This is a genomic window from Nocardia sp. NPDC004260 (assembly GCF_053603155.1).
This window is the reverse complement of record NZ_JBSGEZ010000021.1, coordinates 1-57,671: the sequence shown is the minus strand read 5'-3', so window position 1 is coordinate 57,671 and position 57,671 is coordinate 1. Positions and strand designations below refer to the sequence as shown.

Genomic DNA, 57,671 nt, shown 5'->3' with positions numbered 1-57,671 from the left:
CGTCCAGTTGGTGGTGTCCGCGCTGGAGCCGTCGCCGACCCCGCTGGAGTGCGCCTCCGGCAAACTGACCGTGATCGGGTCATCGGCGTTCGCCCAGGTGATCGAAGACGCCGCCGAGCAATATCGGAAGAGTTGCACCGGCGCCGATTTCAGCTACGGCTTCGGAGGATCCGAGCGCGGACTGGACCGGCTCGCCGAAGAAGGCGCGGGCAATCCCGGGTTGCTCGCCGTCACCGACGGTGCGAAGGGCGGCGGCTATCCGACACTGGTGCACCGGCCGCTGGCGTTGTCGCTGTTCACCATGATCGCGCATCCCGGCGTCGGCGTCCGCGATCTCACCGTCGCCCAGATCCAGGATCTGTTCCGGGGCAGGATCGGCAACTGGCGCGAGGTGGGCGGTCCGGACTTGCCGGTGGTGCTGGTCAACCGCATACCCGGCTCGGGCACGCGCACCATCTTCGAACGCAGGCTGCTCGGCGGCACGCAGCCGGAGCGCCCGCACGTGAGCTGCACGGCGTTGAAGGGCACGGTCGTCACCGCGCCCGCGCAGTGCGAGGTGCAGGTCACCGCCGACATGCGCAAAGCGGTGGCCGAAATACCAGGGGCCATCGGCTATTCGGAATTCTCCGAGGCCGTCGGCGCCGGTCTGCCGACCATCGCGATCGAGGGCGTCGGCGCGAGCCGGGACGCCGCCGTGCGGCGCGCCTATCCCTTGTGGGGCGTCGAGTACGCCTACAGCAACGGCGAGTTGCCCGGTGGGTCGCTCGCCGCGAGCTTCCTGCACTTCCTGACCGATCGGACCGGCAAAGAGGTGCTGCGCGCGCACGGCAACGCGCCGTGTGCCGACCTGCCCGATCCCGGTCGCTGCCTGCCGGATCAGTGACCCCCGACGTCGTCGCCATAGCCCGGCGGACAACGCGGGGCCACCGGACTACCCATCGGTAGCCGAACGAACGCTGCAGCAAGGGATTTTTCCCGAACTGTTTGGTTTGAACTGCACCCCCTGAGGTACCTCCCCCTCGGCCCCCCTGATCATGCCGACCGCGTGACCAGGCCAACCAAGCCCCATGGACGGCGGTGCAGCTAGGTCTTCACCTCCGCCGCGGGGGCCACTTAGCTCAGTTCGGCGCCCGGTACTCCGAGTGCTGGGTGAATGCGAGTGCTACTTGGTTGTCCCTGGAAGGAGGGTCATGAGCGCGCTTTCCGTGCCGATTTCCGCGCAGGCGTCGTCCGATCTGGAGATGCCGTCGTCCGACTACTTGTCGACAGATCGTTCCAGCGGCCCGTTTCGCATCGCGATGGTCGTGCCACCGTACTTCGACGTCCCGCCCAAGGCATACGGCGGCGTCGAGGCCGTGGTGGCCGATCTGGTCGACGCGCTGGTGGCTCGCGGCCACGACGTCACGCTGCTGGGCGCGGGGGAGCCGGGGACGAAGGCCAAGTTCGTGCCGGTGTGGGACCGGGCGCTGCCCGAACGCCTCGGAGAGCCGTTTCCCGAGGTCGTGCACGCGTTGCGGGTGCGCCGCGCGATCGAGAACCTCGCGGCCACTTCCGGTGTGGACCTGGTGCACGACCACACGTTCGCGGGGCCGCTCAACGCGACCGTCTTCCAGAACATGGGCCTTCCGACGGTGCTGACCGTCCACGGGCCGGTGGAAGACGATATCTACCGCTACTACCAGGATCTGGGCGACGAGGTCGCCTTGGTGGCGATCAGCGATCGCCAGCGCGAGCTAGCGCAGGGTCTCAACTGGTCCGGACGGGTGCACAACGCGCTGCACGTCGACGATTGGCCGTTCCGCGTCGAGAAGGACGACTACGCGCTGTTCCTAGGGCGGTTCAACGAGTGCAAGGCCCCGCACTTGGCGCTGGAAGCCGCGCACGCCGCGGGCATCCCGCTGGTGCTGGCCGGCAAGTGCAGCGAGCGTCCCGAGCAGGCCTATTTCGAGGAGAAGGTGCGGCCGCTGCTGACGGAAAACGATCACGTGTTCGGTCTCGCCGACGCGACGGCCAAGCGTAAGCTGCTTGCGAATGCGCGTTGCCTGTTGTTCCCGATTCGCTGGGAGGAACCGTTCGGCATGGTGATGATCGAATCCATGGTCTGTGGCACGCCGGTGGTCGCGCTGCGCGGCGGGGCGGTGTCCGAGGTGATCGTCGACGGCGTAACCGGCCGGATCTGTGAGGATCCCGCCGAGTTGCCCGCGGCCATCGAAGAGGTCAGGGCGCTGGATCCGTACGCCTGCCGGGCGCACGTGCAGGCCAAGTTCGGCTCCGACACGCTCGGTTTCGGGTACGAGCAGGTGTATCGCCGGGTCCTGCGCTCCAAGAAGCGGTCCGGGGCCGCGCCGCTCGACACCGCGGCGCCCGTGACCACGCCACTCGACGACCCGGCGCCCGCCTCGCCGATCCGGATCGCGGCGAGCGGCTTGGCGTGACCGATTCCGTACCGGTGAGCCCCGCCCCCCTGAATTCCGGTGAGTCGACCGGGTTCGGGGGGTGCGGCTCGGTAACCCTGGTGGAAGGCGGCACCTTCTGCCTGTCCAATCGGCTCGGCGACGTCGAACCGGGTAAGCCGCACGGCTTGTTCTTCCGGGACGCCCGCGTGCTGTCGCGCTGGGAGTTGCTGGTGAACGGCAAACCCGCCGAGTCGCTTTCGGTGCTCAGTCCGGAGGCGTTCGCCGCCAGGTTCGTGTTGCGCAGGCCCCCGCAGGCGGGCCTGGCCGACAGCACGTTGCTGGTGGTGCGCGAACGGATCGTGGCCGACGGCATGCACGAGCTGATCACGTTGGAGAACATGGGTCGCGAGCCCACCGCGGTGCTGCTGGAACTGCATGTGGACGCCGACTTCGTCGACCTGTTCGCGGTGAAGGAAGGACGCGCCGGACACGGGCGGGCGGACGTGACGGTCGCCGATGGGGAATTGGTGCTACACGATCACGCCGACCGCAGCCGGGGCATCTCGATCTCGGCGACCGTGGAGCCCGAGGTGATGCCCGGTTCGTTGCTGTGGCGGGTGATCGTGCCGGTCGGCGAATGCTGGCAGGCCGAGATCATCGCCCAGCCGACCGTGGGCAACCAGCGTTTCCAGGCGATCTCGCCGGGCGAGCACTACAACGTCAGCGCGCCGGGCCGCAAGATCGAGGCGTGGCGTGACACCGCCACCGACATCGCCGCGTCCGATCCGGCGCTCACCCGGGTGCTGCGCCGCAGCGAGAGCGACTTGGGGGCCTTGCAGATGCACGACGAATCCGGCGACGCCCGGCCTTTCGTCGCCGCGGGCGCGCCGTGGTTCATGACCCTGTTCGGCCGCGACAGCCTGCTCACCGCGTGGATGGCGCTGCCGCTGGAGGTGGATCTGGCGCTGGGCACGCTGCAGCAGCTGGCCGAACTGCAAGGGCAGGACGTGAACCCGCTCACCGAGGAGGAACCCGGCCGCATCATGCACGAGATGCGCCGCGGGCCCGCGGGCGGACAGGTGTTCGGCGGCCATATCTACTACGGAACTGCCGACGCCACACCGCTGTTCGTGATGCTGCTGGCCGAATGTCATCGCTGGGGCGCCGATCCGGAGGCGATCCGGCACTTGCTGCCCGCCGCCGACGCCGCGCTGCACTGGATCACCGACTACGGCGACCGGGACGGAGACGGCTTCGTCGAGTACCGCCGCGCCACCGATCGCGGCCTGATCAACCAGGGGTGGAAGGACAGCTTCGACGGAATCAACGACGCCACCGGCCATATCGCCGAAGCGCCCATCGCGCTGTGCGAGGTGCAGGGATACGTGCACGCCGCGATGCTGGCCAGGGCCGAACTGGCGGAGGCTTTCGACGACTTGCGGTTGGCCGGCCAGCTGCGCGAACGCGCCGCGGAGTTGCGCGTCAAGTTCGCCGAACAGTTCTGGCTGCCCGACCGCGGCTGGTATGCCGTGGCGCTGGACGGCGGCAAGCGCCAGGTCGACGCGCTGACCAGCAATGTCGCGCACTGCCTCTGGTCGGGCATCGCCACCGACGAGCACGCGGCGGAGCTGGTGTCGCGGATGGCGGCCCCGGAGATGGATTCTGGCTTCGGGCTGCGCACGCTGGCGTCGAACATGGGCGCCTACAACCCGATGAGCTATCACTGCGGCTCGGTCTGGCCGCACGATACGGCGATCGCGGTGGCGGGGCTGCTGCGCTACCGGCACGTTCCCGGCGCGGTGGAACTGGCCACTCGGCTGGCCACCGGCCTGTTGGACGCGGCCGCGGTATTCGACGGCCGCTTGCCGGAGCTGTTCTGCGGCTTCCCTCGGTCTCGATTCGCCACGCCCGTGCCGTATCCGACGTCCTGCTCGCCGCAGGCGTGGGCCAGCGCGGCGCCGCTGTTGCTGGTGCGCGCGTTCCTCGGGCTCGATCCCGACGCGCCGACCAGGACGCTCACCGTTCGACCGCAGCTGCCCGCGCGGTGGGGCAAGGTGTCGCTGCGCGCACTGCGGCTCGGTGCGACCACCGTCGACCTCGAGGCAGAAGGCGCGCAGATCACCGCGGCGCGCCTGCCCGACGACTGGCGGTTGGTGACCCGATGACCCGCACCGATTGCCGCGGGGCGGGAGCGGGTATGCCCCCGAAGTAAGGACATTGCAAGCCTTCTCGCACTGATACGCAGCACGGGAGGTGCACGATGCAGACATCGCTGGACATACAGGATCTGTGGCGGACCCGGTACCGGGACTGTTCCGCGGAGCCGTCGACGGATCTCGATATGGATCGCGCGTTGTTCATTCGCAGCGTGCACGCCGGTCACGGCCCGGAGTGCCGCCAATATCTCGCGGCGGCGGCGTACTGTCTCGCCCACGGCGACGAGAACTGAACCATCGGCTGCACTCGGAACGCGGTGTCGGCAGGGCACCGAGCGTCCTGCCGACACCACGCACCGCCGTGACGCCTACAGGATCGCGAAGGCGACCACGAGCCCGAGCGCGAAATGCGCGGCCGCCACCACGAGCACCTCGGTGGTGTAGGTGTCGGCGTGCAGTGCGGCGCCGATGTCGATGCCGAGCGCCCGTTCGATGACGCGCACCGAGATGACCTGCGCGACAATGCCGACCAGGCCGAACACCAAGGCGGCGATCAGGCCCTCGGAGAGCTTGCCGCCGCTGCCCACGGCGAAGATGGCGAGCACGACGATGAACGCCATGCTGATCATGCCCGCCGCGGTGACGATGACGGCGTTCGGCTTGCCCGCCACCACCAGCTTGCGCAGCTTGCCCGGCGTGGTCAGGTCGATGGCGTAAAAACCGACGAGCATGAGCACCAAGCCGACGAGGGCATAGAGGACGATCGCTCCCACGCCCTCGCCGAGCGAGTTCCAGTACCCCGATTCCAGGGCGACTGCGGTCATCTTGATCCTTCCGAGATGGATCGGCATGCGGCCGAGATGGGTTCGTGCTTGACGGTAACGATGCTCAGTCGGTGGCGATGCGATGCGGGACGAATGCGGAGCCGTCGTCGGTGATCAGTCCCGCGGTCTCGCGGATACCCAGCCCCGCCGCGGCGTCCCCGACGATCCACGCGCCGAGCACCGGACGCATGTCGTCGAATTCCGGCAGCGGATCGAGCAGTTGGTACACGTAGCCTTCCTCGCCGTAGACGCCGCCGGTCGCGGTCTCCAGTCCGGCGCCGACGATCGTCATGTTGGCGCCCTCGCGTCCCAGCTTCGGTTTGCGGATGTACTCGGTGAGCTCGTTGGGCTGGTCGAGGTAGGCGGGCAGCAGATTCGGGTGACCCGGGTACATCTCCCACAGCACCGCCAGGATCGCCTTGTTGCTCAGCAGCGTCTTCCACAGCGGTTCGATCCACATGGTCTCCGGCAGGCTGTCCACGACGCGTTTACCGAAATCGTCGTCGAGCACCCATTCCCACGGGTAGAGCTTGAAGACCGCCTCCATCGGGGCCTCCGCCAGGTCGACGAAACGGTCCAGCTCGGAATCGAATCCGATCTCCTCGATCGGCAGCGCGATGGTGTCGAAACCGGCCTCGGCCGCGGTCTCCTGCAGGTAGGCGGTGGTGACGTTGTCCTCGCCGGTGGCGTCCGCACCGGACCAGGTGAAGTGCAGCTGCGACGTGGGCAGCACGTCGCGCAACTCGCCCCACCGTTCGACCAGCTTCTCGTGCAACGAGTTCCACTGGTCGCCGCCGGGGTAGCGGTCGGTCAGCCAGTGCCACTGCACGATCGCCGCCTCCAGCAGCGAGGTCGGCGTGTCGGCGTTGTACTCCAATAGTTTCGCCGGACGCCGTGCGTCGTAGCGCAGGTCGAAACGCCCGTAGACGTGCGGATCAGAACGCCGCCAGGATTCGGCGATCGGGCCCCAACTCCATTCGGGCAGGCCGAAATCGGCGTACCGCTCGGTGAGCACGACGTGCTCCACCGCGTTCAGGCACATCGAGTGCAGGAGTTCGACGTCGGCCTCCAAGGCGAGGATCTCCGACATCTCGAACTCGTAGTGCACCGACTCGTCCCAGTACGGCCGCGGCTGACCGCTCGCGTCCCGCCCCGGGGCACCGTAGACCAGGCCTTGGCTCTCGATGATCTGCTGCCAGCCCGGCCGGGGCGTATCCCGTACACGCCGCATCTACGATCCTCCGCCGCTCTTGCTACCCAGACCGCCGCGCTGGATGGTGGTGCCGCTCTTGGTCTTGATCTCGGCGCTCTTCGGCTTGATCGTGGTGCCGCCGATGGGCGGTTTGCCGATCGTGCCGGTGCCGCCGTAGTAGTAGCGGTACTGCGGCCCGCCGCCGAGGATGATCAAACCGGGATTGAGGCCGGTGTCGTTGACGAAGCCAGGACGGCCGTCGCCGCAGTAGGAGTCGTCGACCACGATTTCTTGGCCGTTCTCGGTCTTCACGCACTGGGCCGTAACCCGGTCCGGGGCAGCCAAGGCGCGATAGGCCAGATAGCCACCGCCGACCAGGGCAGCGACGCCGACGATGGCGACACCGCCGATCATGACGCGTTTGCGGGTGCGCTTCTTGGCCTCCTCGGCCGCGGCGGCCGCGCGCTGGACTTCCTCGGCGCGCTTGCGCGCCTTGTCGCGCGCTCGTGCCTCGGCCACCGTGGGCGGACGGGGGCGGGTCACGCCCGCCTCTTGGCGTTGGATACTGCCGGGGCGAGGAGGGGGCGCGGCGGGCGGCCGATCGGCGGGACCGCCCCCGCTCGACGGCACCGAAGTGGGCGTCGACCAGTCGTTTCCGGGCTGATCGGCGTCACCCGATGCGGAGGTGGGGGTCGATCGGTCGGCGCCACCGGCGGCAGGTGTCGACCTGTCCTGTTCGTCGCCGGACGTCGGCGTCGGCGGTTGCCGGTCCTCGGCCGGGCGCTGTGGGCCGGACGGCCGCTCGGGCTCGTCCCGGCGCTGGTCACCCGGATCTCGCGTGCTCATCGCTGCGCCCCCCTCGTCGCCCGAACCACCACTACCGCTCCTCGAAACCGGTCAAATCACCCCGCGCGGGCTCCCAGCTTTCCACAACCAACCTGACCTGACCAGGTGTGTCCTCGGAACGCAAGAGGGCCAGCAACCGCTCACAAGCCGGCCGTGGACCTTCGGCGACCACGTGCACGCGGCCGTCCCTGGCATTCGTCGCATGCCCGGCCAGTCCCAATTCGAGCGCGCGGGACCGGGTCCACCAGCGGAAACCGACGCCCTGAACCAGTCCGTGCACCCAGGCGCTCAACCGAACGGGCTCGTCCATCAGGCCTCGATGTCGAACGACAGCGTCACCTTCGATCCCGCTCGCAACGTCCGCCCCACGGTGCAGACCTTGTCGATCGCGCGCTGCACGGTGACCAGCAATCGTTCGCGGGCCTCCTCGTCCAGGTCGCTGAGGTCGAGTTCGAACACTTCGTCCAGCTGCGGGTAGACCTCGTTCTCCCGGTCGGCGTCGCCGGAGACGCGAATGGTGGCGTCGAAGTTGTCGCCGAGTCTGCGCGACAGCGGGAAGTCCGCGCTCAAGCCGGAGCAGGCGGCGAGCGCGATCTTCAGCAGCTCGCCGGGGGTGAACACACCGGGGACGCCTTGCGAACCGATCAGGACCTCGGCGCCGCGGGAGCTGCGGCCGGTGTAGGCCCTGGTCCCGGTGCGCTCGACCCACAACGTGGTCGGCTCCGGCGCGCTCGGCGCCGCGGGGGCGGTGACGGGTGTAGCGGTCTGTTCAGCCATGGGTTCGATCCTGCCATTGTCGTCGCAATCAGTTCGCGGGCCTGGCAACGCCGCGCGCGGACGGGCCATTCCGCGCGGTCGGCGGACCGTGGCCGGGATTACTCCTGGAACCGGTATCCCATGCCCGCCTCGGTGAGCAGGTGCTTGGGGCGTGACGGGTCGTCCTCCAGTTTGCGGCGCAATTGCGCCAGATAGACCCGAAGGTAATGGGTCTCGGTGGCGTACGACGGGCCCCACACCTCCCGCAGCAGCTCGCGCCGCCCGACCAGCTTGCCGCGATTGCGCACCAGCATTTCGAGCATGCCCCACTCGGTGGGGGTCAGGTGCACGGTCTCGCCGCGTTTGGTGACCTTCTTGGCGGCCAGGTCGACGGTAAACGAGTCGGTGGTCACCACCGGCGCCGAGGCGTCGGGATCGGTGACGCCGCGCCGGACCGCGGCGCGCAGCCGGGCCAGCAGTTCGTCCATGCCGAACGGTTTGGTGACGTAGTCGTCGGCGCCCGCGTCGAGCGCTTCGACCTTGTCGGCGGAATCCGTCCGCGCCGACAGCACGATCACCGGCGCCGAGGTCCAGCCGCGCAATCCGGCGAGCACCTCGATGCCGTCCATGTCGGGCAGGCCGAGATCGAGGATCACGACGTCCGGATGCCGGTCGGCCGCCGCGCGCAGGCCCGCGCTGCCGGTCGCCGCGGTGATCACCTCATAGCCGCGGACCGAGAGATTTATTCGCAACGCGCGCACGATCTGCGGTTCGTCGTCGACCACGAGCACCTTCGTCGCCACCGCATCGGGCGTCTTCGTCACAACCGCCGCCTCCTGTGTCGTCGCGGACACCTCACTCACCCGCGCTCGTCGTCTCGTGTGCCACGCCCGTGCCGTTCGCGTCCGGTGCCTCGCCGCCGGGCAAGTCGACCAGCATGGTCAATCCTCCACCGGGTGTGGGCTCGGCGTGCACGGTGCCGCCCATCGCTTCGACGAACCCGCGCACCACCGACAGGCCGAGCCCGACGCCGGTCGTGTTGTCCCGGTCGCCGCGCCGTTGGAAAGGCTCCAACAATTGCTCCTCGGTGCCGTGCGGCACGCCGGGACCGGTGTCGACGACCGCGATCGCGACCCGGTCGCCCGCGCGTTCGGCGGTGACGCGGACCGTGCCCGCGCGTGGGGCGTGCCGCAGCGCGTTGTCGATCAGATTGGCCAGCACCCGTTCCAGCAGGCCGCTGTCGGCGAGCACCGAGACGTCGCCGACCTCGACCCGCACCCGGTCCATCGCCGCGCGCCGCAGCCCGCGCGCGCCCATCCCGACGCTCACCAGCGCGCGGTGTACCGCCTCGTCCAGGTAGACCCGCCGCACCTGCGGCGTGACCACGCCGACCGCGAGCCGGGAGGAGTCGAGCAGATTGCCGACCAGCGCGGTGAGCTGATCCACCGACTCCTCGATGGTCTCCAGCAGTTCGGCGGTGTCCTCCGGGGAGAACTCGATGTCGTCGCTGCGCAGGCTGGAAACCGCCGCTTTGGCGCCTGCCAGCGGGGTGCGCAGGTCGTGGCCGACCGCCGAGAGCAACGCCCGCCGCAGGCGATCGGCCTCCAGCAGGGCCGCGGCGGCGCTGGCCTCCTCGGCCAGGCGAGCCTGCCGGACCAGAGCTACGGCCTGGTTGGTGACCGCGTTCAGCACCGGACGGTCGGCGACCGCCAGCGGGCGGCCGGCCAGCAGCAACCAGTGCACGGCATCGCCCGCCTCGACCACGGTGTCCGCGTCGGAGGGCCGCCGCGGTGGGCCCACTCCCACCTCGGCGAGAACCTGGTCACCCGACACCAGGGCGACCGCGCGCTGCCCGAACACCTCCCTGATCTGTTCGAGCAGCCGGGGCAGATCCGCGCCGTGCAGGATCGCGCCGGAGAACATGGTCAGCAGCTCGGCCTGCCGGGAAGCCTTGCGCGCCTGCGCGGTTCGCTTCGCGGCCAGATCGACCAGGGCGGCCACCGCGACGGCGACGATGAGCAGCACCACCACGGTGATGAAGCTGTTCGGCTCGGCGATGGTCAGGCTGTAGCGCGGTGGCGCGAAGAACCAGTTCAGCAGCAGGCCCGACAGCAGCGCCGAGAAGGAGGCGGGTACGACCCCGCCGAGCAGCGCGACAGCGACCACGCCCACCACGAACACGGCACTGATGCCGCCGAGATCCAGCACCGAGTCGAGGTAGGCGGCGCTCAGCGCGCACACCAGGGCCGGTACGGCGACGGCGGCGAGCCACGCCGCCACCGGGCGGCGCGGATGCAGGGCCGCGTACCGGAATCCGCGGTGGGCCTCCTCGTGCGTCACCATGTGCACGTCGATCTTGCCGGAGCGTTGCACCACCGTGGAGCCGATGCCCTCATCGAAGATGCGCGCCCACCGCGAGCGACGGGAGGTGCCGAGCACCAGCTGGGTGGCGTTCGCCTCTCGGGCGAACTCGAGCAGGGCGGTGGGCACGTCCTCGCCGGTGACCGTGTGCAGGGAGGCATCCAGGCTGGCTGCCAGCTCGCGCAGCCGGGCCAGCCGCTCGGTGGAGACCCCGGCCAGGCCGTCACCGCGCACCACGTGCACGACCACCAGATCGGCGCTGGATTTGGTGGCGATCCGACCGGCCCGGCGCACGATCGTCTCCGATTCCGGACCGCCGGTCACGGCGACCACGACGCGCTCGCGCGCCTCCCACAGTTCGGTGATCCTGTGGTCGGCCCGGTACTTGGCCAGCGCGGCGTCGACCTGATCGGCCAGCCACAGCAGCGCCAGTTCGCGCAGCGCGGTGAGGTTCCCCGCGCGGAAGTAGTTCCGCAGCGCCGCGTCGATCTTTTCGGCGGCGTAGACGTTTCCGTGGGAAAGCCTGCGCCGCAGCGCTTCCGGTGTGATGTCGACCAGCTCCACCTGGTCCGCCCCGCGCACCACGGCGTCGGGCACCGTCTCGCGCTGCTGGATCCCGGTGATCTGCTCCACGACGTCGTTGAGGCTCTCCAGATGCTGCACGTTGACCGTGGAGATCACGTCGATCCCCGCGTCGAGCAGCTGCGCCACGTCCTGCCAGCGCTTCTCGTGCGTGCTGCCGGGCACGTTGGTGTGCGCCAGCTCATCGACCAGTACCACCGCGGGGGCGCGGCGCAACACCGCCTCGACGTCGACTTCTTGGAACGTGCTACCGCGATATTCGATCAGCTTCGGGGGGATGCGTTCGATGCCATCGAGCAGTTCCGCGGTTTTCTCCCTGCCGTGTGTTTCGACCACCGCGGCTACCACGTCGCGACCGCGCTCCAGTCGCCGGTGCGCCTCGCCGAGCATGGCGTAGGTCTTGCCGACTCCCGGCGCGGCGCCGAGGTAGATACGCAGCTGACCGCGTTTCACGCCTTCATCATCGCGCGTCGCGCCGCCCCGGCCGAACACCCCTGGGTCGTCCCGGCGCGCTGCGCCACGTCACCGCCGCACATCATCGGTCTCGATCCGCACCGGTTGTAGCCGCGGCGTCTGCGCACGAGCGCCGAATGCGCGAATGACCAGCGCGCAGCAGACGAATGCGACGACAAAGATCACTGCCGACATTGCGATCCTCTCTTCCTTCCCGGCTGGACGGCGCCGGTCGCGCTGGAATCGTCCGCCTGGCCGGCTCTCCACTTCTACCGCCGCCAGGCGGGCCGACCTCGATTTTTACGGTGTGTTGACGGTCCGCCCGTGTTCCTTGACGCCATACTTGCGGGCATCTCGGGTCCGTCAACGAACCGCAAATGCCAGGTGCCGGGGCGTCAAGAAGTCGTCAGGAAACGACCGGACGCGCCATCGGGGCGCTTCACTCGCTCTGTCGCGCCGAAGCCCGGCGCGCGGATGGAGGTTGTCGAGTTATGTCGGTCGTGGTGTTCACCGCACTCACCGTGGCGGCGTTCGCGCTGCTGGGGTTGGTCCAGCGCGGGGTGGAGAAGTTGTGACCGCGAACCTGATCGGTCTCGTTCTCGCCGCGGGCGTCGCGGTCTACCTGGTCGCGGCGCTGCTGTTTCCCGAGAGGTTCTGAGTGAGCACGACAACCGCGGGGATCGCCTTCGTGGCCTCCCTGATCTCGGCGCTCGCGCTGGTACACGTGCCGCTGGGCGACTACATGTACCGGGTCTACGAGGGACGTGCGCATTCTCGCGTCGAACGTCTCGTCTATCGCGCGATAGGCGCGCATCCCGAAGTCGAGCAGCCCTGGCCCGTGTACGCGCGCAGTGTGCTGGCCTTCTCGGCGGTCGGCATTCTCTTCCTCTTCTTCTTCCAGCTCGTGCAAGGCAGGTTGCCCCTGCACCTGAACGATCCGGGCACCGAGATGACCCCCGCGCTGGCGTGGAACACCGCGGTCAGCTTCGTGACGAACACCAACTGGCAGAACTACTCCGGTGAATCCACTCAGGGGCACCTCGTGCAGATGGCCGGGCTGGCCGTGCAGAACTTCGTCTCGGCGGCGGTCGGCATGGCGGTGGCCGTGGCACTGGTGCGCGGTTTCGCTCGCAGGCACACCGGTGACCTCGGCAACTTCTGGGTGGACCTGGTGCGCGGCACGCTGCGCATCCTGCTGCCGATCGCGTTCGTCTTCGCCCTCGTGCTGGTGGCGGGCGGCGCGATCCAGAACTTCCACCTGCACGACCAAGTGGCGCACACGCTGGGCGGCACCGAGCAGACCATCACGGGCGGCCCGGTCGCCAGCCAAGAGGTGATCAAGGAACTCGGCACCAACGGCGGCGGCTTCTACAACGCCAACTCCGCGCACCCGTTCGAGAACCCGGCCACCTGGACCAACTGGGTGGAGATCTTCCTGCTGCTGGTGATCAGCTTTTCGCTGCCGCGCACCTTCGGTCGGATGGTGGGCAGCCGCAAGCAGGGCTACGCGATCGTCGCCGTGATGGGGACGATCGCACTGCTCAGCGTCACGCTGACCAACCTGTTCCAGCTCCAGCACCACGGCACGGTGCCGACCGCGATCGGCTCCTCGATGGAGGGCGTGGAACAGCGCTTCGGTGTGGCGAATTCGGCCACCTTCGCCGGTGCGACCACCCTGACCTCCACCGGCGCGGTCGATTCGTTCCACGATTCCTACACCAGCCTCGGCGGTCTGATGACGATGTTCGACATGCAGCTGGGCGAGGTCGCGCCGGGCGGCACCGGGTCCGGCCTGTACGGCATGCTGATCCTGGCGGTGATCACGGTGTTCGTCGCTGGCCTCATGGTCGGTCGCACCCCGGAGTATCTGGGCAAGAAGATCACGCCGCGCGAGATCAAATTGGCCGCGTCGTACTTCCTGATCAGCCCGCTGATCGTGCTGGTCGGCACGGCCGCCGCGATGGCGATGCCGGGCCCGCGCGCGAGCATGCTCAACTCCGGGCCGCACGGACTGTCGGAGGTGCTCTACGCGTTCACCTCGGCCGCCAACAACAACGGCTCCGCTTTCGCGGGCCTGACCGGCAACACCGAGTGGTACAACACCGCGCTGGGCCTGGCCATGCTCTTCGGGCGCTTCCTGCCGATCATCTTCGTGCTCGCGCTGGCCGGTTCGCTCGCGCGGCAGGGCACCACTCCCGCATCGATCGGCACGCTGCCGACCCATCGTCCGCAGTTCGTCGGCATGGTCGTCGGCGTGACGGTGATCCTGGTCGCGCTCACCTTCCTGCCCGCGCTGGCGCTCGGGCCGCTCGCCGAAGGAATCCACTGACATGTCGAGTCCCGCAATCGATGAGAACGTCTCGGGACAGGCCGAGCCCGAGCGGTCGCGGGGCAAGAGTGTCCCGAACGGCGTGCTCGATCCCAAGATGCTGCTGACCTCGTTGCCGGACGCGGTACGCAAGCTCGATCCGCGCACGCTGTGGCGCAATCCGGTGATGCTGATCGTCGAGCTGGGCGCGGTGTGGTCGACCGTGCTCGCGCTGGCGGACCCGACCTTCTTCGCTTGGGCGATCGTCGTGTGGCTGTGGCTCACAGTGATCTTCGCGAACCTTGCCGAGGCCGTCGCGGAGGGGCGCGGCAAGGCGCAGGCCGACACGCTGCGCAAGGCGAAGACCGACACCGTCGCGCGGCGACTGGTCGACTGGTCGCCGGGCGCGCGGGTGGTCGAGGAACGCGTCGCGGCCCCGGACCTGCGCCGCGGCGATCACGTCGTGGTCGAGGCGGGGCAGGTGATCCCCGGTGACGGCGACGTCGTCGAAGGCATCGCCTCGGTCGACGAGTCGGCGATCACCGGTGAATCCGCGCCGGTGATCCGGGAATCCGGCGGTGACCGGTCGGCGGTGACCGGCGGTACCACCGTGCTGTCGGACCGGATCGTCGTCCGGATCACGCAGGAACCGGGGCAGAGCTTCATCGACAAGATGATCGCCCTGGTGGAGGGGGCCAGCAGGCAGAAGACCCCGAATGAGATCGCGCTGAACATCCTGTTGGCGGCGTTGACGATCATCTTCGTCTTCGCGGTGGTCACGCTGCAGCCGATGGCGATCTTCAGCAAGTCGAACAATCCGGGCGTGCCGGACACCGTGGCGCTGGACGCGCACGGCGTCACCGGCATCGTGCTGGTCTCGTTGCTGGTGTGCCTGATCCCCACGACCATCGGCGCGCTGCTGTCGGCGATCGGGATCGCGGGCATGGATCGCCTGGTGCAGCGCAATGTGCTCGCCATGTCCGGGCGGGCCGTCGAGGCGGCCGGAGACGTGAACACCTTGCTGCTGGACAAGACCGGCACCATCACGCTCGGCAACCGCCAGGCGGCGGATTTCGTCCCGGCGCCCGGCGTGAGCAAGGCGGTACTGGCCGACGCCGCACAGCTTTCCAGTCTGGCCGACGAGACCCCGGAGGGCCGCTCGGTCGTGGTCTACGCCAAACAAGCCTACGGCCTGCGGGAGCGCACACCGGGCGAGCTGAGCCACGCGCGGTGGGTGGAGTTCACCGCGCAGACCCGGATGTCCGGCGTCGACGTCGGGGGCCGTCTGCTGCGCAAGGGCGCCGCGAGCGCGGTCACCGAATGGGTGCGATCGCAGGGGGGTTCGGTGCCGGCGGAACTCGGCGCCACCGTCGACGGCATCTCCGCCGCGGGCGGCACGCCGCTTGTCGTCGGCCAGGTCGACGGCGGTGCCGCCCGGGTGCTCGGCGTGATCCACCTCAAGGATGTGGTGAAACAGGGCATGCGCGAGCGGTTCGACGAGATGCGCAGCATGGGCATCCGCACGGTGATGATCACCGGCGACAACCCGTTGACCGCGAAGGCGATCGCGGACGAGGCGGGGGTCGACGACTTCCTCGCCGAGGCGACGCCGGAGGACAAGCTGGCGCTGATCAAACGGGAGCAGGAGGGCGGACGGCTGGTCGCGATGACCGGCGACGGCACCAACGACGCGCCCGCGCTGGCGCAGGCCGATGTGGGCGTCGCGATGAACACCGGAACGTCGGCCGCCAAAGAGGCGGGCAACATGGTCGATCTGGATTCCGATCCGACCAAGCTGATCGAGATCGTGGAGATCGGCAAGCAACTGCTCATCACGCGTGGCGCGCTGACGACGTTCTCCATCGCCAACGACATCGCGAAGTACTTCGCGATCATCCCCGCCCTGTTCGTGACACTGTTTCCCGGCCTGGACCTGCTCAACGTCATGCGGCTGTCCAGTCCGCAGTCGGCGATCCTGTCCGCGGTGATCTTCAACGCCGTCGTCATCGTGGCGCTGATCCCGCTGGCGCTGCGCGGTGTGCGCTACCGGCCGTCGAACGCGTCGAAACTGTTGAGCCGCAACCTGACCGTCTACGGGCTCGGCGGCATCATCGCGCCGTTCCTCGGCATCAAACTCATCGACCTCGTGGTCCAGTTCCTCCCCGGGATGTCCTGACATGCGCCTTTCAACCTGGATCCGGCAGCATCTCGCCGCCCTGCGCGCGTTGCTCGCGCTCACGGCGATCACCGGAATCGTCTACCCGCTGGCCGTTTTCGCGGTGGCCCAGCTGCCCGGCCTGCACGAGAAGGCGGACGGGTCGCTGGTCGCCGTCGACGGAACGACCGTGGGCTCCGGCCTGATCGGGCAATCGTTCACCGGATCCGACGGTGCCCTGGTGCGGTACTTCCAGAGCCGCCCTTCCGCCGCCGGTGACGGCTACGATCCGCTGTCCACCGCGGCGAGCAATCTCGGACCGGAGGACATCGTCGACACTCCGGCACGCGCGAGCCTGCTCACCGCGATCTGCGCCCGCAGCAAGGAGATCGGTTACCGTGAGGGGGTCGACGGCAGTCGTCCGTTCTGCACGAAAGGCGGTGTGGGCGCGGTGCTGTCGGTGATCGGACCGCGTGACGCCGACGGGGACGTTTCGCATCCCGTTCAGGTCGTCAGCGTCAACGAGGCGTGCCCGGCGCAGCCCTTCGCCGCCGCCTATCGCGGCGTCCGAGTCGAATGTGCCGAACCGGGACGGGACTATTCCGCCGGGCGAGTCGTCCCGATCCACGGCGACGCGCCCGCCGATCCGGCGGTGCCCGCCGACGCCGTCACCGCGAGCGGGAGTGGGCTGGACCCGAACATCTCGCCGGAGTACGCGGCCATCCAGGTGGCGCGGGTCGCGAAGGCGCGCGGGATTTCCGAACAGCAGGTGCGGATGCTGGTCGCCGAGCACACCAGCGGCCGGACGCTGGGGTTCCTCGGCGAGCCGCGAGTCGAGGTGCTCCGGTTGAACCTGGAGCTGGATCGCCGGTTCCCCGGTTGATGCGCGGTGCCGCCGCGGGCGGTGCCGGGTGCCGCCCGCGGCGGTCAGTGGCCGCGGGCGATCCAGTCGGCGAGGAAGGGTTTCTCCGCGCCGATGGTGGTGGAATCGCCGTGCCCGGTATGGACCGTGGTCTCCTCCGGGAGCGTCAGCAGGCGTTCGCGAATCGACTCGATGATCGTGCCGAAATCGGAGAACGATCGGCCGGTCGCACCGGGGCCACCGGCGAACAATGTGTCGCCCGTGAACACGACCTTCGCATCGGGCAGATGCAATGCGACGGAACCGGGGGAGTGGCCGGGGGTGTGCAGGACGTGCAGCTCGCTGTCCGACACGGCGATTCGATCGCCGTCCGCGAGTGGCCGGTAGGCCGTGTCCGGGTGGGTCATGCGCCACAGCGGCTCGTCGCCGGGATGCAGCAGGATCGGTGCCGCCGAGCGCTCGGCCAGTTCGGGGGCGACCGTCACGTGATCGTTGTGTCCGTGGGTGCACACGATCGCGCGAACGGTGCGCCCGGCGACCGCCGCGACGATCGGATCGGCGTCGTGGGCGGCATCGATGACAACCACTTCGTCGTCGTCGCCGACGAGCCAGATGTTGTTGTCCACCGCCCAGGTTCCGCCGTCGAGACAGAAGTCGCCGGAGGTGACGACGCGGTCGATGCGGACGGTCACCAGACCACCACCGAACGCAGCACGTCGCCTGCGTGCATCTTCGCGAAGGCCTGCTCGACCTGGTCGATCCCGATGCGCTCGGAGACGAACCGGTCCAGTGGCAGCCGTCCTTGGCGGTAGAGGTCGATCAGGGTGGGGAAGTCGCGTTCGGGAAGGCAGTCGCCGTACCAAGCGGATTTCAGCGCGCCGCCGCGCGAGAAGAAGTCCAGTAATGGCATCTCGAGGGTCATCTCCGGGGTCGGCACGCCGACGAGGACCACCGTGCCCGCCAGGTCGCGACCGTAGAAGGCCTGCTGCCAGGTCTCCGGCCGTCCGACCGCGTCGATGACCACGTCCGCGCCCCAGCCGTCGGTGTACTCCTGGATCTTCTCGACCACGTCCTCGGTGCTCGCGTCGACGGTGTGGGTGGCGCCGAAATCCGTGGCCCACCGCAGTTTCCGGGCGTCGCGGTCCACCGCGATGATGGTGCGCGCGCCCGCCAGCCGGGCCCCGGCGATGGCCGCGTCCCCGACGCCGCCGCAGCCGATCACCGCGACGGTGTCGCCGATCGAGACGTTGCCGGTGTGTATCGCCGAGCCGATGCCCGCCATCACCCCGCAGCCGAGCAGGCCCGCCACCGCCGGGTCGGCGGCCGGATCGACCTTCGTGCACTGGCCTTCGTGCACCAAGGTCTTGTCGACGAACGCGCCGATGCCGAGGGCGGGAGTCAGCTCGGTCCCGTCGGCGAGCGTCATCTTCTTGCTCGCGTTACGACTGTCGAAGCAGTACCAGGGCTTGCCGCGCTTGCACGCCCGGCACTCGCCGCAGACCGCGCGCCAATTGAGGATCACATAGTCACCCTCGGCCACGTGGCTTACCGCGGCGCCGACGGCTTCCACCACGCCCGCCGCCTCGTGGCCGAGCAGGAACGGGAAGTCGTCGGTGATGCCGCCTTCGCGATAGTGCAGGTCGGTGTGGCAGACCCCGCACGCCTGCACCCGCACCACCACGTCGTGCGGGCCCGGATCGGGGATCACCACCTCGACGAGCTCGACCGGTGCGCCTTTGCTGCGAGCCACGATCCCGCGGACGGTTTCCGACACCTGTGCCTCCTGAGCCTTCTCGGGACGCGGATCCGGACGTTCTGCGAACCCGCGAGCTGAACACCTGTCCATACAGTTGTTCTCGGTTCGAACACTACCGCCGGATCGCGGGAAGTCTCGAGTTTCGGCCGGGAATCACGACAGGGTTTGACATTCCACTTTGGAGGGTTATGCTGAAAACATATTCCACTATGGAGGGTGGAATCCGTCGATAGGACCAGGCATGGACATCTCCACCGGCACCCGCGCCTCGAATGCCGAACGCGACGCCGTGGTGCGCCTGCTCGGCAGGCATATGGCGGACGGGCGGATCGATCTGGCCGAATACGACCAGCGCGTCGCCCAGGTGTACGCCACCACCGACCGGGAGGACCTGCGCGCGGTGTTGTTCGATCTGCCCGAACTGAGCAAGGACGAGGGCACACCGGCCCCCGTGCGCCCTCGCATCCCGATCTGGCAGCGCATCGAGGGCAGCACCTGGCTCGCCGTGAGCGCGCTGGTGCTGGTCATCTGGGGCGCGATCTCGCTGAGCGTCGGCGCCTTGACCTACTTCTGGCCGGTCTGGGTGATCGTCCCGTGGGGCGCCGTCCTGGCGTTCCGCATGGTGGCCGGCTTCGAGAACGGCCGATTCACCCACCGCGCGAGCTGAGCGTCATCCCTCGGCGCTGTCACCCCGATCATCGGGTGACAGCGCCGTTTTCGTGTCCTACCATCTGCGCCGCGAGGACTCCTGCGGGGGAAGCGAGGTATCGCGGCGTGACCGCTGGTCGTCGCGATGGCGGCGGCTGGGTGGTTGGTCGTAGGTCCGTTCCGGTGCTCGGTCGGATGGAGTGGGGCGGTCGCGGTAGGGAGTATCGGGTCGCTCTCGTCGGCCGGTCTCGGACTCGAAGTTCGTGGGCTCCTGGCCCCGCCCCGATTGCCGGTTCGCTCGCGGCCACCGGGCATCCGCTTCGTCGTAGCCGTCGAAATGTTCAGCGACGTGTGGTGTGCCGTGCTCGTCGTGCTGCCGACGTCTCGGCAGTTCCGGGCGGCCGGGTGTAGGGCGCGGGTGCGAATCCGTCCCGCCGCTGCGCGGGAGCCGATCGCCGCGCCGAGTGGGTTCGGGTTCGTCACGGCGACGGCGTGACGGCGTGGGCGAACCGTAGTCGTCGGCCGGACGCTTCGCTTGTCCGGTGGGCCGGGGTTTGTCGCCGCGAGTTCGTCGATCGGTATCGGTGCGCCGGGAGGAGGGCGGTGGGTCGGCGGCTCCGCGCCGGGTGGAGCGAGTTTCGCCGTGCGCGGCCAGGGACTCGCGGGATCGTGTCGCAGCAGGTTTTCCACGGTGGCCATGGTCGTCGGAGGCTTTCGCGGACGCGCGGGCCTCCCGTGCGCCGGACGCGTCGTGCGACGGCTTCCGGGGGGATCTGCTCGCGTGGGGCGGCTGCGGCGGACGTCCCGGCCGGAGCACGGGAAGTTCCCGGGTGTCCTGGGTGGCGCTGACGCCCTTCTCCTGATACTTCGCGGAAATGTCCTGAGCGCGCAGCCATGCACCCGGGTCGTGGCGGGCGGCGGCGTCCAGCCACGGAAGGGTGTCCTCGAGCAGATCGAGCAGGTCGCCGTGCCCGTCGCCGAGTGCGCCGCGGATGGCGGGGAAGACGTCCGCGGGGAACGTCCACTTCCATTCCGATCGCGCCTCCCCGTGTCGGCGGCCGTGCAGGACGAGGTCGCCGGAGCGGGAGATTTTTGCCCGTACCGTTCGCGTGCCGGATTCGATGACGAGTTCGCCGGTCTCGCTGCGGGTGATCTGCTCCGTTTCGTCATGGTCGTCGAGTTCGCCGGGCTCGATGTCGTCGTGCGGGTCGACGCGGCGCATCCATTTCGTCACCGCGCCCAGCGGGAGCAGCGGCTGCCGGTCGTCCGAGTCGCCGGAGCGGGTGATCCGCAATGTCCGCGCAATCCCGGCGACGAGATCCGCGCGCCCAGAGGTTTCCGCGGGTTCGGCCAGGTCCTCGTCCTCGAAGTGAGCCATCGGCGCTGACCGCGCCCCGGCGCCGGAGCGTCCGGCACGCTCGCCCCTGCCGTACGCGGGGTCGGCGGATCGTCCGACTCGACCGGGAAAATTCCCAGAACTGGGAGTTTCGGGTTCCTCGTCGTCGTCCCACGGCGGATCCGCGTCCTGCTCCTGCGCCCGCAGTTTGATCTCGAACCACGCCGCGCCCAGGGCGGCCGCACCGAAGGCGGCCGCGATCGCGACCTCCACCCGCACATCGCTCAGCAGCGCGCTCTTGCTGCGTTCACAGGCGTGCAGGAGCAGCAGGCTGCCGAGTACCAGCCCCGCGATCCGGGCAAGGCGGAACCGGGTACTTGTCCCTGGTGAGGGGGCAGACATCGTGGTGCGCTCCCGAAATTCCGCTGGCGAATCAGAGGGATCGTATGTGGCCGGAGGGTGTGGCGTCAGTGCCAGTTCGAGACTGCGCGGAATCGGCGGACCCACGGGTGGGGAGGGTACCGGTGGCAGGCCGAGAGCGGGCGGGCGTTCCCCGGTCGCGGCGAGAGGGCCGAGTGGGTCGTGCCGCTGACGCCGACCGGCAGCGTGGCGCCCATCCCGGCAAACCTCGAGCACATCGAAATGCGCGCGAACCGGCGGCGAGTCGATAACCTACGGATATCGCCGAACCACCACTCGGCCGCGCACGCCGTCGGGCCCCGGAGGCTCCCGGTACGCGACGGATACCATGACAGGTCGCCGGATGCGCTGCCGCGACGCGAAACGCCGACCGGGCAGAACACGGAAAGGTCGTCGAACTTGCACCTGAAGAGCCTGACGTTGAAGGGCTTCAAATCCTTCGCGTCCGCGACGACCCTGCGCTTGGAACCGGGCATCACGTGTGTGGTCGGTCCCAACGGATCGGGCAAATCGAACGTCGTCGACGCGCTCACCTGGGTGATGGGCGAGCAGGGCGCGAAGGCGTTGCGCGGCGGCAAGATGCAGGACGTGATCTTCGCGGGCACGGCGGGCCGCGCCCCCCTCGGCCGCGCCGAGGTCACGCTGACCATCGACAACTCCGACGGCGCGCTGCCGATCGACTACGCCGAGGTGTCCATCACCCGGCGCATGTTTCGCGACGGCGCGGGCGAATACGAGATCAACGGCAACTCCTGCCGCCTGATGGACGTGCAGGAACTGCTCAGCGACTCCGGTATCGGCCGCGAGATGCACGTCATCGTGGGGCAGGGTCAGCTGTCGGCCATCCTGGAGTCGCGCCCGGAGGACCGCCGCGCGTTCGTCGAGGAGGCCGCCGGTGTGCTCAAGCACCGCAAACGCAAGGAAAAAGCGGTACGCAAGCTCGAGGCGATGCAGGCCAACCTGGCCCGGCTGACCGACCTCACCACCGAACTGCGCCGCCAGCTCAAACCGCTGGGCAGGCAGGCCGAGGTGGCGCGCAGGGCGCAGACCGTGCAGGCCGACCTGCGCGATGCCCGGTTGCGGCTGGCCGCCGACGATCTGGTCACCCGGCGCGGAGAGCTGGCCAGCCAGCAGAGCAAGGAAGCGTACGCGCGCGAGCAGCAGATCACCGTGCACTCCGAGCTGGACGCCGCCAACGCGGCGCTGGCGCAGCAGGAATTCCAGCTGTCCCGGCTGACGCCGAGCGCCGAGGCCGCCGCACAGCTGTGGTTCCAGCTCTCCGCGCTCGCCGAACGGGTCAACGCGACCATTCGCATCGCGGGCGACCGGGCGCGGCACCTGGACACCGCCGCTCCGGTCAGCACCGGCCGCGACCCCGAGCAGCTCGAGGCGGAGGCCGACCGGGTCGAAGCCGAGGAGGCCGAACTGCGCGAAGCGGTGGAGATCGCCGCGGAGACCTTGGAAGCGGCCCGAGACCAGCTGGCCGAACGCGAATACGCCGCCAAGGCCGCCGAGCAGGCGCACCTGGCCGCCGTGCGGGCGATCGCCGACCGGCGCGAGGGCGTGGCCCGATTGTCCGGCAAGGTGGACACCCTGCGGGCCAGGGCGCAGTCGGTGGACGCGGAGATCGCGCGACTGTCGGTCGCCATCGCCGACGCCCGCCACCGCGGCGAGGCCGCCCAAGCCGAATTCGACACGGTGCAAGCCGAACTCGCCGAACTCGACGCGGGCGAGGCCGGTCTGGACGCCCAGCACGAGCACGCGGTGCAGGCGCTGGAACTGGCCGATCAGCGGGTCACCGAATTGCGGGAACAGGACCGCGACGCGAGCAAGCGGGTCGCATCGCTCGGCGCGCGGATCGAGGCGCTCGGCATGAACCTGGCGCGCCGGGACGGCGTCGCCTGGCTGGTGGAGCACCGCGAACAGGGATTGCTCGGCCCGCTCTCGGCGCTGCTGCGTGTACACGGCGGCTTCGAGGCCGCGGTCGCCGCCGCGCTCGGCCCGCTGGCCGACGCCGTCGCCGCCGACACCGGCGAGTCCGCGCACGCCGCGATCCAGGCGCTCAAGGACGCCGACGGTGGCCGCGCCGCCGTCGTCTTCGGCGCCGAGCGCACCGATCGGCCGCAGCAGGGCGCGTTGCCCGACGGCGCCCGCTGGCTGGTCGACGTGGTGGAGTGCCCCGACACGGTGCGCGGCGCGATCGCGGCGCTCACCGCGGGGATCGCCGTGGCCGACGATCTGTCCGCCGCCCGCGCGGTGGTCGCGGCGCGGCCCGAGTTGCGCGTGGTCACCCGCGACGGCGATCTCGCCGGAAACGGCTGGCTGCTGGGCGGTTCCGATCGCGCGCCCAGCCAGCTGGAGATCCAGGCCGACATCGACACCGCCCGGACCGAGCTGGTCGCGGCGCAGCGGCGCGCCGAGGAACTCGAGGCCGCGCTGTCCGGCGCGCTCGAAGAGCAAGCCGATCGCAAGGACGCCGTCGACCACGCGCTGCTCGCCCTGCACGAATCCGACCAGGCGCTGGTGGCGATCTACGAGCGGCTGGGCAGGCTCGGCCAGACCGCCCGCACCGCACACGCGGACAGCGAACGGCTGGTCGGCCAGCGCGACGACGCGGAGACGAGCCGGGAAGAGGCGCTCGCCTCGCTCGCCGAACTGGAAGACCGCCTGCGCCATGCGGAACTCGAGCAGGCCGAGGTCGACGCCGACGGTGCGGGCGCGGCGGGCACCGAGTCCGCGGGCCGGGCGCGGGAGGAGGCGGCGGCCGCGCTGGCCGAGGCGCGGGCGATGGAGGTCGAGGCCAGGCTCGCCGTGCGCACGGCCGAGGAACGAGCGGAATCGGTACGCGGCAAGGCGGACTCGCTGCGCCGGGCCGCGCGCGCCGAGCGGGAGACCCGGGCCAGGGCCGAGCGCGCCCAGGCCGCGCGCAAGAAGGCGGCGGAGGTGGCCGCAGCCGTCGCCGAATCCGGCGCGAAGATCGCGGGCGAACTCGAGCGCGTGGTCGCCGAGGCGGGCGCGCGCCGGGACGAACTGGTGCGCAAGCGCTCCGAGTGTGCCGCGCAGGTGGAACAGGTCAAGGAGCGGGTGCGTGCGCTCACCGCGCAGCTGTCCCAGCTCACCGACGCGGTGCATCGGGACGAGGTGGCGAAGGCTCAGGCGGCGCTGCGCATCGAGCAACTGGAGGCGACCATCGCCGAGCAGTTCGGCATCGCGCTGGACGACCTGATCGCCGAGTACGGTCCGGACGTGCCGCTGCCGCCCTCGGCGCTGGAGCTGCAGGAATATGAACAGGCCAAGGAGCGCGGCGAGCAGGTCAGCGAACCCGCGCCGATGCCCTACGACCGGCAGACCCAAGAACGTCGCGCCAAGCGTGCGGAGAAGGATCTCGCCACCCTGGGCAAGGTGAATCCCCTGGCGCTGGAGGAATTCGCGGCGCTGGAGGAGCGGTACAACTTCTTGGCCACGCAACTCGAAGACGTCAAGAGCGCGCGCAAGGATCTGCTCGACGTGGTCGCCGAGGTCGATGCCCGCATCCTCCAGGTATTCACCGAGGCATACGCCGACGTGGAGCGCGAGTTCGTCGAGGTGTTCGCGAAATTGTTCCCCGGTGGCGAGGGCAGGCTGCTGCTCACCGACCCCTCGGACATGCTCACCACCGGCATCGAGGTGGAGGCCCGTCCGCCGGGCAAGAAGGTCAAGCGGCTGTCGCTGCTGTCCGGTGGGGAGAAGTCGCTGACCGCGGTCGCGTTACTGGTGGCCATCTTCCGCGCCCGGCCCTCGCCGTTCTACGTGATGGACGAGGTCGAGGCCGCGCTCGACGACACCAACCTGCGCCGCCTGATCGGCCTGTTCGAGCAGTTGCGGGAGAAGAGCCAGCTGATCGTCATCACCCACCAGAAGCCGACGATGGAGATCGCCGACGCGCTCTACGGCGTCAGCATGCGCGGTGACGGCATCACCCAGGTGATCTCCCAGCGGCTGCGCGGGGAGAACCTGGCCCCGGTCGGCGCGGCGGGCTGAGCCGCGCCGCGCGGTCACCCGCGGCGTGCGGGGAGGGCGACGGTGCCGGAGTCCAGGTCGACCAGCGGATCGTCACCGGAGACCCGATCGTCGACCTTCGCGATCGCCACCCATTCCTTGCGCTCGTGGACGTGCTTGCGCGACGGGCCGAATATCTCGTCGACCTCCGCACCGACCGGGTCGCGCCGGGGACGGCGAAGTGTTCTGCGCAGGCGCACCACCACGCCGAGGGTACGCCTCGCAGTCCGAACAGCTCGCTGCGCTGGGCGGCTGCGTCGCCCGCACCAGCCGGGACACCTGGGCGCCGTGGACCCGGCTCCACCACGCGTCCGGGCCGGGCGGTCGTCGCCGAAGCCGAGCGAGCGTGCAGGTCGGCCGCTCGGTAGCCGTCGCTTGTTCAGGCCGAATCATCTGTGACGGCGGCTGCGCAACCCCCAGGTCCCGGCGCCGTGCCGCCGGAACCGGCTGCCGCGAGTCACCGTTGCGCGCTCACCTTTTCGCTGTCCAGCAGCGCTTTGATCTGCGCAGCGCCGGTTTCGGCAAGCCAGGCGTCGAATGACCGCAGTCCGGGGTGGATTCGGCGGATCTCATCGACGTCGGCGTTCCATCCGCTGGTGTGGCGCATCAAGCGCCACGTGTTGCCGATTTCCGCGCCGAGCGCATCCGCCTCGGCCTCGGACACCTCCTGGTAGCGAACGGAGTGGCCGGTCGCCGCGCTGATCGCCGCGGCGGCCGCGGGCGGAACCAGTACGTCGCCGGCGAGTTCGAGGACGCGGCCGTGGAACCCGTCCGGATCGGCGAACGCCAGCGCGGCGATGTCGCCGATATCCGCGAGCGCGATGACCTTCATCGGACCTTCGGCGGGGAACAGGTGCCGGTGCACGCCGTCGAAGATGCCGTCGACCGGCGAGGTACGCAGCAGATAGTTCTCCATGAAGCGCACCGGGCGCAGCAGGGTGTAGCGGACGCCGCTGGCTATGATCGCCTCTTCGATGCGCTTCTTGCCGGTCGCTCCCCACGACGTGTTGTCGCCCATCGAGGCGATGCCGGTGAACACGATCTGCCGCACACCGGCAGCACGCGCGGCGTCGACGACGGCTTCGCCACGCACCGCTTCCAATTCGACATCCCAGCCTTCCGGGCCGTACGCGGCGGGTGGGACCAGGAACAGTCCGCTGACACCGGCCAGCGCAGCGGGCAAGGTCTCGGGGGAGTCGAAGTCGCCGACGACGAGTTGCGCACCCGCCGCGGCCAATTCCTGCGCGGCGGGTGCTTGCGCATCGCGCACCAGCGCCCGCACCGCCCTGCCGTCGGCCAGCAGCCTGCGGGCGGTCACGCCGCCTTGCTTGCCGGTGGCTCCGGTGACCAGGATGAGGTTGTGCTGAGGGGACATGCTCCGCCTTCTCTGCTCGATAGAATCGGGTTGGTTGACCCGTATTCGGACGATACGGGTGCCTCGACCCGATTGACCAGGTCGCTTTTCGGAAGGCCGTAACGAAATGACCGCATCGCTCGTCTCTGGCGGGATGTCCCGAGCCGATGCCCGCCGTAATCGCGCACTCGTGCTGGCGGCCGCGCAGCGCGCTTTCGCGGAGCAGGGCGCCTCGGTGTCGCTCGTCGAGGTCGCTCGCCGGGCGGGTGTCGGCGCGGGCACCGTCTACCGGCACTTCCCCACGAAAGGCGCTCTGCTGGAAGCGGTCATGCAGCAGCGCATCGACCGGTTGGCGAAGATGGCCGCCGACCATCTCGCCGCGCCGGATCCCGGCACCGCCTTTTTTGACTTCTGTACCGCGGTGATCGCCACAACGCCGGACAACCAGGCGCTATGCGACCTCGTTCAGTCCGACGACGGCTGGCCGCGCGCGCTTTTGCAGAGCGCGGGGGTGCGTTTTCACGGGGCGTTGGCTGCCCTGCTCGCCGCGGCTCAGCGAGAGGGAGCGGTCCGTGCCGATATCGAACTCGACGACGTGCTGGGGATCTTCACCGCATGCGTTGCGATCCAACGACTTCGGAAGGCGCGGGGCGGCGTGGACCGGACCGCCGCGATGGTGCTGGACGCACTGCGCGCCGGACCGGTACGGCCCGTGGTGACGAAACGGGATGCCGGTGCAGAAGACCGTAACGAAACTGTGAATCGTAACGAAAGCGGGGGCGACCGCTGCCCGGTGTGTCATGCGGAGATCCCGCGGGCCGGGACCGGCCGCCGGGCCAAGTACTGCTCGGCGGCATGCCGTCAGAAGGCTCATCGCCGACGGGCCGCGGCGGCGCGCTGAGCCGAATGGCGCATTTGTGCCATTCCATTCTCTGCTGTGCCATGGACCGATCGGGCACCGGCCCGCGAACCGTGCGCCGGTGGTCCACGCGGCGGGCCGAACAGAGTTACCGGATGCTCAGAGCAGGTCGCTGACGTCGTCGGGCACGTCGACGGCGTACTTGCGCAGGATGTCCATCGAGATCACTTCCAGGGCGTTCTCGTGCGTGGCGGCCAGCACCACGGGCGCGGCGACGCCGTCCTCGTGCGCGTGCAGCCATCGCACAGCGACCACGCACCATCGGTCACCCGGCTGCAAACCGGGAAAATTGTTCTCCGGGCGCGGCGTGCTCAAATCGTTTCCGATGGAAGCTTGATGCTCCAGGAATTCTGCCGTGACGACGGTGCACACGGTGTGGCTGCCCAGATCCTCCGGCCCGGTACTGCAGCAGCCGTCCCGGTAGAAGCCGGTGAGAGGATCGGTGCCGCACTCTTCCAGCGGCCCCCCAAGCACGTTTCGATCGGTCACGTCGCCGATCCTATTGTCCCTTCGCGAGAAGTTCCGCAGGACAAGAAATCTGGAGGGCTGTGTCGGTGCCCGCTCGCACCCGCCCTCGGCCGGTACCTGCGATGTTCGCCGAGTTCGCGCCCCCGGTCCCGGCGCGCGACGCGCGCGCCGGGGGCGGCTCGGGGCCGATCCCGTGACGGTCGGTCTGCAAGGATGGTCCGCGTGAGTCCTGAAGTCTGGATCCTGATCGCCGCGGTCGCCGCACTGCTGCTCGTCGTGCTCGTCGCCGGTTTCGTCCGGTACAAGCGCGGCCGCGTGTCGCTGACTCCGCCCACGCAGGAGAAAGAGGTGACCGACCGGTCCGGTGGTTATGCCGCGTCCGGTGGATTCACCTTCAGCCGGGGCGGCGCGGCGACCGAACCGCAACCGGTCGAGCGCACCGACACCGAAGGACAGCCGCACGTCGGCGACGACGCCGCGATCCCACGCGACGCGCCCAAACGCGGCATCACCAACGTTCCGTTGCCGGACGCGGACGTCACCGAGGCCTCCGTCCCGCCGGACGTCGCCGAGCCCGAGGCGGGCACTCCGGCGGCCGAGACGACAGCGCAGGCGCCCGACCAGCTGGAAACCCGGGAGAGCCCGGCCACGGCCGAGGACGAGACCGCCGAGCCGCCCACCGCCACCGCGGGGCCGGACACCGAAGCCGCCACCGGGATCGTCGCGCCCGACACGCCCGCAGGGGTGGAAGCACCCGTCGCGCTGGAGGAGATCGAGCCCACCGAGGGCCGCCTGGTCCGGCTGCGCGGACGACTGTCGCGCTCGCAGAACGCGGTCGGCAAGAGCCTGCTCGGCCTGCTCGGCGGCGGTGACCTGGACGACGACTCGTGGGAAGAGGTGGAGGACACCCTCGTGCTGGCCGACCTCGGCACCGCGAGCACCACGGCTGTCGTCTCCCGGCTGCGCTCGGAGATGGCGGCACGCAGCGTGCGGACCACCGACCAGGCGCGCGCCGTGCTGCGCGACGTGCTGATCGAGCAGCTGCGACCGGAGCTGGACCGCTCGGTGCGCGCGCTGCCGCATCCCGATCACCCGTCGATCCTGCTCGTGGTCGGCGTGAACGGCACCGGCAAGACCACCACCACCGGCAAGCTCGCGCGCGTGCTCGTGGCCGACGGCCGCCGGGTGCTGCTCGGCGCGGCCGACACCTTCCGCGCCGCGGCCGCCGACCAGTTGCAGACCTGGGGCGAGCGGGTCGGTGCCGACACCGTCCGCGGTCGCGAGGGCGCCGACCCGGCCGCGGTCGCGTTCGACGCGGTGGCCGCAGGCGTCGAGCACGGCGTCGACGTGGTGCTGATCGACACGGCCGGTCGGCTGCACACCAAGACGGGTCTGATGGACGAGCTGGGCAAGGTCAAGCGCGTCGTGGAGAAGAAGGCCGCCGTCGACGAGGTCCTGCTCGTGCTGGACGCGACCGTCGGGCAGAACGGACTGACCCAGGCCAGGGTGTTCGCCGAAGTGGTCGATATCACAGGCGTCGTGCTGACCAAGCTCGACGGCACGGCGAAGGGCGGCATCGTCTTCCAGGTCCAGCACGAACTGGGCGTGCCGGTGAAGCTGGTCGGGCTCGGTGAGGGGGCCGACGACCTGGCTCCGTTCGAGCCCGCCGCGTTCGTGGACGCGCTGCTGGGCTGAGCCGTTCCGCTCGCCGAGACCGGTCGAAAGAGGTTGCCGCCCGCGGCGTTCCATCCACGAGGTGCGCCACGGGTGCTCGTTCGGTCGCCGCCGCCCCCGGTGCGAGGGCGGTCACACCCCGGAAGTTTGCCGACTCCTCGTGGGCGGTAACGGATGTCCGATTTCCCGAACACCGTGCTCGCAGCGACGGAAAACCGCTGGTGCGCGGGACGAAACGTAGTGGCAACACAGCTGCCCCATCCGTTCACGTAGGTGAAACACGACAGCTCTACGGATGAAACACCAAGTTAGGACCCTTCTGTTCAGGTCCATTTGCCGGAAGCGGCTGGGCCCGAGATGAGGAGGACATTAAGGTGGCTTTTCCACTTACCGGTGCACCGGATACCGGTGACACCGCATGGATGCTGGCGAGTTCGGCGCTGGTGTTGCTGATGACGCCGGGCCTGGCTTTCTTCTACGGCGGCATGGTCCGGTCGAAGAACGTGCTCAACATGATCATGATGAGCATCAGCGCCATGGGCCTGGTCGGCGTTTTGTGGTCGCTGTACGGATACTCGACGGCCTTCGGCGACAACACGTTCGGCGTGATCGGTGACCCGACGCAGTTCTTCGGCCTGAAGGGCCTGATCGGCGGCAACTCCGTCGCCGAGGTCAAGGACGCGGCGGGCGCGGTCACCACCGACGCGGTGAACATCCCGCTCGCGGGCACGATTCCCGCGACCGTCTTCGTCGCCTTCCAGCTGATGTTCGCCATCATCACGGTTGCCCTCATCTCGGGTGCGGTCGCCGACCGCTTGAAGTTCGGCGCGTGGCTGGTGTTCGCGGGCATCTGGTCCACGGTGGTCTACTTCCCGGTCGCGCACTGGGTGTTCGACTTCGACGTCAAGGACGCCGACGGCAACGTCGTGCACGAGGGCGGCTGGATCGCCAACAAGCTGCTCGCGGTGGACTTCGCCGGTGGCACGGCGGTGCACATCAACGCCGGTGCGGCCGGTCTGGCCTTGGCGCTGGTGCTCGGCAAGCGCAAGGGCTGGCCGACCACCCCGTTCCGCCCGCACAATCTGCCGTTCGTCATGCTCGGCGCCGGTCTGCTCTGGTTCGGCTGGTTCGGCTTCAACGCCGGATCCGCGGTGACCTCCGGCGGCCTCGCCGGTTCGACCTTCGTCACCACCACCATCGCGACCTGCGCCGGGATGCTGGCCTGGCTGTTGGTGGAGAAGATCCGCGACGGCAAACCCACCTCGCTGGGCGCGGCCTCGGGCATCGTGGCGGGCCTGGTCGCCATCACGCCGTCGTGTTCCTCGGTGAACGTGCTCGGCGCGCTCGCCATCGGCGTCCTCGCGGGCGCGCTGTGCGCCCTCGCGGTCGGCCTGAAGTTCAAGTTCGGTTTCGACGACTCGCTCGACGTGGTCGGCGTGCACCTGGTCGGCGGTATCGTCGGCACCCTGATGGTCGGTTTCGTCGCGGCGCCCGAGGCGGGTGCGGCCAAGACCGGTCTGTTCTATGGCGGCGGTTTCGATCAGCTGTGGCGGCAGGCGGTGGGCGCCGGTGTGGTACTTGCCTTCTCCTTCGTCGCGACCCTGATCATTGCCTATATCGTGAAGTTCACCATTGGGCTGCGCGTGAGCGAGGAAGCAGAGTCGGTCGGCTTGGACGAGTCCGAGCACGCGGAAACCGCCTACGACTTCGGCGCTCTGGGTAGCACGGCACGTTCGGCCGTCAAGGAGGCATGACGAACATGAAACTGATCACCGCAATCGTCAAACCGTTTACGCTCGAAGACGTCAAGTCCGGTCTCGAGCAGGCGGGTGTGTTGGGCATGACCGTCAGCGAGGTCCAAGGGTACGGCCGGCAGAAGGGCCACACCGAGGTGTACCGCGGCGCGGAGTATTCCGTCGATTTCGTGCCGAAGGTCCGCGTCGAGGTCGTCGTGGACGATGCCTCCGTCGACAAGGTCGTGGAGGTGATCGTGGAGGCCTCCCGCACCGGCAAGATCGGCGACGGCAAGGTCTGGATCACTCCGGTGGAGGCGATCATCCGGGTGCGGACCGGCGAACGCGGCACCGACGCGCTGTAGCGGAAACGAGTCGAGCGGCGGCCCCGCTCCCACCGGAGCTCCCGGTCGGGGCGGGGCCGCGCGCATCAAATGGGCGGTGGGTTGTGGCTAGTCAGTACGAGCACGACGGTGATCCGAAGGTCACCGAACAAGGCAACGGCAAGGTGTCCAACGGGGCGGCCGACCTGGTCCGCGCGCGAACCCAACTGCTCGACGGCGGCCAGCCGCGCAATCCCCGGCTGGACGCCCAGTCGCTGCGCCAGGCGCTGGTCGACCTCTACGACCTCTGGCTCACCAGCATGGGCGCCGAACTGGGCATCGCCCCCGACAGCGGTCTGGCCGTGGTGGCCGTCGGCGGCCTCGGGCGCGGGGAGATGCTGCCGTACTCCGATCTGGACCTGGTGCTGCTGCACGACGACGTCGACCCGGCCCGCGTGGCCGAGGTCGCCGACCAGCTCTGGTATCCGCTGTGGGACGCGCACATCAAACTCGACCACAGCGTGCGCACCGTTCCGCAGGCGCTTCGGGTGGCCTCGGACGATCTCATCGCCGCGCTGGGCATGCTCGAGGCCAGGCACATCGTCGGCGACCAGGAACTGAGCAATCTGCTGATCGGCGGGGTGCGCCGGGAGTGGCGCACCGGCATCCGCTCCCGCTTCGAGGAGCTCATCGCCCAGGCCCAGGCCAGATGGGAGCGCAACGGCGAGATCGCGCACCGCGCCGAGCCCGACCTGAAGAACGGGCGCGGCGGCCTGCGTGACGTCCAGCTGCTGGACGCGCTGGCGATCGCCCAGCTCACCGACGCCATGCCCGGATTGGGACCGGACGTGCCGGGCGGCGGATTGAAGCAGGCGCACCGTCGGCTGCTGGACGTGCGCACCGAACTGCACCGTGTGGCGGGACGAGCCCGCGACCAGCTGCGCGCACAGGACGCCGACGAGATCGGCGCTGCCCTGCGCATCGGCGATCGGTTCGATCTGGCCCGCACACTGAGCGATTCGGCCCGGACGGTCAGCTACTCCGTGGACGTCGGGCTGCGCACCGCGGCCAACGCGCTGCCCCGCCGGGGATTGGCGCGCCTGCGCCGGATGCCGGTGCGCAGGCCGCTGGACGAAGGCGTGGTCGAGCACGCGGGTGAGGTCGTGCTGGCCAGAGACGCCCGCCCGCAGCGCGACCCCGGGCTGATCCTGCGCGTCGCGGCGGCGTCGGCGCAGACCGGCCTGCCGATGTCGGCCACCACCCTCAACCGGCTCTCCGAGGACGCTCCCGAGCTACGCGAGCCGTGGCCCAAGGACGCCCTCAACGACTTGCTGGTCCTGTTGGGCGCGGGCCGCGGCACGATCGACGCGATCGAGGCGCTGGACCGGACGGGACTGTGGGGCAGGCTGCTGCCGGAATGGGGCGCCGTGCGCGACCTGCCGCCGCGCGATGTCCAGCACATCTGGACCGTCGACCGGCATCTCATGGAGACGGTCGCCTACGCGGGCGGGCTGAGCACCCGGGTCGCTCGCCCCGACCTGCTCGCCCTCGGTGCGCTGCTGCACGACATCGGCAAGGGTCGCGCGGGCGATCACAGCGTGGTCGGCGCGGAACTGGCCACCCACATCGGCCGCCGCCTCGGACTGTGGCCGTCGGACGTGCGCACGCTCAGCGCGGTCGTGCGCCATCACCTGCTGCTGCCGGAAACCGCGACCAGGCGCGATCTGTCCGATCCGGAGACGGTGCGGTACGTCGTCGAGGCGCTCGACGGCGATCCGCAACTGCTGGAGCTGCTGCACACCCTGGCCGAGGCGGATTCGCAGGCCACCGGTCCCGGCGTGTGGGGCGACTGGAAGGCGTCGCTGATCGGCGAACTGGTCCGGCGCTGCCGGTTGGTCATGGCGGGCGACCAGCTGCCGACACCGGAGCCGATCGCACCGGAATTGGTCGAAAAGGCCAGGGCGGGGGGTGTGCACGTCGATCTGCAGCCCGGTGAGAGCAAGCACACGTATGTGGTCACCGTCATCGCGCCCGACAGCTCCGGGCTGCTGTCCGACGCCGCGGGCGTGCTCGCGCTGCATTCGCTGCGCGTGCTGTCGGCCGCGCTCGGCGTCGAAGGCGCCTCCGCGGTGGACACCTTCGTCGTCGCGCCCAAGTTCGGCGATCCGCCGGACCCGGGGCTGTTGCGCCAGGAATTGATCCGCGCCACGGCCGGCGACTTGGACGTGCCCGCGGCGCTGGCCAAACGCGAGCGCGAGGCGGGCACCATCGGCCGCAGCCGGTACGCGCAGGCCCAGCCCCGGATGATCTGGTCGGACACCTCGGTGCCCGGCCAGGTGATCCTGGAATTGCGCGCCGAGGACCGCGTGGGCCTGCTCAGTCGGCTGGCCGCGGAGCTGGCCGGCTGCGGAGCCGACGTGCGCTGGGCCAAGGTGGTCACGATGGGGTCGGCGGTGGTCGACAGCTTCTGCCTCGATCTGGGCGCCGAGGACAGCCCCGCGCGCCGCGAAACGATCGAGAAAGCGCTTATCGCGGTGGTTCCCAGAACTGCGCCGAAACCTCCCGCCGAAGGTACTCCAGACCCGAAAAATAGTGATTAGCAGCACTTTTATCCGGTGATTAATCCGTTGCGCAATATTTGCTACATCCCAACTCCCGGCTCGTGGCCTGACCCTACGATCTAGAGCGTCCGGCTATCGCGAGCACGAGGGGAGCAGGTCGATGGCAATTGAAGTCGTTTCGGCATCCACGATGACGAGTGACGAGACCGCGCACATGGCGCGCTGCGTCGGCGGCGACCGGTGGGTGGTCTCCTGGCTTCCTGGTCGCACATTGACCGGGCGACAGGCGGTTACCGCGATGACGATCGCCTCCACGGTCGCCACCTCGCCCATCCCGAGCAGGGCCGAGTGGGCCGTTCTCGACGGCCTGGCCCTCGAGCTGGGCCTGACCGCCAACGAGGCGGTCTTCATGGTGGCCGAGGAGAACCACGACTACCGCAAAACGGCCAGGCCGCGCCGTCGCGTGCTCGACTAGCGAGCCCGCCGCGCCGGGGAAGGACGCACCGCCTGCGCGAACACGCGGGCGATCCCATTACCCTGGGAGAGAATGTGACGTCCCCCGAGATCAGGAGCGCGATCGGTGTTCGAATCCCTGTCCGACCGGCTTACCGGTGCCCTCAAGGATCTGCGCGGTAAGGGGCGTCTGTCACCGGCCGACATCGACGCCACCTGCCGCGAGATCCGCCTGGCCTTGTTGGAGGCCGACGTCGCGCTGCCCGTGGTGCGCGGATTCATCGGGCGGATCAAGGAGCGCGCCAAGGGCGCGGAGGTCTCCGCGGCGCTGAACCCGGCCCAGCAGGTCGTGAAGATCGTCAACGAGGAGCTCATCGGCATCCTCGGCGGCGAGACCAGGCGGCTGCACCTGGCCAAGAACCCGCCGACGGTGGTCATGCTGGCCGGTCTGCAGGGTTCCGGTAAGACCACGCTCGCGGGCAAGCTGGCGAAACTGCTGAAGGGGCAGGGCCACCAGCCGCTGCTGGTGGCGTGCGACCTGCAGCGCCCCGGCGCCGTCACCCAGCTGCAAGTCGTCGGCGAGCGCGCGGGCGTGCCCGTCTACGCGCCGCACCCCGGCACCTCGATCGGTGGCGGTGATAACCCGCTGGGCATCTCCGCCGCCGATCCGGTGAACGTGGCGCGCGGGGGTGTCGAAGAGGCGCGGCAGAAGCAGTACGACGTCGTCATCGTCGACACCGCGGGCCGTCTCGGCATCGATGAAGAGCTCATGCGCCAGGCCGCGGGCATCCGCGACGCCGTGCAACCGGACGAGACACTGTTCGTGCTGGACGCCATGATCGGCCAGGACGCGGTCAACACCGCCGAGGCGTTCCGTGACGGCGTCGGCTTCACCGGCGTGGTGCTCACCAAGCTCGACGGCGACGCCCGCGGTGGTGCGGCGCTGAGCGTCCGTGAGGTCACCGGCGTACCGATCCTGTTCGCCTCGACCGGTGAGAAGCTCGAGGACTTCGACGTCTTCCACCCCGATCGCATGGCCAGCCGCATCCTCGGCATGGGCGACGTGCTCACCCTGATCGAGCAGGCCGAGCAGGTCTACGACGCCAAGCAGGCCGAGGAGGCCGCCCGCAAGATCGGCAGCGGCGAACTCACCCTCGAGGACTTCCTCGACCAGATGCTGGCCATCCGCAAGATGGGCCCGATCGGGAATCTGCTCGGCATGCTGCCGGGCGCGGGCCAGATGAAGGACATGCTCGCCCAGGTCGACGACAAGCAGCTCGACCGGGTGCAGGCGATCATCCGCGGTATGACCCCGGCCGAACGGGCGAACCCGAAGATCATCAACGCCTCGCGCCGGCTGCGCATCGCCAACGGCTCCGGGGTCCAGGTCTCCGAGGTCAACCAGCTCGTCGACCGCTTCTTCGATGCCAAGAAGATGATGACGATGATGGGCCGCCAGATGGGGTTGCCCGGCGCTCGCCGCGGCAACGCGAAGAAGGGCAAGAAAGGCAAGAAGGGCGGGCGTGGCCCGACGCCGCCGAAGGTGCGCGGCGGTTTCCCGGGGATGGGCGGCATGCCCGGCCTGCCCGCGGGAATGCCCGACCTGTCCGACATGCCTGCCGGTCTGGACCAATTGCCGCCCGGCTTGGAGGGCTTCGATCTCAGCAAGTTGAAGTTCCCGAAGAAGTAGGACACTCCCGCCGACCACGCTGTTCGTTGGCGGCGGGCGTCTGTGTCGCGCCGCTCGGTCGCCATGACGCGACCACGCGGCGGCTGGCTTCGCTGTCTCGTGGCCGTGCTTCGCGCGGATGCCCGATCCGGGAATCGGACAGTAGGTTGGAGGCCGCGGACGAGTTCCAGGAGGTTGCTGTGCACCTACGCGGTGTGGTTCTGCCCGAAGGCGAGGTGTGCGACCTCTGGGTGCGCGACGGCCTGGTGTCGTTCGAGCCGGTGCCCGGAGCCGAAACCCTCTGCGCCTCCGGGTGGATCGTGCCGGGATTGGTCGACGCGCACTGCCACGTCGGCATCCGGTACGGCGGGGGCCACGAGGACCGCGCGGGCGCCACCGCGCAGGCCGAGACCGAGCGCGACGCCGGCGCCCTGCTGCTGCGCGACGCGGGCTCGCCCATCGACACCCGATTCGTCGACGACCGCGAGGACCTGCCGCGGATCATTCGCGCGGGCCGCCACATCGCCCGTCCGAAGCGCTACATCCGCGAACTGGGCATCGAGCTCGACGACGAACGGGACCTGCCGGAGATCGTCGCCGAGCAGGCCCGCCTCGGCGACGGCTGGGTGAAGATCGTCGGCGACTGGATCGACCGCTCCGTTGGCGATCTGCGGCCGCTGTGGAGCGACGCCATCCTGAAGGAGGCCATCGACGCCGCGCACGCCAACGGCGCGCGGGTCACCGCACACGTCTTCGGCGAGGACGCGCTACCCGGGCTGATCAACGCCGGTATCGACTGCCTGGAGCACGGCACCGGCCTGACCGACGAGACCATCGAGATGATGGTCGAGCACGGCACCGCGCTGGTTCCCACCCTGATCAATATCGACACCTTCCCCGGTATCGCCGACGGCGCGGGCAAATTCCCCGTCTACGCCGCGCACATGCGCGAGCTACACCGGCGGGTGCGCGGCACGGTCGCCGCCGCGCACGAGGCGGGCGTGCCGATCTTCGCGGGCACGGACGCGGGCGGCTCCATCCGCCACGGGCGTATCGCCGACGAGATCGCCGCGCTCGGCGCCGCGGGCCTGTCCCGGCACGACGCGCTCGGCGCGGCATCGTGGCAAGCGCGCGAGTGGCTCGGGCGACCCGGCATCGAGGACGGCGCTCCCGCGGATTTCGTGGTCTACGCGGAGGATCCGCGTAGCCACCCCGAGACGCTCGCCACGCCGTACGCCGTCGTGCTGCGCGGGCGCGTGTACGGCGGGCACGGTCCGGTCACCGGCCATAGATAACTCGGCACCGCGGCTCACCCGCGTGTATCCGAAAACGGCGTAAGGTCGGATTTCGTGACAATTCGCCTCGGATATCAGATGCCCAACTTCAGCTACGGCAAGTCGGTGCGCGAGCTGTTCCCCACGGTGATCGCGCAGGCCCGAGAGGCCGAAGCCGCCGGTTTCGACACGGCCTTCGTCATGGACCACTTCTATCAGTTGCCCGGCATCGGCACGCCCGACGAGCCGATGCTCGAGGCCTACACCGCGCTCGGCGGCCTGGCCACGGCGACGGAGCGAATCCAGTTGTCGGCGTTGGTCACCGGCAACACCTACCGCAACCCGGCGATGCTCGCCAAGACGGTCACCACGCTGGACGTGGTCAGCGGTGGCCGCGCGGTGCTCGGCATCGGCGCGGGCTGGTTCGAACTCGAGCACCGCTCCCTTGGCTACGAATTCGGCACCTTCACCGACCGCTTCGAGCGGCTCGACGAGGCGCTGCACATCATCCAGCCGATGCTGCGCGGCGAGCGGCCCACCTTCCAGGGCAAGTGGTACCGGGTCGAGAACGCGATGAACGAGCCGCGCGTACGCGACGATCTGCCGATCCTGCTCGGCGGTAGCGGTGAGAAGAAGACCTTCGGCCTGGCCGCCCGCTTCGCCGACCACCTCAACATCATCTGCAACGCGTCCGAGCTGCCGCGCAAGATCGAGGCGCTGCGGGCGCGTTGCGCGGAGGTCGGCCGGGATCCGCGCACCTTGGAGACCAGCTACCTGTGCTTCGTCATGATGGACGAAGACGGTGACCTCGTGCGCAAGCAGCAGCGGGACTACTTGAGCCGCATGGGTATCGACCTGTCGGCCCTGTCGGACGCCGAGCTCGCGCAGAGCCCGGCCGACCGCCAGTTCGTCGGCACACCGGACGAGGTTGCCGAACAGCTGCGGACCCGCGTTCTGGACCACGGCGTCGACGGTCTCATCATCAATATGGTGTTCAACGGGCACGAGCCGGGTGCGGTCGAGCTCGCCGGGCGTACCTTCGCTCCGTTGGTGCGCTGACGAGCGCGAACCCGGCGCGAATACCGTTGGCGCTGGTTATGATCGGGCCATGATAGCCCCTCCGTGGCGCGCGTCGTACGGTGTCGACGCGCCGTCGGTGCTGTTGTTGCTGGGAGTTCTCGCGGTCGGGTATCTTGCCGCCGCGCTGGTGGTGGCGCTGTTCCAGCAACTGCGCCCGAGCCTGCTGCTCCTGCTGATCGGCGTCGTGCTGGCCACGCAGTTCGGGCTGTTCCTGCACGCGACCCGCCGGGGCAAGTTCCGGGTCTGGGCGCGCCTGCTCGACGACCTCGAACTGCGTGGCGACGAACGATTACTCGACATGGGGTGCGGCCGCGGCGCGGTGCTGCTGGCCGCCGCGCGCCGCTTGCCCGCCGGGTGCGCGGTCGGCCTGGATCTGTGGTGCTCCGCGGACCACTGCGAGAACACCCCGGCCACCGCGGAGCGGAACGCGCTCGCCGAGAACGTCGCCGACCGGATCGAGCTGCGCACCGGCGACATGACCCGCATGCCGTTCCCGGACGGCGTGTTCGACGTTGTCGTCTCCAGCTTGGCGATTCACGACATCAAGACCGCCGAGGGCCGGGCCGCGGCGGTCCGGGAGGCGTGCCGCGTGCTGCGTCCCGGCGGCAAACTGGTCATCGTCGATATCGGCGACACCCGCGCGTACCGCGCCGTCCTGGCGGCGAACGGCGCGACCGCCCTCACCCTGCGCTCCGTGGGGTGGCAGATGTGGTGGGGCGGCCCCTGGGTCCCCACCCGTGCGCTCACCGCCACCGCCCGGGGCTAGCCGCATCGAAACGCCGAGCCTCACTCCATGGCGCGGGCGACGCCCGCGGCGACGAGTCGCAGCACCCGGAACACGCCGGGTACGACGTACTCGACGGCAGCCTCCTCGCCGAGTTCGCTCGCGAGGTCGCGGGTGATGCTGGCGGGTCGTGTGCGGCGGCGCCGGAACAGTCGCATGCCTGGTTATGGCGGGTGGGCATCGTTGTGTGAACACGCACGCGATTTCTGGCGGGATCGTCCGGTCTGGCACAATGGACCACCGTCCTTCCGGACAAGTGTCAGCCCGTCTCCGGTTCCGTACCGCGCGGCGGTCACACACTCGAAAGCGCAAAACCGGGCTCGCAGACCATGCGGGTCGCCGAATTGCGTCGTGACCAACCAACGAAAGGCAGATCAGCAGTGGCTGTTCGCATCAAACTCACCCGCCTGGGCAAGATCCGCAACCCGCAGTACCGCGTCGTCGTCGCGGACGCCCGCACCCGCCGTGACGGCCGGGCCATCGAGTCCATCGGCAAGTACCACCCGAAGGAAGAGCCCTCGCTGATCGAGATCGACTCCGAGCGCGCGCAGTACTGGCTGGGTGTCGGCGCGCAGCCGACCGAGCCGGTCCTCCAGCTGCTGAAGATCACCGGCGACTGGCAGAAGTTCAAGGGCATCGAGGGCGCCGAGGGCACCCTGAAGGTCAAGCCGGCCAAGCCGTCGAAGCTGGACCTGTTCAACGCCGCGCTGGCCGCCGCCGACAACGAGCCGGTCGCCGAGGCGGTCACCCCCAAGAAGAAGGGCAAGAAGGACGCCGAGGAGGGCGCCGAGGCTGCCGAGGCCGGCGAGTAATGAGCGGGCGATACCCGTCCATCCGATACCCGTCACGAGCCGTCCACAGACCGGCCCCGACGACGGGTGAGTTGCGTCGTGAGGTGATGGAGCAGTGAGCGCCGTCGTCGCCGATGCCGTCGAGCACGTGGTGCGCGGTATCGTCGCCAATCCCGATGACGTCCGCGTCGAGCTGATCACCGGCCGCAGGGGACGCACCGTCGAGGTGCACGTTCACCCCGATGACCTGGGCAAAGTGATCGGTCGCGGCGGACGTACCGCGACCGCGCTGCGCACCCTCGTCGCCGGCATCGGCGGCCGGGGCATCCGGGTCGACGTGGTCGACACCGACCAGTAGATGGAACTCGTCGTCGGGCGGGTCGCCAAGTCGCACGGCGTGCGCGGCGAACTCGTCGTCGAGGTGCGTACCGACGAGCCGGAGGCGCGTTTCGCGCCGGGCGTCAGGTTGCGCGGTCGGCTGCCGCGAGCGGCGGAGGTTCGCGAGTTCACCGTGGAGGCGGCCCGGGAGCACTCGGGCCGGCTTCTGGTGTTCCTGTCCGGTGTGACCGACCGCACCGCTGCCGACGCGCTGCGCGGCATGCTGTTCGTGGTCGACAGCGCCGACCTTCCGCCTTCCGAGGATCCGGACGAGTACTACGACCACGAACTGGAGGGGTTGGAGGTACGGCTCACCGACGGCACCGTGGTCGGCTCCGTGCGCGAAGTGCTGCATTCCGCGGCGGGTGAGTTGCTGGAGGTGCGGGCCGCGGACGACGGGCGGGAGATCCTGATCCCGTTCGTCACCGCCATCGTGCCCACGGTGTCCCTCGCCGAGGGCGTGATCGTGATCGATCCGCCCGAGGGTTTGCTCGACCCGGAATGACACGGTGGGCGTCCGGCCGCGCATCGCTCGCCCCGGCCGACGACGTGCGGCCCGGCGGCGCTAGGAGACAGTCATGAAACTCGACGTCGTCACGATCTTCCCCGAGTACCTGGAGCCGTTGCGCACGGCGCTGCTGGGTAAGGCGATCGACAAGGGACTTATCTCGCTCACGGTGCACGACCTGCGCCGTTGGACGCATGACGTGCACAAGTCCGTCGACGATTCCCCCTACGGGGGTGGGCCCGGCATGGTCATGAAACCGACCGTGTGGGGCGACGCGCTCGACGAGGTGTGTCCCGACGACGCGCTGCTCGTGGTCCCCACGCCCGCGGGGGTGCCGTTCACGCAGGCCATGGCGCACAGCTGGGCCGCCGAGCGGCATATCGTCTTCGCCTGCGGGCGCTATGAGGGCATCGACCAGCGCGTCTTCGATGACGCCGCCCGTCGCGTCCGGGTGCAAGAGGTCAGCATCGGCGACTACGTGTTGATCGGCGGCGAGGCGGCCGTGCTGGTGATGACCGAGGCCGTGGTCCGGCTGTTGCCCGGTGTCCTCGGCAATCAGCAGTCACATCAAGAGGATTCGTTCTCCGACGGGTTGCTCGAAGGTCCCAGCTACACCCGTCCGGTCTCCTGGCGCGGGTTGGACGTCCCGCCGGTCCTGCTGTCCGGCGACCACGCGAAGGTGGCGGCCTGGCGGCGCGAGCAATCTCTCGCGCGGACCCGCGAGCGTCGTCCGGACCTGCTCGCGGACCACGACACGGCCGGCCCCGAGCGATAGACCCACGCCCGCGCAAGCGCCCCGAGTGTGTGCGCAGCCCGGCCGCGCAGTCCGGACGGCCGGGGATCAGTCTGCTTCTTGCCAGAGGGTGCGCCGCGCGGAACCGTGCGTGGGAGCGTGTGCGCCGCGCACTACGCCGAGTGAATGCCAGACACCCACTCCGCGCTGCTCGATTCCGCGATCCGGCTGCTCGACGCGGGCGGCGTCGAGGCGGTGACCCTTCGCGAGGTCGCGCACGGTGCCGCCGACCTCGCCGCGGCGGGTCACCTCGCGGCCGATGGAAAGGCAACGCCGACCCCACCGACCTGGTCGACGACCTCCTCACCCACGTGAATCCGAATTCTCGAGCAGCCGGGCGTCGCAGGCCGTGCTCGGGCCTTCCCTCGGTGAACTCCAGCGGGAATCTTCGCCGCGTCAGGGCAGCAGACCATGGCGGCGGGCGGCCACCACCGCCTCGTGCCGGGAGTGGGCGTCGAGTTTGACCATCGCGTTGCGAAGATAGCTCTTCACGGTCTCCGGGCCGAGTGAGAGTCGTTGCGCCGCTTCCTGGTTGGTGCAGCCCAAGGCGATCTGGGTCAGCACGTCGAGTTCTCGGCGGGACAGTTTCGGGCCGTCCGGCCGCGGCTCACCGGTCATGACCCGGGTGAGGCGCTCGCATACCGCGTGCAGGCGTCCGCGCAGCCGATCGTCCTCGGTCGTGCGCGCCATGCCGCGCAGTTCGGCGTGGATGTCGCGGAGTTCCTCCGTGATCGCCGGTGCTGTGGCCGCCGACGGCGCGGTGACCTCCAGCATGCGCAGCCGACGGTCGACCTCGTCGCGAACGGCGATCTCGGTGGCCAGGCGGCGCCCGGCCTGCACGACCAGATCCGCGGTGCGGTCGCCCAGCGCACTCGCGCCGCGCGTCGCGGCGTAGAGCACCGCGCGGGAGCGCTGGTCCACCACCACGGGCACGGCGAGCACGGAGCGGATGCCCTCGCCGGAGACCGGCCCGTCGTAGTCGTGGGTGATCGAGGAGGCGCGGCGATAGTCGGAGACCGCGGCGGGCCGCCCGGAATCCATCACCCGTCCGCCCAGCCCGGAAGCCCGCACGACGGCCAGACCGCGCAGGCCGTTGGTCAGCGTGCCGACGAACTCCGACAGCAGCAGCGCGTCCCCGTGCACCTCGCCGCCGAACGCCACCGGCACGCCCGCCGCGCTCGCCACCCAGCGGATCTCGGCGCGCAGCGCGTCGCTGTCGCGCGGACGCAGCAGGGCGGTGTGGGTCACGAGACTCACCCCTTTTCGGGGGTAGTGGGCAGCGGGATGTGACCCACATCCTATTGCACACCCGGGTTGAGCTGGATCACAGAACGAGGAGAACTGAAGATGGGCACCGATCTGAATCAGCGGGTGCGCGAACTGCTGGACTGTTACGACCGCGCCGACGCGTCGGCGGCGGACCTGCTGTGTGATCGGCACCCGGCCGACCGGGTCGCCTTCACGATCGTCGAGGCAGACCTGTCCTCGACCGACCTCACCTACGGCGAACTGCGCGAACGCTCCGCCCGCTTCGCCGACGCACTCGCCGGACTCGGCGTCGAACCGGGCCACCGGGTCGCCACGCTGATGGCGAAATCCGCGGACCTGGTGGTCGCTCTGCTCGGGATCTGGCGCCGGGGTGCGGTGCACGTTCCGCTGTTCACCGCCTTCGCTCCGCCCGCGATCGCCCTGCGGTTGAACGCCAGTCGCGCCTCGGTCGTCATCGCAGATGCCGACCAGGCGCCGAAGCTGGCGCCGGGACCCGATCTGCCAGACGACCCGTCCTGGCGGCTGATCGTCACCGGAGCGGAGGCGCCCGAAGGGGCGCTGCGGATGGACGAGTTGCTCCACGCTCATACGGCCACCTCTCCGCAGGCTCAGCCGATCGCGGTCGGCGGTGACGGACTGCTCGTCCAACTGTTCACCAGCGGCACCACGGGCACGCCCAAGGGCGTCCCGATCCCGCTGCGCGCGCTCGCCTCCTTCCACGCGTACCAGGAGTTCGCGCTGGACGTCCGCCCCGACGACGTCTTTTGGAACGCCGCCGATCCGGGCTGGGCCTACGGGCTCTACTACGCCATCCTCGGCCCGCTGGCCACCGGCATCCGCAGCATCCTGCTGCACGCGGGCTTCTCGGCACCGCTGACCTGGCAGGTGCTGGAGACGTTCGGCGTCACCAACTTCGCCGCCGCCCCGACGGTATATCGAGCGTTGCGCGCCGACGGTGCCACGCCGCCCGTGCATTCCCGATTGCGCCGTGCCTCTTCGGCGGGAGAACCGCTGACCCCTGAAGTGGTCGCGTGGTCCGTCGAGTACCTCGGCGTCCCGGTGCGCGACCACTACGGCCAGACCGAGCACGGCATGGTTATCTGCAACGCCTGGCACGAAGACCTGGACACCGAGACCCCGGCCGGATCGATGGGTCGCTCGCTGCCCGGCTGGACCTGCGCCGTGCTCTCCGACGACGCCGACACGATCGCTCCCACCGGCGAATTGGGCCGGGTCGCGATCGACACGGAACGCAGTCCGCTGCTGTGGTTCCTCGGCTACCTCGACGCTCCGGACCGCACCGCGCAGCGCTACACCGCCGACGGCCGCTGGTATCTGACCGGCGACGCGGGCTCGCAGGACGCGGACGGCTTCTTCCGCTTCTCCTCCCGCGACGACGACGTGATCATCATGGCCGGCTACCGCATCGGCCCGTTCGAGGTGGAGAGCGTTCTGGTGCTGCACGAGCAGGTGGCGGAGGCGGCGGTGGTCGGCATGCCGGACGAACTGCGCGGCGAAGTGCTCGAGGCGTTCGTCGTGCTGCGAGACGGCGCTGTCGGCGGTGCCGAGTTGGAAGCCGAGCTACAGAGCCTGGTGAAGCGAAAGTTCGCGGCGCATGCCTACCCGCGCAGGGTCCACTTCGTGGCGAGTCTGCCGAAGACGCCCAGCGGCAAGGTGCAGCGGTTCGTGCTGCGGCAGGGCGGTGCCCGATGACTTCGGCCACGGCGCCCCTGCCCAGCTACGCCTCGGGCGTGTCGGACGTCCCGCTGCTCGGCGACACCATCGGCGGCAATCTCGATCGCGCGGTGTCGGCGTTCCCGGACCGGGAGGCCCTGGTGGACCTGCCGAGCGGACAGCGCTGGACCTATCGCGCTCTCGGCGCCGCGGTCGACGCCCTGGCCTGCGGCCTCGCCGCACGGGGCATCGGCAAGGGCGACCGGGTCGGCATCTGGGCGCCGAACCGCGCGGAATGGTTTCTGGTGCAGTACGCCACGGCGAAAATCGGCGCGATCCTGGTCAACATCAATCCGGCGTACCGCACCAGTGAACTGGAGTACGTGCTGTGCCAGGCGGGCGTGCGAATGCTCATCACGGCCGAGCGGTTCAAGTCGTCGGACTACGTGGCGATGATCGAGCAGGTCCGGCCGAACTGCCCGGCGCTGACGCAGGTGCTCGTGCTGGGCACACCGGAGTGGGAGGCGCTGTCGGGCACCGAGATCGACACCGATCGGCTCGTCGAACTGGGCGCGCGGCTTTCCGCCGACGACCCGATCAACATCCAGTACACCTCGGGCACAACCGGTTTCCCGAAGGGCGCCACGCTCAGTCACCACAACATCCTGAACAACGGCTATTTCGTCGGGGAACTGTGCGGATACACCGAGCAGGACCGGATCTGCGTCCCGGTGCCGTTCTACCACTGTTTCGGCATGGTGATGGGCAATCTGGCGAGCACCAGCCACGGTGCGGCTATCGTGATTCCGTCGCCGTCGTTCGATCCGACAGCGGCCCTGGCGGCGGTCGAAGCCGAGCGCTGTACCTCCCTCTACGGTGTGCCGACGATGTTCATCGACATGCTCGCCGCGCTGGACTCGGCCGCCGCGGACCTGTCCACGCTGCGCACCGGGATCATGGCGGGCTCGCCGTGCCCGGTCGAGGTGATGAAGCGGGTGATCGACCGGATGGGCATGCGCGAGGTCTGCATCTGCTACGGCATGACGGAGACGTCTCCGGTCAGCACCCAGACCCGGCGCGACGACGGCATCGAACGGCGCACCGCCACCGTCGGCCGGGTCGGGCCGCACCTGGAGGTCAAGATCGTCGATCCCGCAACGGGTCTCACGGTGCCGCGCGGCGAACCCGGCGAGCTGTGCACCAGAGGCTATTCGGTGATGCTCGGGTACTGGGACGAGCCGGACAAGACCGCCGAGGCCATCGACGCCGCCCGTTGGATGCACACCGGCGACATCGGCGTGATGGACGACGAGGGCTATGTGGCCGTCACCGGCCGGATCAAGGACATGATCATCCGGGGTGGCGAGAACGTCTACCCGCGGGAGATCGAGGAATTCCTCTACACCCATCCCGACATCCTGGACGCGCAGGTGATCGGTGTGCCGGATCCGAAGTACGGCGAAGAACTGATGGCCTGGATCCGGATGCGCGAGGGCGCAACGCCATTGGACGCCACGGCCGTGCGTGACTTCGCCACCGGCAAGCTGGCGCACTTCAAGATTCCCCGCTACGTGCATGTGGTCGAGGAATTCCCGATGACGGTCACCGGCAAGATCCGCAAGGCGCAGATGCGGGAACTGTCGCGGCGGCTGCTCGGCCTGGACGACAGCTGACACGAGGGAGGTTCACCTGGGTGGGGACCGCGTGTCAGGCGGCGGCGGTAGTGTCTCCGACGTGACGACAGCGCCCGAGACTGCCAGTGCAGAGTCCACACCCGCCGTGCCACGCTCCGACACCGCGGGCCCAGCCAGCGTGAACCGTCGTATCGCCGAGGAACTCGCGGTGCGCGAGACCCAGGTGCGCGCCGCCGTCGAGCTGCTCGACGCGGGCTCGACGGTGCCGTTCATCGCCCGGTACCGCAAGGAGGTCACCGGCGGCCTGGACGACGCGCAGCTGCGCGTGCTCGACGAGCGTCTGCACTACCTGCGCGAACTCGACGAGCGCAGGGCCGCGATCATCGAATCGATCCGGGGCCAGGGCAAACTCGACGACGCTCTGCATCGGCAGCTCCTGCTCGCCGAGACCAAGGCCCGGCTCGAGGACATCTACCTGCCGTACAAGCCGAAGCGGCGCACCAAGGCGCAGATCGCGCGTGAGGCCGGGCACGAGCCGGTGGCCGACGCCCTGATCGAGGATCCGAACACCGACCCGGCGCAGTACACCGCCGAGCAACTCGACGGCGCGCGCGCCATCCTGGTCGAACGTTTCGCCGAGGACGCCGATCTGGTCGGCGAGTTGCGTGAACTGATGTGGAACCGCGGGCAGGTCACCTCGACCGTGCGCGCGGGCAAGGAGGAGGCGAGCGCGAAGTTCGCCGACTATTTCGAGTTCAGCGAGCCGTTCGACAAACTGCCCTCCCACCGCATCCTGGCGCTGCTGCGCGGCGAGAAGGAGGAGGTGCTCACCCTGCACCTCGAACCGGACACCGAGGAGCCGCAGCCGGGCGAGCGCACCGTCTACGAGGGTCGTATCGCCACTCGCTTCGGCATCGCCGACCGGGGCCGCCCCGCCGACTCCTGGCTGCTGGACACGGTGCGCTGGGCTTGGCGGACCAAGCTGCAGGTCAGCCTCGGCATCGACACCAGGATGCGGTTGCGGCAGGCGGCGGAGAAGGACGCGGTGGACGTGTTCGCCGCGAATCTGCGCGATCTACTGCTCGCCGCCCCCGCGGGCACCCGCACGACGATGGGTCTGGACCCTGGCTACCGCACCGGCGTGAAAGTGGCGGTGGTCGACGCCACCGGCAAGGTGGTCGCCACCGAGGTGATCTACCCGCACAAACCGCAGGGCCAGACCGAGAAGTCGCTCGCGGTGCTCGGCGCGCTGGTGGCCCGATTCGGCGTGGAACTCATCGCCATCGGCAACGGCACCGCCTCGCGCGAGACCGACGCCCTCGCCGCCGAACTGATCTCGCGCATCCCGGAGAACAAGCCCACCAAGATCGTGGTCTCCGAGGCGGGCGCTTCCGTGTACTCCGCCTCGGCCTACGCCTCGCAGGAGCTGCCCGAGCTGGACGTGTCGCTGCGCGGCGCGGTGTCGATCGCGCGCCGGCTGCAGGACCCGCTGGCCGAGCTGGTGAAGATCGATCCGAAGTCCATCGGCGTCGGCCAGTACCAGCACGACGTGTCCGAATCGCTGCTGGCCCGTTCGCTGGGCGCGGTGGTCGAGGACGCGGTGAACGCGGTCGGCGTCGACGTGAACACCGCCTCGGTGCCGCTGCTGTCGCGGGTCTCCGGCATCGCCGGGTCGGTGGCGGAGAGCATCGTGGCGCACCGGGATCAGAACGGCCCCTTCCGCAGCAGGACCGCGCTGCTCGACGTCCCGCGGCTGGGCCCGAAGGCGTTCGAACAGTGCGCGGGCTTCCTGCGCATTCGCGGCGGCGACGATCCGCTGGACACCTCCGCGGTGCACCCTGAGGCGTATCCGGTGGTGCGGCGCATCCTCGAATCGACGGGGCGCGGCATCGCGGAGATCATCGGCAACACCACGGCGCTGCGCTCGCTGCGCGCGGGCGATTTCACCGACGAACGCTTCGGTGTCCCGACCGTCACCGACATCATCGCCGAGTTGGAGAAGCCGGGGCGCGACCCGCGTCCGGAATTCAAGACCGCTGAGTTCGCCGCGGGTGTGGAGAAGGTCGCCGACCTGAAGCCGGGCATGGTGCTCGAGGGCGTGGTGACGAACGTGGCCGCCTTCGGCGCGTTCGTCGACGTGGGTGTGCACCAGGACGGCTTGGTGCACGTCTCGGCCATGTCGCACAACTTCGTCAAGGATCCGCGCGAAGTGGTCAAGTCCGGCGACGTCGTGAAGGTGAAGGTGCTCGAGGTGGACGTCGCGCGCCAGCGCATCGGTCTGTCCCTGCGCCTGGACGACGAACCCGGCACGCCCGCCAAGGGCGGCGACAACCGGCAGCGCGGTCAAGGCGGCGGCCGATCCGGTGGAGGCGATCAGCGGCAGCGGCAGAATGGTCAGAACAGGCAGCAGGGCCAGAACCGCAATCAAGGACAGGGGCGTGGCGGCAACCAGCGCAGGAACGCGCCGGCACCTAGCGGCGCGATGGCGGACGCCTTGCGCAGGGCGGGTTTCGGCCAGTAGCCCGGTCCGCAGGAGAAAGTAGAGGCCATGCGACGGTGGCTCCACGAAGACGTGATCGCCCAAGGGCGGCTGCCGTTGCTGTGCTTCCTGCTCGGATTCATCGTCGGATTCCTGTTCATCCGCCTCAGCGTCCGGCTGATCCGCGCGCGCGTGCGCTGGTGGCCGGGCAACCTACGGGCCGGTGACACGCACATCCACCACATGGTGTTCGGGGTGATCCTGCTGCTCTCCTCCGGCATCGGCATGGTCTCCCAGTACGAGAGCGCCGACGCCGCCACGGCCAGCGTCCTCGCCGCGCTCTTCGGCGTGGGCGCCGCTCTGGTGCTCGACGAATTCGCGCTGATCTTCTATCTGCGCGACGTGTACTGGGAGGAGCAGGGGCGCACATCGGTGGACGCGGTGTTCGTCGCGCTCGCCGTGACGGGACTGCTGCTGCTGGGCTTCCACCCGCTGTGGCTGCTGGACATCAACGACTTCCGGCACGATCCGAGCCTCGAAGTCCGCGCCTTCGTCGTGGCGTTCGCCGTGGTCAACCTGGCTCTCGCCGCGATCGTGATCGCCAAGGGGAAGATCTGGACCGGCCTGTTCGGCATGTTCTTCCTGCCGTTGCTGGTCGTCGGTGCGCTGCGGCTGAGCCGGCCCGGCGCGCCCTGGGCGCGCTGGCGTTACGGCGACCGCAGGCGCCTGAGGTACCGGGCCATCGTCCGGGAACGGCGATACCGTCGCCCGGTCATCCGCGCCAAGATCTTCGTGCAGGATCTGGTCGCCGGAAAACCGGACGTCGAGCATGTCCGCACGGCGGCGGAGGCGGAACTCACCCGCACGGTCGTGCCAGCCCCGCCCGCTCCGCACCGCGACCATTCGTTCTGGCACTCCGACCACGGCTCGCCGCGTACGCCCGGCCCGCCGCCCGCCCAGGACGCGATCTCCGGCGAACAGAACCGCTGACGAACGCTCAGCGGAGGGGTCGGTCGGGCAACGTGCCGTGCGCGGCGGGGGATGATCGGGGTCGCGTGCTTGCCGGGATCCTCTGTGTCGCGTAACCCGTAAATCGTTCTGTCGCAGGCCATTTTTCGATCGACGGTGGCTATGCGTATACGTATACTGCGTTCATGTTGGATCCGCTCAGCCTTGCGGTCGGCGCCGGCCTCGTCGGTGTCGGTTGGGTATGTGGTCGATTCGCGCCTCGGCGAGGCCGGGCGGGGAAGGAGCTTCGGGCGCGCTGCGGTTGTGGTCACGACCTGGCACTGCACGACCGCTCCTCGGGCGCTTGTCACGCCGAGATCTCCCGCAAAGGCATCCACGGCCTGCGTGAGTGGGTCGGTTGCAACTGCCGCCGCTACACCGGCCCGATTCCGCTCGAAGAAGTGTTCGCCTCGCCCATACTCCCGCCGGAGTCGTGAACCGATCGCACCGCCTCGGGCGTAACCTGAAGAGACCGCCGACTCGCCGTCACCAGGGTCGATTTCTTCCACGCCGCGCCGATCTGGCACAATGCTCAGGTTGCCCTGGGTGGTTGTCGACCCGGCGCATCCCACTGATCGGAGCATGAACCGGCCGAGCACGCTCAGTGCCGCCAGGGTCCTCTGTTCGCGCGAAACCATAAGGATGGAAATGAACACCCTTGACTTCGTCGACGAGAAGTCGCTGCGCAGCGACGTCCCCGAGTTCCGGCCGGGCGACACGCTGAACGTGCACGTGAAGGTCATCGAAGGCTCGAAGGAGCGCATCCAGGTCTTCAAGGGCGTCGTGATCCGTCGCCAGGGTGGTGGCATCCGCGAGACCTTCACCGTCCGCAAGGTGTCGTTCGGTGTCGGCGTCGAGCGCACCTTCCCGGTGCACAGCCCGAACATCGACCACATCGATGTCGTGACCCGCGGTGATGTACGCCGCGCCAAGCTGTACTACCTGCGCGACCTGCGTGGCAAGGCCGCCAAGATCAAGGAAAAGCGCTGAGTTAGCTTTTCGGCACAACAGATCTTCCTCAGCCCGGCATCGGACCTCGGTTTCGCTGCCGGGCTAATCTGTTCGGCGTGGCAGACGAAAGTGGGTCGGTATCGGTGTCCGAATCGGGCGACGAGAGTACGCGGGCGGGTCGCGCCAAGCGGCGATCGAAGAAGAAGCAGCGGCCGTTCTGGCAGGAATTGCCGATCCTCATCGTGATCGCCGCGGTGATCGCCGCGCTGATGGTTACCTTTGTCGGTCGGCCGTACGTGATTCCCTCGGAGTCGATGGAAACCACGTTGCACGGATGCGCCGGATGCACCGGTGACCGCATCTACGTGCAGAAGCTGAGCTACTACTGGGGTGACCCGCAACCGGGCGACGTGGTCGTGTTCGTCGGCCCGCCGTCGTGGAACACCCGCTATCAGTCGATCCGCTCGGACAATCCCGCGGTCCGTGGCGTGCAGAACTTCTTCTCCTTCTTCGGCTTGGTGCCGCCGGACGAGAACGATCTGGTGAAGCGCGTCATCGCGGTCGGCGGCCAGACCGTGGAGTGCTGCGACCCACAGGGGCGGGTCATCGTGGACGGCAAGCCGCTGGACGAGCCGTACGCCCGTTACCTCGCCCCGTACGTGCCCGGCCAGCCCTACAACGCGTCCGGCGGCCGCGAGTTCAAGCCCGTGAAGGTGCCCGAAGGGCATCTGTGGGTGATGGGCGACAACCGCAACCAGTCCGCCGACTCCCGCGCCCACATCACCGACGAACTGCAGGGCACCATCCCCGTGGAGAACGTCCGCGGCAAGGCGGTGTTCAAGATCTGGCCGCCCGGACGGATCGGTCCGGTGCACTCGGAGAATCCCCAGCAGAACTGATCACGCGAGGCGCTGGATAATCGAACGGTGGGGCAAGGTCGAGTGCCGGTGGGTAACGGTTGGCCGCCGCGTGTGGTGATGCGCAGGGCCGGAGGATTGCGCACGCTCGAGGCGGCGTTGATCCGCAGTGGTCTCGGGCCGGTCGCCGGTGTCGACGAGGCGGGGCGCGGCCCGTGCGCGGGGCCACTGGTGGTGGCGGCGTGCCTGCTGGCTCCGAAGGCGTACGACAGGCTGGCCGGCCTCGACGACTCCAAGAAGCTCACCGAGGCCACTCGCGAAGAGCTGTACCCGGTGATCGTCCGTCTGGCACTCGCTTATCAGGTCGTCGTGATCCCGGCCTGGGAGATCGACTCGATCGGCATCCACGTCGCCAACATCGAGGGGATGCGCCGCGCCGTGGCCGGGCTCGGGCGCACTCCCGGCTACGTGCTGACCGATGGGTTCCGGGTGCCCGGCATACCGGTGCCTTCGCTGCCGGTGATCGGCGGCGACGGTGCGGCGGCCTGCATCGCGGCGGCCAGCATCCTGGCCAAGGTCACCAGGGACCGGATCATGGTCGAGCTGGACGGGCGGTTCCCCGGCTACGGATTCGCCGCCCACAAGGGCTACAACACGCCCGAACACACCGCCGCGTTGCAACGTCTCGGCCCGAGCAGCGAGCACCGGCGCTCCTGGCGCAACGTGCGCGAAGCCGCCGGGTTGCGCCCGGTCGCGGCGGCGGCCGATGTCGCGGACGCCGTACTGGCCGAGGGCTTGGACGAGGCGCTGTCGGAGCAGTTTCCGAACGGGCGTACGGCTGGCCGAGTAGCTACCGACACAGCGCATGCGCGATGATGTGACCACACGACGCGATGCGGCGAGAAGGAGGACGTCCCACCCGATGAGTGCCGAGGACCTCGAGAAGTACGAAACCGAGATGGAGCTCTCGCTGTATCGCGAGTACAAGGACATCGTCGGTCAGTTTTCGTACGTGGTGGAGACCGAGCGCCGCTTCTACCTGGCCAACTCCGTGGAGCTGCGGCCGCAGAACGCGGACGGCGAGGTGTACTTCGAGGTGCGGATGAGCGACGCGTGGGTCTGGGACATGTACCGCCCGGCCCGCTTCGTCAAGCACGTCCGGGTCATCACCTTCAAAGACGTCAACATCGAGGAGCTGGAGAAGCCGGACCTGCGCTTGCCCGAGTGAGCCCGCCCGGCGCTCTGCACAGCGACTCGGTTATCAACAGGTTTTCCGATTCCCCAGGTCGGCCGCGCTGACCTGATCCGGCTGCGGCGCACGCTGGCCGGGTGACGGACAAACAGGCGCTCGGCGCGCACGGGGAGGAACTGGCGGCGGACTTTCTGCGCGCCGCGGGGATGGAAATCGTCGCCAGGAACTGGCGGTGCCGATACGGCGAGCTCGATCTGATCGCCCGGGACGGGGATGTGACCGCGTTCGTCGAGGTCAAGACCCGCTCCGGGTTGGGCTACGGCACCCCCGCGGAGTCGGTCACCTTCGCCAAGCGGCAGCGGATCCGGCGGCTGGCGCTGCTGTGGCTGGCCGAGCAGGAGGGGCCGTGGCGGCGCATCCGGTTCGACGTGGTGTCGGTGCTGGTGGCGCGGGGGCGTACACCGGTCATCGACCATCTCGAGGCGGTGTTCTGAATGGCGCTGGGGCGGGCGCACTCGGTCGCGGTCACCGGCGTGGACGGTCTGCTCGTCGAGATCGAGGCAGATATCGGACAGGGCCTGCCATCGGTCCACCTGGTCGGGCTTCCCGACACCGCGTTGCAGGAGTCCCGTGACCGGATCCGCTCCGCGGTGGCGAACTCGGGGGAGAAGTGGCCCGATGGCCGGGTGGTTCTCGCGCTGTCGCCCGCGACACTGCCGAAGCTGGGCAGCGTGTACGACCTGGCGCTCGCGATCGCCGTGCTGGACGCGTCCGGCTCGGTGCCCTCCGAACGGCTCGCGAAGACGGTGCTGCTCGGTGAACTCGCGCTGGACGGACGGGTGCGGCGAGTGCGCGGCATCCTGCCCGCCGTGCTCGCCGCGCGCAGGGCGGGCTGGTCGACCGTCGTGGTGCCCGCGGTGACCCTGGCGGAGGCCGGGCTCGTCGAGGGCATCGAGGTCTTCGGGGCGGCCAGCTTGCGTGCGGTGGTGGCCTGGTTGCGGGGGGAAGGCGCGCTCGACGAGCCGGACGGCGACCTGCCCGACACGGTGCGCCACGGCGGCGATCTGAGCGAGGTGGTGGGGCAGGAAGAAGCCCGCTGGGCTTTGGAGGTGGCCGCGGCGGGCGGGCACCACCTGCTGCTCACCGGGCCGCCCGGCATCGGCAAAACCATGCTGGCCCAACGTCTTCCGGGGCTGCTGCCACCGCTCACGGAGACCGAGGCGCTGGAGGTCACCGCCATCCACTCCATGGCGGGCACACTCGCGGGCGATCACCCGTTGGTCACCGCGCCGCCGTTCGTCGCCCCGCACCACTCGACCTCGGTGACCGCGATGATCGGCGGCGGCTCGGGGACCGCCAGGCCGGGCGCGGTCAGCCGAGCCCACCGTGGCGTCCTGTTCCTCGACGAATGTGCCGAGCTCGGCACGAAAGTGCTGGAAGCGATGCGAACGCCGTTGGAAGAAGGGGAAGTGCGCATCGCCCGGCGCGACGGTGTCGCGCGGTACCCGGCCCGCTTCCAGCTGGTGCTGGCGGCCAACCCGTGCCCGTGTGCTCCGGCGCGCGACGTCGACTGCATCTGCGCGCCGCTGGCTCGCCGCCGCTATCTCGGCAAACTGTCCGGTCCGCTGATGGACCGAATCGACATCTGGGTGCGGATGCACGGGCAGTCCGGCGCGGCGTTCAGCACCGATGCGGCCGAGAGCAGCGAGGTGGTCCGCGGCCGGGTCGCTGTCGCACGGCGCGCCGCCGCCGCCCGGTGGCGCGAATACGGGTGGCTCACCAACGCCGAGGTTCCCGGCCACATCCTGCGCCAACGATTTCGGTTGCCGCGCGAATCGATCGCTCCCGTCGAGGCCGCGTTGCGTCTCGGCCGCATGTCCGCGCGGGGTGCCGACCGGGCCATCCGCGTCGCGTGGACCATCTGCGATCTGCGCGGCGGCGAGCTGCCCTCGGCGCAGGACGTACTGTCCGCGTTGAACTTCCGTCAGCGGGGTGCGCAATGAGCGCGACGGTGCCGCCCGCAGGCGCGCCGGCTGACCCGCCTGCGGCCGTCGATGTGCTCGCCGCCCAGGACATGCCTCGGGCCGGCGACTTGCCTGCGGTGAAGGCCCGGCCTGCGGTCCGGAACCGCTCCGGAATCGCAGGGGTCGGCGGGACAGTGGAACTGTCCGGAGCCTCGGACGCGCCTGCGGTGGTACAGGTGCCTGCGGCTGCGGTTCCCACTATGGTCGCGGCCGTGCCCGCTACGGCGAACGTAGCCCCGGCTGTCCACCCGCCGGTGGCGACGAGCGTGCCGGGGGCCATAGGTGTGCCCGCGGTGGTCGGCGTGCCCGTGCGCGCGGGCGGATCGCCGCCTGGTGAACGCGACAACCGGCGGCTCGCGTGGGTGTATCTGTCGCGGGTGGTTCAGGGGCCGTGTGCGCCGCTGTCGGCGCTCATCGAGTCGGTCGGAGTTGTCGAGGCGGCCCGTGCCGTGCGGGAGTGCGCGTTGCCCGAACCACTCCGCGGTCCCACGGCGCAGCGGCGCGACATCGACCTCGCGGCGCGGGATCTCGAGATCATCGAGCGGATCGGCGGGCGCGTGGTGACGCCGGACGATCCGGAATGGCCTGCCTGGCGCATGCTCGGTCTCGCCCAGCTCGAGCCGGGCAAGGATCGCGACGGCGCGGTACCGCTCGTGTTGTGGGTACGTGGCCCGCGCTCGCTGCTGGAATCCAGTGAACGCGCGGTGGCGGTGGTCGGGGCGCGGTGCAGCACCGGCTACGGAAACCGGGTCACGGGGGAGATCGCGGGCGACCTCGCCGCGCAGGGGTGGACCATCGTGTCCGGAGCGGCGTTCGGTATCGACGGCATGGCGCACCGGGCAGCGCTGGCCGTGGAAGGCCCCACGATCGCCGTGCTGGCCTGCGGCATCGACCGGCCCTACCCGGTGCAGCACGAACGCCTGCTGGCCGACATAGCCGAATCAGGTTTGGTCGTCAGCGAATACCCGCCCGGCGTCACCGCGCAGAAGCATCAGTTCCTGGCCCGGAACCGCTTGATCGCCGCTCTCGCCGACGGCGTGCTCGTCGTCGAGGCGGGCCTGCGCAGCGGCGCGCGCAACACCGTCAAATGGGCACGCCGGATGGGTCGTCCCGCCTTGGCCGTGCCGGGTCCGGTGACCTCGGCCGCTTCGGTGGGCTGTCACCGCATGATCCGCGACGGCGAAGCCCTGCTGGTGACCCGAGCCGAAGAAGTCGTCGACGAGGCCGGACCGTTGCGGCTGTCGATCCCCGCGACGGCAGCGGGCGGCAATCCGGAGGATCAGCTGACCGGAGACGACGCGCTGGTCTTCGCCGCGCTGCCGAGAATCGGCTCGCGACTGCCACTGGAGGTCGCCCGGCAGTGCGGATTGTCGCTTCCGGTGGTCCGTGCGACTTTGTCCGCTCTCGAATTGGCGGGTCTGGTGTCCAGTGACGAAAGCGGTTGGCACCGAACGGTACGGGGTCGATGAGCGTGTTCGGCGCGGTCGCTTGCCATCCGGACCACGGGTGGGGACGGTGGAGGCATGGACGAACTGCCCGAAGATCTCGAAGCGCTGCTGACGGAGTACGGCAGGCATCTGCGGCTCGGGCGCAACCGCTCGGAGCACACGGTGCGCGCGTATCTGGGGGACGCGCGATCCCTGCTGGAGCATCTGTACGCGCGATCGGCGGATTCGGCGATTCGCGAACTGGACCTGATGTTGCTGCGTTCGTGGCTGGCCCGGCAAGCCGCCGCGGGTGCGGCGCGCACGACCGTGGCCCGGCGGGCGTCATCGGCGCGCACGTTCACCGCGTGGCTTACCCGGACCGGTCGGCTGCCCGTCGACCCCGGACTGCGTTTGGGGTCGCCGAAGGCGCATCGCGTGCTGCCAGCCGTACTCGGGCGGCAACAGGCGCTCGGTGCCATGGACGCGGCGGAATCCGGTGCCGCGCAGCGCGATCCGATGGCGCTGCGCGATCGGGCGATCGTGGAATTGCTGTACGCCACCGGCATCCGGGTCAGCGAGTTGTGCGGGCTGGACATCGAAGACATGGACCGCGAGCGGCGCGTGGTGCGGGTGCTCGGCAAAGGCAACAAGGAGCGCTCGGCGCCGTTCGGCACGCCCGCCGACGAGGCGGTAGGCAACTGGCTGCGCTACGGACGCCCCGCTTTCGCCACCGCGGACTCGGGTCGAGCGCTGCTGCTCGGCCGCCGCGGCAGGCGGTTGGATCAGCGCCAGGCCAGAACCGTTGTGCACGAGGTGGTCTCGGCCATCCCCGGCGCACCGAACCTGGCGCCGCACGGTCTGCGGCACACCGCGGCGACCCACCTTCTCGAGGGCGGTGCCGACCTGCGCGTGGTCCAGGAACTCCTCGGACACGCAAGCATGGCCACCACCCAGCTCTACACCCACGTCTCCATCGACCGCCTCAAGAAGGTGCACGACCAGGCCCACCCCCGCGCCTGACCCGCTCGTGGGGGCAGTCGCGGCGACGGGGCCTAGTGCGTGCATGTTGGATCCGCCGATACCCAAGCGATTGGTGCGGGTGAGGGCCGAGCGAACGAGTGCAGCCCACCTTCGGCGACGCGGCGTCCATCGGCTTCTGCCCTTTGGGGTCACGCGGAGACGGCGCTGCATCTTGAATGCGACGACAAATCGGAAGGCTGCGCGGCGATCGTGTGGAACGACCCCGCCGCCGCACCGGAGGCCGCGGCTGCGCTGTCGCTGACCGCGCGGGACCTGCTGCGTCTC

At 69.5% G+C, this 57,671-nt stretch carries 54 protein-coding genes (1 of these 54 running past the window's edge); 39 read left to right on the top strand and 15 right to left on the bottom strand.

What is annotated here, in order from left to right; all coding sequences use genetic code 11:
- The 4 genes from ACWEO7_RS14935 to ACWEO7_RS14920 form a co-directional block, all read left to right on the top strand.
- A protein-coding gene (locus tag ACWEO7_RS14935) for a PstS family phosphate ABC transporter substrate-binding protein (RefSeq protein WP_452423735.1) crosses the window boundary here: on the top strand, positions 1-883 show its 3' portion. 644 nt of this gene lie to the left of the window's left edge; 883 of the gene's 1,527 nt are visible here — the last part of the coding sequence; the start codon falls outside the window, past its left edge; it ends in the stop codon at positions 881-883.
- 358 nt (positions 884-1,241) lie between these two features.
- Positions 1,242-2,435, top strand: a complete 1,194-nt coding sequence (locus tag ACWEO7_RS14930) for a glycosyltransferase family 4 protein (protein WP_450019491.1) — start codon at positions 1,242-1,244, stop codon at positions 2,433-2,435.
- Entirely contained in the window at positions 2,432-4,561 is a 2,130-nt protein-coding gene (locus ACWEO7_RS14925) for an amylo-alpha-1,6-glucosidase (protein ID WP_450019450.1), read from the top strand. Before ACWEO7_RS14930 ends, ACWEO7_RS14925 begins: the two co-directional genes overlap by 4 nt.
- Positions 4,562-4,656: 95 nt before the next feature.
- Positions 4,657-4,845 carry a hypothetical protein gene (locus ACWEO7_RS14920; protein WP_450019448.1) on the top strand — a complete coding sequence of 63 codons (189 nt, stop codon included), beginning with the start codon at positions 4,657-4,659 and terminating at the stop codon, positions 4,843-4,845.
- A gap of 75 nt (positions 4,846-4,920) precedes the next feature.
- Here the strand turns inward: ACWEO7_RS14920 and ACWEO7_RS14915 are convergent, their stop codons facing one another.
- From ACWEO7_RS14915 to ACWEO7_RS14885, 7 genes are all read right to left on the bottom strand, one after another.
- Positions 4,921-5,376 carry a DUF350 domain-containing protein gene (locus ACWEO7_RS14915; RefSeq protein WP_379251499.1) on the bottom strand — a complete coding sequence of 152 codons (456 nt, stop codon included), beginning with the start codon at positions 5,374-5,376 and terminating at the stop codon, positions 4,921-4,923.
- A gap of 64 nt (positions 5,377-5,440) precedes the next feature.
- Complete coding sequence (locus tag ACWEO7_RS14910) at positions 5,441-6,607, bottom strand: glutathionylspermidine synthase family protein (RefSeq protein ID WP_452423734.1); 1,167 nt, start codon at positions 6,605-6,607, stop codon at positions 5,441-5,443.
- Positions 6,608-7,414 carry a hypothetical protein gene (locus ACWEO7_RS14905; RefSeq protein WP_452423732.1) on the bottom strand — a complete coding sequence of 269 codons (807 nt, stop codon included), beginning with the start codon at positions 7,412-7,414 and terminating at the stop codon, positions 6,608-6,610. It lies immediately after the preceding gene.
- A gap of 31 nt (positions 7,415-7,445) precedes the next feature.
- Positions 7,446-7,724, bottom strand: coding sequence for an acylphosphatase (locus ACWEO7_RS14900; RefSeq protein ID WP_452423730.1), 279 nt, complete (start codon positions 7,722-7,724; stop codon positions 7,446-7,448).
- Positions 7,724-8,191, bottom strand: a complete 468-nt coding sequence (locus tag ACWEO7_RS14895; RefSeq protein ID WP_452423729.1) for an OsmC family protein — start codon at positions 8,189-8,191, stop codon at positions 7,724-7,726. The genes ACWEO7_RS14900 and ACWEO7_RS14895 overlap by 1 nt, the downstream gene beginning before the upstream one ends.
- Positions 8,192-8,289: 98 nt before the next feature.
- Positions 8,290-8,973 carry a response regulator gene (locus ACWEO7_RS14890; RefSeq protein ID WP_450019489.1) on the bottom strand — a complete coding sequence of 228 codons (684 nt, stop codon included), beginning with the start codon at positions 8,971-8,973 and terminating at the stop codon, positions 8,290-8,292.
- Between the two features lie 52 nt (positions 8,974-9,025).
- Positions 9,026-11,566: an ATP-binding protein gene (locus tag ACWEO7_RS14885; protein WP_452423727.1), complete on the bottom strand. Its 2,541-nt coding sequence runs from the start codon at positions 11,564-11,566 to the stop codon at positions 9,026-9,028.
- Between the two features lie 145 nt (positions 11,567-11,711).
- On the opposite strand from ACWEO7_RS14885, the gene ACWEO7_RS14880 reads away from it, so the two are divergent.
- The 4 genes from ACWEO7_RS14880 to ACWEO7_RS14865 are packed head-to-tail and all read left to right on the top strand — an operon-like array spanning position 11,712 to position 16,912.
- A complete protein-coding gene (locus ACWEO7_RS14880; RefSeq protein WP_452423725.1) occupies positions 11,712-12,224 on the top strand; it encodes a potassium-transporting ATPase subunit F in 513 nt (170 codons plus the stop codon).
- Entirely contained in the window at positions 12,225-13,895 is a 1,671-nt protein-coding gene (gene kdpA / locus ACWEO7_RS14875; protein ID WP_452423723.1) for a potassium-transporting ATPase subunit KdpA, read from the top strand.
- Position 13,896: 1 nt separating this feature from the next.
- On the top strand, positions 13,897-16,050 hold the full coding sequence (gene kdpB / locus ACWEO7_RS14870) for a potassium-transporting ATPase subunit KdpB (protein WP_452423721.1): 2,154 nt from the start codon (positions 13,897-13,899) through the stop codon (positions 16,048-16,050).
- 1 nt (position 16,051) lies between these two features.
- Positions 16,052-16,912, top strand: a complete 861-nt coding sequence (locus ACWEO7_RS14865; RefSeq protein ID WP_452423719.1) for a potassium-transporting ATPase subunit C — start codon at positions 16,052-16,054, stop codon at positions 16,910-16,912.
- A gap of 44 nt (positions 16,913-16,956) precedes the next feature.
- Here the strand turns inward: ACWEO7_RS14865 and ACWEO7_RS14860 are convergent, their stop codons facing one another.
- On the bottom strand, positions 16,957-17,586 hold the full coding sequence (locus tag ACWEO7_RS14860; RefSeq protein ID WP_397076696.1) for an MBL fold metallo-hydrolase: 630 nt from the start codon (positions 17,584-17,586) through the stop codon (positions 16,957-16,959).
- The gene (locus tag ACWEO7_RS14855; protein WP_450019428.1) at positions 17,580-18,665 is read right to left on the bottom strand and encodes an S-(hydroxymethyl)mycothiol dehydrogenase; all 1,086 of its coding nucleotides are present in this window, start codon (positions 18,663-18,665) and stop codon (positions 17,580-17,582) included. Before ACWEO7_RS14855 ends, ACWEO7_RS14860 begins: the two co-directional genes overlap by 7 nt.
- A gap of 223 nt (positions 18,666-18,888) precedes the next feature.
- Between ACWEO7_RS14855 and ACWEO7_RS14850 the strand changes: the two genes are divergently transcribed.
- Positions 18,889-19,314, top strand: coding sequence for a DUF1707 SHOCT-like domain-containing protein (locus ACWEO7_RS14850; protein ID WP_452423718.1), 426 nt, complete (start codon positions 18,889-18,891; stop codon positions 19,312-19,314).
- A gap of 57 nt (positions 19,315-19,371) precedes the next feature.
- Here the strand turns inward: ACWEO7_RS14850 and ACWEO7_RS14845 are convergent, their stop codons facing one another.
- Positions 19,372-21,033: a hypothetical protein gene (locus ACWEO7_RS14845; RefSeq protein WP_452423716.1), complete on the bottom strand. Its 1,662-nt coding sequence runs from the start codon at positions 21,031-21,033 to the stop codon at positions 19,372-19,374.
- A 417-nt stretch (positions 21,034-21,450) separates the two neighbouring features.
- Between ACWEO7_RS14845 and smc the strand changes: the two genes are divergently transcribed.
- Entirely contained in the window at positions 21,451-25,071 is a 3,621-nt protein-coding gene (gene smc, locus ACWEO7_RS14840; RefSeq protein ID WP_452423714.1) for a chromosome segregation protein SMC, read from the top strand.
- Positions 25,072-25,085: 14 nt separating this feature from the next.
- On the opposite strand, the gene ACWEO7_RS14835 is transcribed toward smc, so the two are convergent.
- Together ACWEO7_RS14835 and ACWEO7_RS14830 are read right to left on the bottom strand one after the other, a co-directional pair.
- Positions 25,086-25,292, bottom strand: a complete 207-nt coding sequence (locus ACWEO7_RS14835) for a hypothetical protein (RefSeq protein ID WP_452423713.1) — start codon at positions 25,290-25,292, stop codon at positions 25,086-25,088.
- 254 nt (positions 25,293-25,546) lie between these two features.
- A complete protein-coding gene (locus tag ACWEO7_RS14830) occupies positions 25,547-26,464 on the bottom strand; it encodes an NmrA family NAD(P)-binding protein (protein ID WP_452423711.1) in 918 nt (305 codons plus the stop codon).
- A gap of 106 nt (positions 26,465-26,570) precedes the next feature.
- Between ACWEO7_RS14830 and ACWEO7_RS14825 the strand changes: the two genes are divergently transcribed.
- The gene (locus ACWEO7_RS14825; RefSeq protein WP_452423709.1) at positions 26,571-27,344 is read left to right on the top strand and encodes a TetR/AcrR family transcriptional regulator; all 774 of its coding nucleotides are present in this window, start codon (positions 26,571-26,573) and stop codon (positions 27,342-27,344) included.
- Between the two features lie 117 nt (positions 27,345-27,461).
- Here the strand turns inward: ACWEO7_RS14825 and ACWEO7_RS14820 are convergent, their stop codons facing one another.
- Entirely contained in the window at positions 27,462-27,851 is a 390-nt protein-coding gene (locus ACWEO7_RS14820) for a DUF2237 family protein (protein WP_019048221.1), read from the bottom strand.
- A 192-nt stretch (positions 27,852-28,043) separates the two neighbouring features.
- Here ACWEO7_RS14820 and ftsY point away from each other — a divergent pair, with 192 nt between their 5' ends.
- The 9 genes from ftsY to ACWEO7_RS14775 all read left to right on the top strand — a co-directional run bounded on the left by ftsY (position 28,044) and on the right by ACWEO7_RS14775 (position 39,363).
- The gene (gene ftsY / locus ACWEO7_RS14815) at positions 28,044-29,525 is read left to right on the top strand and encodes a signal recognition particle-docking protein FtsY (RefSeq protein ID WP_452423708.1); all 1,482 of its coding nucleotides are present in this window, start codon (positions 28,044-28,046) and stop codon (positions 29,523-29,525) included.
- Positions 29,526-29,878: 353 nt separating this feature from the next.
- A complete protein-coding gene (locus tag ACWEO7_RS14810; protein WP_452423706.1) occupies positions 29,879-31,258 on the top strand; it encodes an ammonium transporter in 1,380 nt (459 codons plus the stop codon).
- Between the two features lie 5 nt (positions 31,259-31,263).
- Positions 31,264-31,602: a P-II family nitrogen regulator gene (locus ACWEO7_RS14805; protein WP_330249397.1), complete on the top strand. Its 339-nt coding sequence runs from the start codon at positions 31,264-31,266 to the stop codon at positions 31,600-31,602.
- A gap of 143 nt (positions 31,603-31,745) precedes the next feature.
- The gene (locus tag ACWEO7_RS14800; protein WP_452423779.1) at positions 31,746-34,160 is read left to right on the top strand and encodes a [protein-PII] uridylyltransferase; all 2,415 of its coding nucleotides are present in this window, start codon (positions 31,746-31,748) and stop codon (positions 34,158-34,160) included.
- Positions 34,161-34,281: 121 nt separating this feature from the next.
- Positions 34,282-34,596 carry a hypothetical protein gene (locus ACWEO7_RS14795; protein ID WP_355069876.1) on the top strand — a complete coding sequence of 105 codons (315 nt, stop codon included), beginning with the start codon at positions 34,282-34,284 and terminating at the stop codon, positions 34,594-34,596.
- Between the two features lie 105 nt (positions 34,597-34,701).
- Positions 34,702-36,264, top strand: coding sequence for a signal recognition particle protein (ffh, locus tag ACWEO7_RS14790; protein ID WP_452423704.1), 1,563 nt, complete (start codon positions 34,702-34,704; stop codon positions 36,262-36,264).
- 179 nt (positions 36,265-36,443) lie between these two features.
- Positions 36,444-37,538, top strand: a complete 1,095-nt coding sequence (locus ACWEO7_RS14785; RefSeq protein WP_452423702.1) for an amidohydrolase family protein — start codon at positions 36,444-36,446, stop codon at positions 37,536-37,538.
- A gap of 54 nt (positions 37,539-37,592) precedes the next feature.
- Positions 37,593-38,576 carry an LLM class F420-dependent oxidoreductase gene (locus tag ACWEO7_RS14780; RefSeq protein WP_355069879.1) on the top strand — a complete coding sequence of 328 codons (984 nt, stop codon included), beginning with the start codon at positions 37,593-37,595 and terminating at the stop codon, positions 38,574-38,576.
- 49 nt (positions 38,577-38,625) lie between these two features.
- A complete protein-coding gene (locus tag ACWEO7_RS14775; protein ID WP_452423700.1) occupies positions 38,626-39,363 on the top strand; it encodes a class I SAM-dependent methyltransferase in 738 nt (245 codons plus the stop codon).
- Positions 39,364-39,383: 20 nt separating this feature from the next.
- On the opposite strand, the gene ACWEO7_RS14770 is transcribed toward ACWEO7_RS14775, so the two are convergent.
- Positions 39,384-39,539: a hypothetical protein gene (locus ACWEO7_RS14770; RefSeq protein ID WP_452423698.1), complete on the bottom strand. Its 156-nt coding sequence runs from the start codon at positions 39,537-39,539 to the stop codon at positions 39,384-39,386.
- 222 nt (positions 39,540-39,761) lie between these two features.
- Here ACWEO7_RS14770 and rpsP point away from each other — a divergent pair, with 222 nt between their 5' ends.
- The 5 genes from rpsP to ACWEO7_RS14745 all read left to right on the top strand — a co-directional run bounded on the left by rpsP (position 39,762) and on the right by ACWEO7_RS14745 (position 42,166).
- Positions 39,762-40,193: a 30S ribosomal protein S16 gene (rpsP, locus tag ACWEO7_RS14765; protein ID WP_379251478.1), complete on the top strand. Its 432-nt coding sequence runs from the start codon at positions 39,762-39,764 to the stop codon at positions 40,191-40,193.
- A gap of 94 nt (positions 40,194-40,287) precedes the next feature.
- Complete coding sequence (locus ACWEO7_RS14760) at positions 40,288-40,530, top strand: RNA-binding protein (RefSeq protein WP_452423697.1); 243 nt, start codon at positions 40,288-40,290, stop codon at positions 40,528-40,530.
- Entirely contained in the window at positions 40,531-41,055 is a 525-nt protein-coding gene (rimM, locus tag ACWEO7_RS14755; RefSeq protein WP_452423695.1) for a ribosome maturation factor RimM, read from the top strand.
- Positions 41,056-41,128: 73 nt separating this feature from the next.
- Positions 41,129-41,833, top strand: coding sequence for a tRNA (guanosine(37)-N1)-methyltransferase TrmD (trmD, locus tag ACWEO7_RS14750; RefSeq protein WP_452423692.1), 705 nt, complete (start codon positions 41,129-41,131; stop codon positions 41,831-41,833).
- A gap of 144 nt (positions 41,834-41,977) precedes the next feature.
- Entirely contained in the window at positions 41,978-42,166 is a 189-nt protein-coding gene (locus tag ACWEO7_RS14745; RefSeq protein ID WP_452423690.1) for a hypothetical protein, read from the top strand.
- 81 nt (positions 42,167-42,247) lie between these two features.
- Here ACWEO7_RS14745 and ACWEO7_RS14740 read toward each other — a convergent pair whose 3' ends face one another.
- Positions 42,248-43,099, bottom strand: a complete 852-nt coding sequence (locus ACWEO7_RS14740; RefSeq protein WP_452423689.1) for a LuxR C-terminal-related transcriptional regulator — start codon at positions 43,097-43,099, stop codon at positions 42,248-42,250.
- Positions 43,100-43,198: 99 nt separating this feature from the next.
- On the opposite strand from ACWEO7_RS14740, the gene ACWEO7_RS14735 reads away from it, so the two are divergent.
- The 14 genes from ACWEO7_RS14735 to ACWEO7_RS14670 all read left to right on the top strand — a co-directional run.
- Complete coding sequence (locus ACWEO7_RS14735) at positions 43,199-44,833, top strand: AMP-binding protein (protein ID WP_356961298.1); 1,635 nt, start codon at positions 43,199-43,201, stop codon at positions 44,831-44,833.
- The gene (locus ACWEO7_RS14730; protein ID WP_452423687.1) at positions 44,830-46,467 is read left to right on the top strand and encodes an AMP-binding protein; all 1,638 of its coding nucleotides are present in this window, start codon (positions 44,830-44,832) and stop codon (positions 46,465-46,467) included. The genes ACWEO7_RS14735 and ACWEO7_RS14730 overlap by 4 nt, the downstream gene beginning before the upstream one ends.
- A gap of 106 nt (positions 46,468-46,573) precedes the next feature.
- On the top strand, positions 46,574-48,949 hold the full coding sequence (locus ACWEO7_RS14725; protein WP_452423778.1) for a Tex family protein: 2,376 nt from the start codon (positions 46,574-46,576) through the stop codon (positions 48,947-48,949).
- Positions 48,950-48,976: 27 nt separating this feature from the next.
- A complete protein-coding gene (locus tag ACWEO7_RS14720) occupies positions 48,977-49,897 on the top strand; it encodes a hypothetical protein (RefSeq protein ID WP_379251472.1) in 921 nt (306 codons plus the stop codon).
- A 164-nt stretch (positions 49,898-50,061) separates the two neighbouring features.
- Positions 50,062-50,352 (top strand): hypothetical protein, encoded by a 291-nt coding sequence (locus tag ACWEO7_RS14715; protein WP_452423686.1) that lies wholly within the window; start codon positions 50,062-50,064, stop codon positions 50,350-50,352.
- A gap of 211 nt (positions 50,353-50,563) precedes the next feature.
- On the top strand, positions 50,564-50,905 hold the full coding sequence (gene rplS, locus ACWEO7_RS14710) for a 50S ribosomal protein L19 (protein ID WP_014352079.1): 342 nt from the start codon (positions 50,564-50,566) through the stop codon (positions 50,903-50,905).
- A 77-nt stretch (positions 50,906-50,982) separates the two neighbouring features.
- On the top strand, positions 50,983-51,765 hold the full coding sequence (lepB, locus tag ACWEO7_RS14705; RefSeq protein WP_355069897.1) for a signal peptidase I: 783 nt from the start codon (positions 50,983-50,985) through the stop codon (positions 51,763-51,765).
- Between the two features lie 48 nt (positions 51,766-51,813).
- Positions 51,814-52,599, top strand: coding sequence for a ribonuclease HII (locus ACWEO7_RS14700; RefSeq protein ID WP_452423777.1), 786 nt, complete (start codon positions 51,814-51,816; stop codon positions 52,597-52,599).
- Positions 52,600-52,645: 46 nt separating this feature from the next.
- Positions 52,646-52,951: a DUF2469 domain-containing protein gene (locus tag ACWEO7_RS14695; RefSeq protein ID WP_011210678.1), complete on the top strand. Its 306-nt coding sequence runs from the start codon at positions 52,646-52,648 to the stop codon at positions 52,949-52,951.
- A 101-nt stretch (positions 52,952-53,052) separates the two neighbouring features.
- A complete protein-coding gene (locus ACWEO7_RS14690; protein WP_364427202.1) occupies positions 53,053-53,409 on the top strand; it encodes a YraN family protein in 357 nt (118 codons plus the stop codon).
- Positions 53,410-54,918, top strand: coding sequence for a YifB family Mg chelatase-like AAA ATPase (locus ACWEO7_RS14685; RefSeq protein ID WP_452423685.1), 1,509 nt, complete (start codon positions 53,410-53,412; stop codon positions 54,916-54,918).
- A 323-nt stretch (positions 54,919-55,241) separates the two neighbouring features.
- Entirely contained in the window at positions 55,242-56,408 is a 1,167-nt protein-coding gene (gene dprA / locus ACWEO7_RS14680; protein ID WP_452423775.1) for a DNA-processing protein DprA, read from the top strand.
- A gap of 54 nt (positions 56,409-56,462) precedes the next feature.
- Positions 56,463-57,386 carry a tyrosine recombinase XerC gene (locus tag ACWEO7_RS14675; protein ID WP_452423683.1) on the top strand — a complete coding sequence of 308 codons (924 nt, stop codon included), beginning with the start codon at positions 56,463-56,465 and terminating at the stop codon, positions 57,384-57,386.
- 39 nt (positions 57,387-57,425) lie between these two features.
- Positions 57,426-57,671 (top strand): hypothetical protein (locus ACWEO7_RS14670; RefSeq protein ID WP_452423681.1); only part of this gene is annotated, 246 nt, incomplete at its 3' end.

Bases quoted from the DNA above. Each gene is read 5' to 3' on its own strand.
- ACWEO7_RS14930 (WP_450019491.1), top strand. From the start codon at position 1,242: ATGCCGTCGTCCGACTACTTGTCGACAGATCGTTCCAGCGGCCCGTTT.
- ACWEO7_RS14920 (WP_450019448.1), top strand. From the start codon at position 4,657: ATGCAGACATCGCTGGACATACAGGATCTGTGGCGGACCCGGTACCGG.
- ACWEO7_RS14915 (WP_379251499.1), bottom strand. From the start codon at position 5,376: ATGACCGCAGTCGCCCTGGAATCGGGGTACTGGAACTCGCTCGGCGAG.
- ACWEO7_RS14910 (WP_452423734.1), bottom strand. From the start codon at position 6,607: ATGCGGCGTGTACGGGATACGCCCCGGCCGGGCTGGCAGCAGATCATC.
- ACWEO7_RS14905 (WP_452423732.1), bottom strand. From the start codon at position 7,414: ATGAGCACGCGAGATCCGGGTGACCAGCGCCGGGACGAGCCCGAGCGG.
- ACWEO7_RS14900 (WP_452423730.1), bottom strand. From the start codon at position 7,724: ATGGACGAGCCCGTTCGGTTGAGCGCCTGGGTGCACGGACTGGTTCAG.
- ACWEO7_RS14895 (WP_452423729.1), bottom strand. From the start codon at position 8,191: ATGGCTGAACAGACCGCTACACCCGTCACCGCCCCCGCGGCGCCGAGC.
- ACWEO7_RS14880 (WP_452423725.1), top strand. From the start codon at position 11,712: ATGACCAGCGCGCAGCAGACGAATGCGACGACAAAGATCACTGCCGAC.
- kdpB (WP_452423721.1), top strand. From the start codon at position 13,897: ATGTCGAGTCCCGCAATCGATGAGAACGTCTCGGGACAGGCCGAGCCC.
- ACWEO7_RS14865 (WP_452423719.1), top strand. From the start codon at position 16,052: ATGCGCCTTTCAACCTGGATCCGGCAGCATCTCGCCGCCCTGCGCGCG.
- ACWEO7_RS14850 (WP_452423718.1), top strand. From the start codon at position 18,889: ATGGACATCTCCACCGGCACCCGCGCCTCGAATGCCGAACGCGACGCC.
- ACWEO7_RS14845 (WP_452423716.1), bottom strand. From the start codon at position 21,033: ATGTCTGCCCCCTCACCAGGGACAAGTACCCGGTTCCGCCTTGCCCGG.
- ACWEO7_RS14830 (WP_452423711.1), bottom strand. From the start codon at position 26,464: ATGTCCCCTCAGCACAACCTCATCCTGGTCACCGGAGCCACCGGCAAG.
- ACWEO7_RS14825 (WP_452423709.1), top strand. From the start codon at position 26,571: ATGACCGCATCGCTCGTCTCTGGCGGGATGTCCCGAGCCGATGCCCGC.
- ftsY (WP_452423708.1), top strand. From the start codon at position 28,044: ATGGTCCGCGTGAGTCCTGAAGTCTGGATCCTGATCGCCGCGGTCGCC.
- ACWEO7_RS14805 (WP_330249397.1), top strand. From the start codon at position 31,264: ATGAAACTGATCACCGCAATCGTCAAACCGTTTACGCTCGAAGACGTC.
- ACWEO7_RS14795 (WP_355069876.1), top strand. From the start codon at position 34,282: ATGGCAATTGAAGTCGTTTCGGCATCCACGATGACGAGTGACGAGACC.
- ACWEO7_RS14775 (WP_452423700.1), top strand. From the start codon at position 38,626: ATGATAGCCCCTCCGTGGCGCGCGTCGTACGGTGTCGACGCGCCGTCG.
- ACWEO7_RS14770 (WP_452423698.1), bottom strand. From the start codon at position 39,539: ATGCGACTGTTCCGGCGCCGCCGCACACGACCCGCCAGCATCACCCGC.
- rimM (WP_452423695.1), top strand. From the start codon at position 40,531: ATGGAACTCGTCGTCGGGCGGGTCGCCAAGTCGCACGGCGTGCGCGGC.
- trmD (WP_452423692.1), top strand. From the start codon at position 41,129: ATGAAACTCGACGTCGTCACGATCTTCCCCGAGTACCTGGAGCCGTTG.
- ACWEO7_RS14745 (WP_452423690.1), top strand. From the start codon at position 41,978: ATGCCAGACACCCACTCCGCGCTGCTCGATTCCGCGATCCGGCTGCTC.
- ACWEO7_RS14735 (WP_356961298.1), top strand. From the start codon at position 43,199: ATGGGCACCGATCTGAATCAGCGGGTGCGCGAACTGCTGGACTGTTAC.
- ACWEO7_RS14730 (WP_452423687.1), top strand. From the start codon at position 44,830: ATGACTTCGGCCACGGCGCCCCTGCCCAGCTACGCCTCGGGCGTGTCG.
- ACWEO7_RS14720 (WP_379251472.1), top strand. From the start codon at position 48,977: ATGCGACGGTGGCTCCACGAAGACGTGATCGCCCAAGGGCGGCTGCCG.
- ACWEO7_RS14715 (WP_452423686.1), top strand. From the start codon at position 50,062: ATGTTGGATCCGCTCAGCCTTGCGGTCGGCGCCGGCCTCGTCGGTGTC.
- rplS (WP_014352079.1), top strand. From the start codon at position 50,564: ATGAACACCCTTGACTTCGTCGACGAGAAGTCGCTGCGCAGCGACGTC.
- ACWEO7_RS14695 (WP_011210678.1), top strand. From the start codon at position 52,646: ATGAGTGCCGAGGACCTCGAGAAGTACGAAACCGAGATGGAGCTCTCG.
- ACWEO7_RS14685 (WP_452423685.1), top strand. From the start codon at position 53,410: ATGGCGCTGGGGCGGGCGCACTCGGTCGCGGTCACCGGCGTGGACGGT.
- ACWEO7_RS14675 (WP_452423683.1), top strand. From the start codon at position 56,463: ATGGACGAACTGCCCGAAGATCTCGAAGCGCTGCTGACGGAGTACGGC.